This window comes from Isoptericola sp. NPDC056605, assembly GCF_042792795.1.
In the GTDB taxonomy this organism is placed as follows: Bacteria; Actinomycetota; Actinomycetes; order Actinomycetales; family Cellulomonadaceae; genus Isoptericola.
The window spans coordinates 317711-371443 of the sequence record NZ_JBHTVT010000001.1 but is presented as its reverse complement, the minus strand read 5'-3'; the positions used below and the strand labels follow the sequence as shown (position 1 = coordinate 371443).

Annotated in this window: 55 protein-coding genes (2 of these 55 only partly in view); 28 read left to right on the top strand and 27 right to left on the bottom strand. The window is 74.8% G+C overall.

Annotated features, from left to right (window positions below):
* The 5 genes in view from ACFQ8Y_RS01650 to ACFQ8Y_RS01630 are tightly spaced (at most 43 nt apart) and all read right to left on the bottom strand, a layout consistent with a single transcriptional unit that may run on beyond the window.
* Nucleotides 1-427, bottom strand: the 5' end (the start) of a protein-coding gene (locus tag ACFQ8Y_RS01650; protein ID WP_430584396.1) for a metalloregulator ArsR/SmtB family transcription factor. 647 nt of this gene lie to the left of the window's left edge; the window shows 427 of its 1074 coding nt (coding positions 1-427); it begins with the start codon at nucleotides 425-427; its stop codon lies off the left edge, out of view.
* Nucleotides 424-1527, bottom strand: coding sequence for an ACR3 family arsenite efflux transporter (gene arsB, locus ACFQ8Y_RS01645; protein ID WP_430584395.1), 1104 nt, complete (start codon nucleotides 1525-1527; stop codon nucleotides 424-426). Before arsB ends, ACFQ8Y_RS01650 begins: the two co-directional genes overlap by 4 nt.
* Nucleotides 1528-1570: 43 nt before the next feature.
* The gene (locus ACFQ8Y_RS01640; protein ID WP_430584394.1) at nucleotides 1571-2398 is read right to left on the bottom strand and encodes a hypothetical protein; all 828 of its coding nucleotides are present in this window, start codon (nucleotides 2396-2398) and stop codon (nucleotides 1571-1573) included.
* A 19-nt stretch (nucleotides 2399-2417) separates the two neighbouring features.
* Nucleotides 2418-2936 (bottom strand): nucleoside deaminase, encoded by a 519-nt coding sequence (locus ACFQ8Y_RS01635; RefSeq protein ID WP_430584393.1) that lies wholly within the window; start codon nucleotides 2934-2936, stop codon nucleotides 2418-2420.
* 8 nt (nucleotides 2937-2944) lie between these two features.
* Nucleotides 2945-3553, bottom strand: coding sequence for a TetR/AcrR family transcriptional regulator (locus ACFQ8Y_RS01630; protein ID WP_430584392.1), 609 nt, complete (start codon nucleotides 3551-3553; stop codon nucleotides 2945-2947).
* A gap of 80 nt (nucleotides 3554-3633) precedes the next feature.
* Here ACFQ8Y_RS01630 and ACFQ8Y_RS01625 point away from each other — a divergent pair, with 80 nt between their 5' ends.
* Nucleotides 3634-4143 carry a GNAT family N-acetyltransferase gene (locus ACFQ8Y_RS01625; RefSeq protein WP_430584391.1) on the top strand — a complete coding sequence of 170 codons (510 nt, stop codon included), beginning with the start codon at nucleotides 3634-3636 and terminating at the stop codon, nucleotides 4141-4143.
* A 6-nt stretch (nucleotides 4144-4149) separates the two neighbouring features.
* Here ACFQ8Y_RS01625 and nhaA read toward each other — a convergent pair whose 3' ends face one another.
* The gene (gene nhaA, locus ACFQ8Y_RS01620) at nucleotides 4150-5973 is read right to left on the bottom strand and encodes a Na+/H+ antiporter NhaA (RefSeq protein WP_430584390.1); all 1824 of its coding nucleotides are present in this window, start codon (nucleotides 5971-5973) and stop codon (nucleotides 4150-4152) included.
* A gap of 108 nt (nucleotides 5974-6081) precedes the next feature.
* A complete protein-coding gene (locus ACFQ8Y_RS01615; RefSeq protein WP_430584389.1) occupies nucleotides 6082-7224 on the bottom strand; it encodes a GTP-binding protein in 1143 nt (380 codons plus the stop codon).
* Between the two features lie 100 nt (nucleotides 7225-7324).
* Between ACFQ8Y_RS01615 and rpmB the strand changes: the two genes are divergently transcribed.
* Genes rpmB through ACFQ8Y_RS01575 form a run of 8 tightly spaced genes read left to right on the top strand, consistent with a single transcriptional unit; the run spans nucleotide 7325 to nucleotide 10292 of the window.
* The gene (gene rpmB / locus ACFQ8Y_RS01610) at nucleotides 7325-7561 is read left to right on the top strand and encodes a 50S ribosomal protein L28 (RefSeq protein ID WP_429730821.1); all 237 of its coding nucleotides are present in this window, start codon (nucleotides 7325-7327) and stop codon (nucleotides 7559-7561) included.
* The gene (rpmG, locus tag ACFQ8Y_RS01605; RefSeq protein WP_430549294.1) at nucleotides 7561-7728 is read left to right on the top strand and encodes a 50S ribosomal protein L33; all 168 of its coding nucleotides are present in this window, start codon (nucleotides 7561-7563) and stop codon (nucleotides 7726-7728) included. The genes rpmB and rpmG overlap by 1 nt, the downstream gene beginning before the upstream one ends.
* Nucleotides 7728-8033, top strand: coding sequence for a 30S ribosomal protein S14 (gene rpsN, locus ACFQ8Y_RS01600; protein WP_430584388.1), 306 nt, complete (start codon nucleotides 7728-7730; stop codon nucleotides 8031-8033). Before rpmG ends, rpsN begins: the two co-directional genes overlap by 1 nt.
* Before the next feature lie 13 nt (nucleotides 8034-8046).
* The gene (locus ACFQ8Y_RS01595) at nucleotides 8047-8325 is read left to right on the top strand and encodes a type B 50S ribosomal protein L31 (protein ID WP_429730811.1); all 279 of its coding nucleotides are present in this window, start codon (nucleotides 8047-8049) and stop codon (nucleotides 8323-8325) included.
* Nucleotides 8322-8444 (top strand): type B 50S ribosomal protein L36, encoded by a 123-nt coding sequence (gene ykgO, locus ACFQ8Y_RS01590; RefSeq protein WP_079573901.1) that lies wholly within the window; start codon nucleotides 8322-8324, stop codon nucleotides 8442-8444. Before ACFQ8Y_RS01595 ends, ykgO begins: the two co-directional genes overlap by 4 nt.
* A gap of 47 nt (nucleotides 8445-8491) precedes the next feature.
* Nucleotides 8492-8656, top strand: coding sequence for a 50S ribosomal protein L32 (gene rpmF / locus ACFQ8Y_RS01585; RefSeq protein ID WP_430584387.1), 165 nt, complete (start codon nucleotides 8492-8494; stop codon nucleotides 8654-8656).
* Nucleotides 8657-8694: 38 nt separating this feature from the next.
* The gene (locus ACFQ8Y_RS01580; protein ID WP_430549291.1) at nucleotides 8695-9006 is read left to right on the top strand and encodes a DUF1330 domain-containing protein; all 312 of its coding nucleotides are present in this window, start codon (nucleotides 8695-8697) and stop codon (nucleotides 9004-9006) included.
* On the top strand, nucleotides 9003-10292 hold the full coding sequence (locus tag ACFQ8Y_RS01575; RefSeq protein ID WP_430584386.1) for an alpha-hydroxy-acid oxidizing protein: 1290 nt from the start codon (nucleotides 9003-9005) through the stop codon (nucleotides 10290-10292). The genes ACFQ8Y_RS01580 and ACFQ8Y_RS01575 overlap by 4 nt, the downstream gene beginning before the upstream one ends.
* A 1-nt stretch (nucleotide 10293) precedes the next feature.
* On the opposite strand, the gene ACFQ8Y_RS01570 is transcribed toward ACFQ8Y_RS01575, so the two are convergent.
* From ACFQ8Y_RS01570 to ACFQ8Y_RS01535, 8 genes are all read right to left on the bottom strand, one after another.
* Complete coding sequence (locus ACFQ8Y_RS01570; protein WP_430549289.1) at nucleotides 10294-11250, bottom strand: zinc-binding dehydrogenase; 957 nt, start codon at nucleotides 11248-11250, stop codon at nucleotides 10294-10296.
* 39 nt (nucleotides 11251-11289) lie between these two features.
* Nucleotides 11290-11988, bottom strand: a complete 699-nt coding sequence (locus ACFQ8Y_RS01565) for an aspartate/glutamate racemase family protein (protein ID WP_430562178.1) — start codon at nucleotides 11986-11988, stop codon at nucleotides 11290-11292.
* A complete protein-coding gene (locus ACFQ8Y_RS01560) occupies nucleotides 11954-13393 on the bottom strand; it encodes an MFS transporter (protein WP_430584385.1) in 1440 nt (479 codons plus the stop codon). Before ACFQ8Y_RS01560 ends, ACFQ8Y_RS01565 begins: the two co-directional genes overlap by 35 nt.
* 137 nt (nucleotides 13394-13530) lie before the next feature.
* Nucleotides 13531-14700, bottom strand: a complete 1170-nt coding sequence (locus ACFQ8Y_RS01555; RefSeq protein WP_430584384.1) for an alpha/beta hydrolase-fold protein — start codon at nucleotides 14698-14700, stop codon at nucleotides 13531-13533.
* Nucleotides 14697-15488 carry a heme ABC transporter ATP-binding protein gene (locus ACFQ8Y_RS01550; protein WP_430584383.1) on the bottom strand — a complete coding sequence of 264 codons (792 nt, stop codon included), beginning with the start codon at nucleotides 15486-15488 and terminating at the stop codon, nucleotides 14697-14699. The genes ACFQ8Y_RS01555 and ACFQ8Y_RS01550 overlap by 4 nt, the downstream gene beginning before the upstream one ends.
* On the bottom strand, nucleotides 15485-16534 hold the full coding sequence (locus tag ACFQ8Y_RS01545; protein WP_430584382.1) for a FecCD family ABC transporter permease: 1050 nt from the start codon (nucleotides 16532-16534) through the stop codon (nucleotides 15485-15487). Before ACFQ8Y_RS01545 ends, ACFQ8Y_RS01550 begins: the two co-directional genes overlap by 4 nt.
* A complete protein-coding gene (locus tag ACFQ8Y_RS01540) occupies nucleotides 16531-17580 on the bottom strand; it encodes an ABC transporter substrate-binding protein (RefSeq protein WP_430584381.1) in 1050 nt (349 codons plus the stop codon). The genes ACFQ8Y_RS01545 and ACFQ8Y_RS01540 overlap by 4 nt, the downstream gene beginning before the upstream one ends.
* A 138-nt stretch (nucleotides 17581-17718) precedes the next feature.
* The gene (locus tag ACFQ8Y_RS01535) at nucleotides 17719-18006 is read right to left on the bottom strand and encodes a UBP-type zinc finger domain-containing protein (RefSeq protein WP_430549282.1); all 288 of its coding nucleotides are present in this window, start codon (nucleotides 18004-18006) and stop codon (nucleotides 17719-17721) included.
* 125 nt (nucleotides 18007-18131) lie between these two features.
* Here ACFQ8Y_RS01535 and ACFQ8Y_RS01530 point away from each other — a divergent pair, with 125 nt between their 5' ends.
* A complete protein-coding gene (locus ACFQ8Y_RS01530) occupies nucleotides 18132-18926 on the top strand; it encodes a response regulator (RefSeq protein ID WP_430549281.1) in 795 nt (264 codons plus the stop codon).
* Here ACFQ8Y_RS01530 and ACFQ8Y_RS01525 read toward each other — a convergent pair.
* The 4 genes from ACFQ8Y_RS01525 to ACFQ8Y_RS01510 all read right to left on the bottom strand — a co-directional run bounded on the left by ACFQ8Y_RS01525 (nucleotide 18902) and on the right by ACFQ8Y_RS01510 (nucleotide 23651).
* Entirely contained in the window at nucleotides 18902-19297 is a 396-nt protein-coding gene (locus tag ACFQ8Y_RS01525; RefSeq protein WP_430584380.1) for a hypothetical protein, read from the bottom strand. The two genes, ACFQ8Y_RS01530 and ACFQ8Y_RS01525, sit on opposite strands and share 25 nt — an antisense overlap.
* On the bottom strand, nucleotides 19294-20754 hold the full coding sequence (locus ACFQ8Y_RS01520) for a glycosyltransferase family 2 protein (protein WP_430584379.1): 1461 nt from the start codon (nucleotides 20752-20754) through the stop codon (nucleotides 19294-19296). Before ACFQ8Y_RS01520 ends, ACFQ8Y_RS01525 begins: the two co-directional genes overlap by 4 nt.
* A 114-nt stretch (nucleotides 20755-20868) precedes the next feature.
* The gene (locus tag ACFQ8Y_RS01515; RefSeq protein ID WP_430584378.1) at nucleotides 20869-21984 is read right to left on the bottom strand and encodes a hypothetical protein; all 1116 of its coding nucleotides are present in this window, start codon (nucleotides 21982-21984) and stop codon (nucleotides 20869-20871) included.
* On the bottom strand, nucleotides 21981-23651 hold the full coding sequence (locus tag ACFQ8Y_RS01510) for a sensor histidine kinase (protein ID WP_430584377.1): 1671 nt from the start codon (nucleotides 23649-23651) through the stop codon (nucleotides 21981-21983). Before ACFQ8Y_RS01510 ends, ACFQ8Y_RS01515 begins: the two co-directional genes overlap by 4 nt.
* Nucleotides 23652-23715: 64 nt before the next feature.
* Between ACFQ8Y_RS01510 and ACFQ8Y_RS01505 the strand changes: the two genes are divergently transcribed.
* Genes ACFQ8Y_RS01505 through ACFQ8Y_RS01495 form a run of 3 tightly spaced genes read left to right on the top strand, consistent with a single transcriptional unit; the run spans nucleotide 23716 to nucleotide 28700 of the window.
* Entirely contained in the window at nucleotides 23716-25428 is a 1713-nt protein-coding gene (locus ACFQ8Y_RS01505; protein WP_430584376.1) for an FAD-dependent oxidoreductase, read from the top strand.
* Nucleotides 25425-25901 carry a nitroreductase family deazaflavin-dependent oxidoreductase gene (locus ACFQ8Y_RS01500; RefSeq protein ID WP_430584375.1) on the top strand — a complete coding sequence of 159 codons (477 nt, stop codon included), beginning with the start codon at nucleotides 25425-25427 and terminating at the stop codon, nucleotides 25899-25901. Before ACFQ8Y_RS01505 ends, ACFQ8Y_RS01500 begins: the two co-directional genes overlap by 4 nt.
* Nucleotides 25902-25943: 42 nt before the next feature.
* Nucleotides 25944-28700, top strand: coding sequence for a cation-translocating P-type ATPase (locus ACFQ8Y_RS01495; protein WP_430584374.1), 2757 nt, complete (start codon nucleotides 25944-25946; stop codon nucleotides 28698-28700).
* Here the strand turns inward: ACFQ8Y_RS01495 and ACFQ8Y_RS01490 are convergent, their stop codons facing one another.
* Nucleotides 28701-31337 (bottom strand): glycoside hydrolase family 78 protein, encoded by a 2637-nt coding sequence (locus tag ACFQ8Y_RS01490; protein WP_430584373.1) that lies wholly within the window; start codon nucleotides 31335-31337, stop codon nucleotides 28701-28703.
* Nucleotides 31334-32635 (bottom strand): MFS transporter, encoded by a 1302-nt coding sequence (locus ACFQ8Y_RS01485; RefSeq protein WP_430584372.1) that lies wholly within the window; start codon nucleotides 32633-32635, stop codon nucleotides 31334-31336. Before ACFQ8Y_RS01485 ends, ACFQ8Y_RS01490 begins: the two co-directional genes overlap by 4 nt.
* 106 nt (nucleotides 32636-32741) lie before the next feature.
* Between ACFQ8Y_RS01485 and ACFQ8Y_RS01480 the strand changes: the two genes are divergently transcribed.
* The 6 genes from ACFQ8Y_RS01480 (at nucleotide 32742) to ACFQ8Y_RS01455 (ending at nucleotide 39094) form a co-directional block, all read left to right on the top strand.
* Complete coding sequence (locus ACFQ8Y_RS01480) at nucleotides 32742-33281, top strand: hypothetical protein (protein ID WP_430549271.1); 540 nt, start codon at nucleotides 32742-32744, stop codon at nucleotides 33279-33281.
* Between the two features lie 70 nt (nucleotides 33282-33351).
* Nucleotides 33352-34191, top strand: coding sequence for an SDR family oxidoreductase (locus ACFQ8Y_RS01475; RefSeq protein WP_430584371.1), 840 nt, complete (start codon nucleotides 33352-33354; stop codon nucleotides 34189-34191).
* A 13-nt stretch (nucleotides 34192-34204) separates the two neighbouring features.
* Nucleotides 34205-35779, top strand: coding sequence for a proton-conducting transporter membrane subunit (locus ACFQ8Y_RS01470; protein WP_430584370.1), 1575 nt, complete (start codon nucleotides 34205-34207; stop codon nucleotides 35777-35779).
* 25 nt (nucleotides 35780-35804) lie between these two features.
* On the top strand, nucleotides 35805-37253 hold the full coding sequence (locus ACFQ8Y_RS01465; RefSeq protein ID WP_430549268.1) for a basic amino acid/polyamine antiporter: 1449 nt from the start codon (nucleotides 35805-35807) through the stop codon (nucleotides 37251-37253).
* Nucleotides 37254-37302: 49 nt separating this feature from the next.
* Nucleotides 37303-38571: an arginine deiminase gene (locus tag ACFQ8Y_RS01460; RefSeq protein ID WP_430549267.1), complete on the top strand. Its 1269-nt coding sequence runs from the start codon at nucleotides 37303-37305 to the stop codon at nucleotides 38569-38571.
* A gap of 55 nt (nucleotides 38572-38626) precedes the next feature.
* Nucleotides 38627-39094 (top strand): DUF2255 family protein, encoded by a 468-nt coding sequence (locus ACFQ8Y_RS01455; protein WP_430584369.1) that lies wholly within the window; start codon nucleotides 38627-38629, stop codon nucleotides 39092-39094.
* Here the strand turns inward: ACFQ8Y_RS01455 and ACFQ8Y_RS01450 are convergent.
* Both ACFQ8Y_RS01450 and ACFQ8Y_RS01445 read right to left on the bottom strand, forming a co-directional pair.
* Complete coding sequence (locus ACFQ8Y_RS01450; protein ID WP_430584368.1) at nucleotides 39091-39783, bottom strand: ABC transporter ATP-binding protein; 693 nt, start codon at nucleotides 39781-39783, stop codon at nucleotides 39091-39093. The two genes, ACFQ8Y_RS01455 and ACFQ8Y_RS01450, sit on opposite strands and share 4 nt — an antisense overlap.
* 32 nt (nucleotides 39784-39815) lie before the next feature.
* Nucleotides 39816-40910 carry an ABC transporter permease gene (locus ACFQ8Y_RS01445; RefSeq protein WP_430562198.1) on the bottom strand — a complete coding sequence of 365 codons (1095 nt, stop codon included), beginning with the start codon at nucleotides 40908-40910 and terminating at the stop codon, nucleotides 39816-39818.
* A gap of 164 nt (nucleotides 40911-41074) precedes the next feature.
* Between ACFQ8Y_RS01445 and ACFQ8Y_RS01440 the strand changes: the two genes are divergently transcribed.
* From ACFQ8Y_RS01440 to ACFQ8Y_RS01430, 3 genes are read left to right on the top strand one after another with little or no spacing between them, the layout of a single operon-like run.
* Nucleotides 41075-42283 (top strand): sensor histidine kinase, encoded by a 1209-nt coding sequence (locus tag ACFQ8Y_RS01440; RefSeq protein ID WP_430584367.1) that lies wholly within the window; start codon nucleotides 41075-41077, stop codon nucleotides 42281-42283.
* Nucleotides 42280-42915, top strand: coding sequence for a LuxR C-terminal-related transcriptional regulator (locus ACFQ8Y_RS01435; protein WP_430584366.1), 636 nt, complete (start codon nucleotides 42280-42282; stop codon nucleotides 42913-42915). Before ACFQ8Y_RS01440 ends, ACFQ8Y_RS01435 begins: the two co-directional genes overlap by 4 nt.
* A gap of 27 nt (nucleotides 42916-42942) precedes the next feature.
* Nucleotides 42943-43278: a MazG nucleotide pyrophosphohydrolase domain-containing protein gene (locus ACFQ8Y_RS01430; RefSeq protein ID WP_430584365.1), complete on the top strand. Its 336-nt coding sequence runs from the start codon at nucleotides 42943-42945 to the stop codon at nucleotides 43276-43278.
* Nucleotides 43279-43328: 50 nt separating this feature from the next.
* Here ACFQ8Y_RS01430 and ACFQ8Y_RS01425 read toward each other — a convergent pair whose 3' ends face one another.
* Nucleotides 43329-44810: a DUF222 domain-containing protein gene (locus tag ACFQ8Y_RS01425; RefSeq protein ID WP_430584364.1), complete on the bottom strand. Its 1482-nt coding sequence runs from the start codon at nucleotides 44808-44810 to the stop codon at nucleotides 43329-43331.
* Between the two features lie 183 nt (nucleotides 44811-44993).
* Between ACFQ8Y_RS01425 and ACFQ8Y_RS01420 the strand changes: the two genes are divergently transcribed.
* Nucleotides 44994-46034, top strand: coding sequence for a S66 peptidase family protein (locus ACFQ8Y_RS01420; protein ID WP_430584363.1), 1041 nt, complete (start codon nucleotides 44994-44996; stop codon nucleotides 46032-46034).
* Between the two features lie 45 nt (nucleotides 46035-46079).
* On the opposite strand, the gene ACFQ8Y_RS01415 is transcribed toward ACFQ8Y_RS01420, so the two are convergent.
* Complete coding sequence (locus tag ACFQ8Y_RS01415; RefSeq protein ID WP_430562203.1) at nucleotides 46080-46865, bottom strand: isocitrate lyase/phosphoenolpyruvate mutase family protein; 786 nt, start codon at nucleotides 46863-46865, stop codon at nucleotides 46080-46082.
* Between the two features lie 156 nt (nucleotides 46866-47021).
* Here ACFQ8Y_RS01415 and ACFQ8Y_RS01410 point away from each other — a divergent pair, with 156 nt between their 5' ends.
* From ACFQ8Y_RS01410 to ACFQ8Y_RS01390, 5 genes are all read left to right on the top strand, one after another.
* On the top strand, nucleotides 47022-47849 hold the full coding sequence (locus ACFQ8Y_RS01410; protein ID WP_430584362.1) for a hypothetical protein: 828 nt from the start codon (nucleotides 47022-47024) through the stop codon (nucleotides 47847-47849).
* Entirely contained in the window at nucleotides 47846-48772 is a 927-nt protein-coding gene (locus ACFQ8Y_RS01405; RefSeq protein WP_430584361.1) for a hypothetical protein, read from the top strand. Before ACFQ8Y_RS01410 ends, ACFQ8Y_RS01405 begins: the two co-directional genes overlap by 4 nt.
* A gap of 65 nt (nucleotides 48773-48837) precedes the next feature.
* Nucleotides 48838-49200, top strand: a complete 363-nt coding sequence (locus ACFQ8Y_RS01400) for a YidH family protein (RefSeq protein ID WP_429730731.1) — start codon at nucleotides 48838-48840, stop codon at nucleotides 49198-49200.
* 13 nt (nucleotides 49201-49213) lie between these two features.
* Complete coding sequence (locus ACFQ8Y_RS01395; protein WP_430562206.1) at nucleotides 49214-49564, top strand: hypothetical protein; 351 nt, start codon at nucleotides 49214-49216, stop codon at nucleotides 49562-49564.
* A 53-nt stretch (nucleotides 49565-49617) separates the two neighbouring features.
* Complete coding sequence (locus tag ACFQ8Y_RS01390) at nucleotides 49618-50241, top strand: Pr6Pr family membrane protein (protein WP_430584360.1); 624 nt, start codon at nucleotides 49618-49620, stop codon at nucleotides 50239-50241.
* Here ACFQ8Y_RS01390 and ACFQ8Y_RS01385 read toward each other — a convergent pair.
* Together ACFQ8Y_RS01385 and ACFQ8Y_RS01380 are read right to left on the bottom strand one after the other, a co-directional pair.
* Nucleotides 50231-52123: an alkyl/aryl-sulfatase gene (locus ACFQ8Y_RS01385; protein WP_430584359.1), complete on the bottom strand. Its 1893-nt coding sequence runs from the start codon at nucleotides 52121-52123 to the stop codon at nucleotides 50231-50233. The genes ACFQ8Y_RS01390 and ACFQ8Y_RS01385 overlap by 11 nt on opposite strands.
* Before the next feature lie 44 nt (nucleotides 52124-52167).
* Nucleotides 52168-53733, bottom strand: the 3' portion of a protein-coding gene (locus ACFQ8Y_RS01380) for a SulP family inorganic anion transporter (RefSeq protein ID WP_430584358.1). The gene runs 99 nt beyond the window's last position; the window shows 1566 of its 1665 coding nt (coding positions 100-1665); the start codon falls outside the window, past its right edge; the stop codon is at nucleotides 52168-52170.

The following is a 53733-nucleotide window of genomic DNA, read 5'->3' as shown; positions in this document are numbered from 1 at the left end:
CGAGCCCGGTCAGGTGCGGGTGCGGGCCGAGGGCGTCCAGGGCGGCCGGGGCGAAGGACTCCAGCAGGGTGCTGATCGCGGACTTGTAGCCGGGCGTGATGCGGTACCAGACCCAGGTGCCGCGGCGCTCGGAGGTGAGCACCCCGACGTCGCGCAGCACCTTGAGGTGGTGCGACACGGTCGGCTGGGACACGTCGGTCAGCTCGGCCAGGTCGCACACGCACGCCTCGCCCCCGGGGGCGGTGGCGAGGAACGACAGCATGCGCAGCCGCAGCGGTTCGGCCAGCGCCTTGAGCGTGGTAGCGACGACGCCGGCGGCCTCGGTGCCGATCGCGTGGGCCTCGATGCCGGGCCCGCAGTCGGGGTCGCGCACGGTCAGCGGCAGGTTCGCCCGCTTCGACCCGCTCGCGGTGTCGGTGGTGGTCATGACCTCACCTCGTCCAGCCGATGGGGAACGTCGACGGTGTCGGCGACGTCAGGGTCGACGCCGAACCAGCGGCGCGCGACCCAGAGGGACACGTAGACCAGGCCCACCAGGACGGGGACCTCGATGAGCGGCCCGACGACGCCGGCCAGAGCCTGCCCGGAGGCGGCGCCGAACGTGCCGATGGCCACCGCGATCGCAAGCTCGAAGTTGTTGCCCGCCGCGGTGAACGCCAGCGTGGCCGAGCGCGCGTAGCCGAGATTCAGCAGCTTGCCGAGGATCATGCCCACCGCCCACATGACGGCGAAGTAGACCAGCAGCGGCAGCGCGATCCGCACCACGTCCAGCGGGTTCGACGTCACGGCGTCGCCCTGCAGCGCGAAGAGCAGCACGATCGTGAAGAGCAGCCCGTAGAGGGCCCACGGGCCGATGCGGGGGAGGAACGTCTCCTCGTACCAGTCGCGGCCCTTGGCGCGTTCGCCGATCCGGCGGGAGGCGAAGCCGGCCACGAGCGGGATGCCGAGGAAGACCAGCACGTTGAGCGCGATCTGCCCGATCGAGATGTCGAGGCCCTGGGTGTCCAGGCCGAGCCAGCCGGGCAGCACGGTCAGGTAGAAGTACCCGAGCAGGGAGAACGCGACGACCTGGAACACCGAGTTGATCGCGACCAGCACGGCCGCGGTCTCCCGGTCCCCGCACGCGAGGTCGTTCCAGATGACGACCATGGCGATGCAGCGGGCGAGGCCGACGATGATCAGGCCGGTGCGGTACTCGGGCAGGTCGGGCAGGAACGTCCAGGCCAGGGCGAACATCAGCGCCGGGCCCACGATCCAGTTCAGGAGAAGCGAGCTCGCGAGCAGCTTCCTGTCTCCGGTGACGGCGGTGACCTTGTCGTAGCGAACCTTGGCCAGCACCGGGTACATCATCACCAGCAGGCCCAGTGCGATCGGCACCGAGATCCCGCCGACCTCCATCGAGGCCAGCAGGTCCGACAGCGTCGGCACGAATCGGCCCAGCAGCAGGCCTGCGACCATCGCCAGCCCGATCCACCACGGCAGCCAGCGGTCCAGGGACGACAGCCGGGCGGGGCGTTGCATAGACATGCGTCTATATTGACGGATCTCCATCCAGGGGCGCAAGACGGGCTCAGGACTGCGGCTCGACCGGCCCGTCCTCGCCCACGGCGAGCTCGCCGCAGCTCGTCTCCTGCGCCGTGACGACCACGGGGTCGTCGGCACCGGCGCCCTCCGCGACCGTCGACGCCTCGCCGTTGGACGCCGCCAGCGCACCGTCGTCCAGGTCCACGAACGTGCGCTCGACGGTGAAGGAGCCGCCGTCGGCGGACGTCGCGTTCAGGCCGGCGAGGTGCAGCGCCCCGTCGACCTCGGTGCAGCCGACCCCCGTGCCCTGGCCCGTGAAGCCCTTGTCGAAGGTGTAGGGCGCACCCGCGAGGTTCTGCGTCGCGGCGAGGTCGCAGTCGGCGGCGGAGAACAGCAGCACCTCGCGGCCCGTGTCGACGAGCGCGATCGGCGCGGTGTCGTCGCCCGCCGCCACGACGTTCACGACGGCGGACGCGCGCTGCGGGCTCGCGGAGTCGACCGCGACCGAGAAGGTGGCGCCGGACGCCGTCGTGATCCCGAACCGGCGGTCGGCGCCCCCGGTGAGCCATGCGGTGTCGGCCTCGCCGTCGCCGTCCACGTCGACCGTCTCGTGCGTGTCGGCGCCCTCCGGCGTGCCCTCGTCGGTCTCGGCGCAGCCCGCGGCGCCGGTGGTCGTGGGCGAGGCGGAGGGGTCGGGGGAGGCGTCCTGGGTCGCGGTCGCGGTGGGGGGCGGCGACGCGGCCGTCGCGCCGTCGCCGCCGTCGTCCCGCACGACCAACCAGACGACGACGGCGACCACCACGACCGCGGCGAGCACGATCACCCGCCAGGTCCAGGGGTTGCGGGCGGGGGCGGGGTCGGGAGAGTCGCTCATGTTCCCCAGGCAAACACCGTCAGGCGGGGTCGTGCACCTCGTGAGCCCCGTGCAGGCGGGCGTGCAGGTCGCGCACCTCGTCGGCGAGCTCGGGCGCGGGCCCGCGCGTGGGGATCCCGGGCGCGACGTCGCCCACGGGCAGCGGGGTCACCGGCCCGGGTGCCACGCCCCACTCCTGGAGCCACGCGGTGAGCTGGGCCGTGCTGGTGGCGTACACGATGGGGCCGAGACCGACCCAGGCGTGCGCCGCGCTGCACATCGCGCAGTGCTCGCCCGACGTGTACGCGGTGGCGCCCGCCCGCTCCTCGGGCGTGAGGTGCGCGGCGGCCCAGCGGGCGATCTCGAACTCGGGATGGCGGGTCTGGTCGCCGCCCTGCACGCGGTTGCGGTCCTCGAACACGACGGCGCCGTTCGCGTCGACGAGCAGCGAGCCGAACGGCTCGTCGCCGTCGTCCAGCGCCTCGCGCGCGAGCTCCACGCAGCGGCGGAGGAACGGCAGGTCGGCGTCGGTCGTCGCGGACGGCTTCTGGTATCCCATGCGGCCCATCATGCCTCGCCGCGGGCGTCGCCGGCGGGCGGTGCGGGAGCGTCGTCGAACAGCGCCAGCTGGGCCCGGACGGCGGCGCCGACACGCGCGACGTCGTCGGTGGCGAGCAGGTCGAGCAGGGCGCCGCGCAGCAGGGCGAGGATCGCCGTGCGGCGGCGGGCGCCGGCCTCCGACTCCCGCTCGCCGGCGGGCTGGTGGGCCGCGAGCAGGGCGAGCCAGTCGTCCACAGTGCCGCGGGCGAAGCCGTGCCACGGCCCGTCGGCCGCGCCGAGCGACCGGGTGTAGGACTCGGCCCACAGCCGCAGGAGGGGCCGGTGCTCCGGGTCCGCCAGCCACTCCCACACGTGCCGGCCCGCGTCGGCGAGTCCCCGCCCGTCGCCCCGGCGGTCGAGGAGGGCGGTCTCGTCCTCGCGGGCCCGGGCGAGCACGGCCCGGAGCAGGCCCTCCTTGCTGCCGAACAGCAGGATCAGCACCCGCGGGCTCGACCCGACCGCCGCCGCGAGGGGGCGCAGCGAGAGGTCCGTCAGCCCGTGCTCCAGCGCGTACCGGTACGCGGCCTCGAGCAGCTCGGTGCGGCGAGGGGAGGGGGGTGGTGCCTGCAGCGTCATGGGGCTACCCTAGCGGACGAGTGAAACAGTCGTTTCAGTCCGGTGGCCGAGGGGTCGCCGACCCGATGTGAGGAGGGGCCATGACCGGGACGGTCGTCCGGCATGCCGTCGTCGTCCGGCCCGCGGACCGGCCGGGGGACCTCGGGTGGATCGTGCAGACCCACGGCGAGGTGTACCACCGCCAGTTCGGCTGGGACGCGGACTTCGAGGTGCTCGTGGCCCGGATCGTGGCCGACTACGCGAGCGCCCACGACCCCGCGCGCGAGGCCGCGTGGATCGCTGAGGTGGACGACCGGCGCGCGGGCTGCATCCTCCTGGCGGCCGACGAGGAGGACGGCGTGGCGCGGCTGCGCATCCTGCTCGTCGTGCCGGAGGCGCGCGGCCACGGAGTCGGCGGCCGCCTCGTCCAGGAGTGCCTGCGATTCGCCCGGGAGGCCGGCTACCGGCGCGTCGTGCTGTGGACCAACGACGTGCTCGCGTCCGCCCGGCACCTCTACCAGGCGGCCGGGTTCGCGCTGGTCGACGAGCAGCCGCACCACAGCTTCGGGCACGACCTCGTCGGCCAGACCTGGGCGCTCGACCTCACCTGACCCGCCTCACGACCGCCGGCGCAGGGCGGGGTCGTCCTCGTTCGCCTCGAGCGCGGCGATGAGCGTGCGCGCGTCGTGCGGTCCGCGGTGCCGGTCGCCGTCGAGGAAGAACGTCGGCGTGCCGCGCGCACCGCTGGCGGCCGCGCTCGCCGCGTCGTCGCGGACGCGCGCGTGCAGGGCCTCGTCGTTCATGTCGTCGTCGAAGCGCCCGAGGTCGAGGCCGATCTCGGCGGCGTGCTCGCGCAGGTCGTCGGGCTCCAGGCGGGACTGGTGCGTGAACAGCCGGTCGTGCATCTCCCAGAACTTCCCCTGCCGGTGCGCGGCCTCGGCCGCGACGGCGGCCAGGTAGGCGTGCGGGTGCACGTCCTCCAGCGGCAGGTGCCGCACGACGTACCGCACGCGGTCGCCGAAGTGCTCGCGCAGCTCGGCCCCCATCCCGGTCGCGCGGGCGCAGAACGGGCACTCGAAGTCGAGGTACTCGACGACGGTGTGCGCGGCGTCGGGGTCGCCCTTCGCGTGGTCGCGCTCGGGGTCGACGGCGGGGGTGAGGGTGACGGGCAGGTCCGCGCTCGCCTCGCCGTACCGCACGCGGGCGACGGTGAAGATCGCCCACCCCAGCAGGGTGGACAGCACCATCGCGATGAGGATGCCGACCGTCGCGGCCTGCCCGGCGGGCGTGCCGTCGAACGCCAGGTCCACGACCAGCAGCGACACGGTGAACCCGATGCCGGACAGGGCCGCACCGCCGAGCACGCTGCCCGGGCCCACGCCGTCGGGCAGCCGGCCGAGACCCGCGCGGACGGCGCCCCAGGTGCCGAGCCCGATGCCCACGAGCTTGCCCACGACCAGCCCCGCCACGACGCCCCAGGTGATCACCGACCCGAGCGCCGCGCCGAGCGCGCCGCCCCGCAGGTCGATCCCCGCGTTGGCCAGCGCGAACAGCGGCACGACGACGAGGGACACGGGCCCGCGCAGCACGTCGTGCAGGCGGTGGTTGACCGAGATGGACCGGGCCAGGCCGACGCGGGCGTTGCGCGCCACGCTGGCGCTGGGCGACTGCCAGTAGTCGCGGAACAGGCTCTTGGCCTGGAGCACGTCGTCGCGGCGCGTCGCGACCGCCGGCACCAGCAGCCCGGCGAGCATCCCCGCGATCGACGGGTGGATGCCCGCCTGCACGGTCGCGCCCCACAGCACCACGACGACGAGGACGTACGGCGAGCTGCGCCACTCCCGCATGCGGCCCAGCAGCCACAGGACGCCGAGCGCGGCGAGGGCCACGAGGAGCGGGGCGAGCCGCACGTCCTCGGAGTAGACGACGCCGATGATGCCGACGGCGAGGAAGTCGTCCACCACGGACAGCGTGAGCAGGAAGACGCGCAGCTGGCTCGACATCGCCGGCCCGACCAGGGCGAGCACGCCCAGCAGGAACGCCGTGTCCGTGCCGACGACGACGCCCCAGCCGTGGGGGTCGGCGTGCCCGGCGACGGCGAGGAAGACCAGGGCGGGGACGATGACGCCGAGCGTGCCCGCCACGAGGGGCACCAGGCGCTGGCTGCGCTGCCGCAGCGACCCGATCGCGAGCTCCTGGCGGACCTCGAGGCCGACGACGAAGAAGAACAGCACCATGAGGCCGTCGTTGACCCAGTGGTGCAGGTCCATGTCGAAGCGCAGGTCGCCGACGTCGACGTGGATCGGCAGCTCCCACAGGTGCTCGTACCAGCCCGACAGGGGCGAGTTCGCCCACACCAGGGCCAGCAGCGTCACGCCCACGAGCAGCAGCGCCGCACCGGACTCGGTGCGCAGCCGTTCGGCGAGCGCGCGTGCGGCCATGCGTGTGTCTCCCGTCCGTCGTGGATGCGGGTCCGCGAGGAGCCTATGACGCTCGCGGCCGTCGGTCGCGTGGACCGGCGCCGTGGCCCGCGCGGGGAGGAACAGCGCTCAGCCGGTCCGTGTTCCCAGCCACGGCGCCAGGACGTCCTCGCGCCCCAGCCAGCGCAGCCCGCCGTCCGCCACCTCGTCGCCGGTGGCCAGGGCCTCGCCGAAGGCGTCGAGGATGCGGTCGTGCACCCCGCGCGCGTCGCGCGGCTCGCCCGCCCCCACCACGAGGATGCGGGTGACGGGCGGGTGCCCGGCCGCGACCTCGTCCCACGTGCCGAGGTCCGCGACGCACAGGGCGCCGCCCGCGCCGTCCCACAGGCACGCGGAGTCGGGCCGGTTCGGCACGTGGAAGACGCCGCGGCTGCGGACCGGCCCGGTGCCGAGGTCCTCGACGTGGGCCAGCAGCCGCTCCGGGTGGAACGGCCGGTCGCTGCGCAGGAGGAGGCTCCAGCTCCGGTCGCGGGGGTCCTTGGCGCGCCGGCGGGCTCCGCGCGCACCGAGGGGGTGGGCGCGGCGCTCGGCCGCGGCGGGCGCGTGCGAGCGGGCGGCGAGCGCGACCGGGTCGAGGTCGTGCAGGCCGTCGACGCGGTGGCTGTCGACCGCGCGCAGCCGGTCGACGAGGCCGCCGCCCGTGGCCGAGCCGCCGGTCGTGACGACCACGTCCACCTGTTCGAGCTGGGCCGCGAGGGCCTCGCCGACGGGCCGCTGGTCGTCGTCGGTGAGCGCGAGCCCGCGCTCGTCGACCAGGTCGTCGCCGAGGAGGTCGGCCTCCAGGTCGTCGAGGTCGACGACGCCGACCGTCGCGGCGAGCCGCAGGTCCTCGAGCGCGCCTCCCGGCTCGGCCTGGGCGGCCAGGGCCCGGGCGACAGGGAGCGGCTCGGCGGTGACGGGCAGGGCGAGCACGAGGTGGGCCCAGCGGCCGTCGTCGGCGAGGCGGGCGAGCGCCGGCACGGCGTCCTCGCGCACGCTGCACGAGACGCACGCGTGCTCCAGCGCCACGGTCTCGTCCTCCAGGACGCCGGTCGCGTCGACGACGACGCGGCGCAGCGCCCCGTCGTCCGGGAGCAGGTCGTGCCGCACGACGACGACGTCGGGGGCGCCGAGCGTGAGGCTCGCGGCGGCGGCGTCACGCAGCACGGGGTCGACGGCGACGAGCACGCTCAGCGCGGGTGGGACGGGGGCGTGCGGGCGGTCGGGAATCACGGGCACCTCCGGCGGGTTGGGGATGACGGTACTTGAGAACAGTTCTCAAGTCTGTCACTCTAGCGCCCTGATGAGAACCGTTCTCATGAAGGAGGCATCGATGTCCGCCCGCTGCCAGGTGCTCGGCACCGTGCCGGGGTTCGGCCACGCGATCTCGCACTCGCACGTGCGGACCAAGCGCCGGTGGGACCCCAACGTCCAGAAGAAGCGCTACTGGGTGCCCTCGCTCGGCCGCACCGTCACGCTGCGGGTGAGCGCCCGGGGCATCAAGACCATCGACCGCGACGGCATCGACGTCGTGGTCGCCAGGATCCAGGCACGAGGAGAGAAGGTCTGATGGCAACCCGCACCGACCTGCGCCCGGTCGTCAAGCTCCGCTCGACGGCGGGCACGGGCTTCACGTACGTCACCCGCAAGAACCGTCGCAACGACCCCGACCGTGTCGTGCTGCGCAAGTACGACCCGGTCGTGCGCCGGCACGTCGACTTCCGCGAGGAGCGCTGATGGCCAAGACGTCGAAGATCGCCGCCGACGCGCGGCGCCGCGACGTCGTCGAGCGGTACGCCGCCCGGCGGGCCGACCTGAAGCGCGTCGTCGCGTCGCCGTCGTCCACGGCGGAGGAGCGGGCCACGGCCGTCATGGAGCTGCAGCGTCAGCCCCGCGACGCGAGCCGCACCCGCCTGCGCCACCGCGACGTCGTCGACGGCCGCCCCCGCGGCTACCTGCGCCGCTTCGGCCTGTCCCGCATCCGCCTGCGCGAGCTGGCGCTGCGGGGCGAGCTGCCCGGCGTCACCAAGTCCAACTGGTAGAGGAGACACCACCATGAAGCAGAGCATCCACCCCACCTACGGCCCCGTCGTCTTCCGCGACACCAGCGCGGGCACCGCGTTCCTCACGCGCTCCACGCTGGCGGGGGACGCCGCCTCCGGGCCCGGCCGCCCCACCCGCACGATCGAGTGGGAGGACGGGAACACCTACCCGGTGGTCGACGTCGAGATCTCGAGCGCCAGCCACCCGTTCTGGACGGGGGCCGCGCGCGTCGTCGACACCGCGGGCCGCGTCGAGAAGTTCCGCCGCCGCTACGGGCAGGGCGCCCGATGAAGGTCCGCGCCTCGCTGCGGTCGCTGAAGCGGCTGCCGGGCGCCAAGGTCGTCCGCCGCCGCGGCAGGACGTTCGTCATCAACAAGCAGAACCCCCGGTTCAAGGCCCGCCAGGGCTGAACCGGGGGTTCCCCCCGAGACCACCGAGACCGACGAGAGGAGCGGCCGTGGCCGTCCCCAAGCGCAAGACCTCCCGCTCGCGCACCCGCAGCAGGCGGGCCCACTGGAAGGCCGCACCGACGGCCCTCGTGCCCGTCACCACGTCCGACGGCGTGGTGCAGGTCCCGCCGCGGCTCGCGCGCGCCGTGCGCCGGGGAGTGCCGCTGGCCTGACAGGATCGTCCGGACGACCGCGAGAGAGAAGGTGGACGATGGCGATCACCCTGTGCGTGCTGCTGTGGGCAGCCGACGGCGAGGCCCAGGCGCTGGCGGACTACGAGACCCAGGTGCTGGCGCTCGTGCCGCGGCACGGTGGGCGGGTGCTGCACCGCGTGACCAACGTGGCGCACACGGACGACGCCGCGCACGGCGCCGTCCAGCCGACCGAGGTGCAGCTCATCGAGATGCCCGACGAGGAGGCGCTCGCGGACTTCATGGCGGACCCCGACCGCGAGGCGCGGCTCGACGTGCGCGACCGCGCGATCGCGCGGACCGAGATCCTGCGCGTGCGTCCGGTGGGATGAGCGCACCCGGGGCGGGGCTGGCCCGGCAGTCCGCGATCTACCGTGCGGGGGTGCTGGGCCGGCGCCCCTGCGTCCCGACGAGCTCCGCGGCCCTGGAGCGGGCCGCCCGCCGGGCCTCCGGCGCGCGGGCCTGGGCGTACGTGGCGGGCGGCGCGGGCGAGGGACGCGCGATGCGGCGCAACCGGGAGGCGTTCGACCGGTGGGCGATCGTGCCGCGCATGGCCGCCGGGGCCGTGGAGCGGGACGCGTCGGTCGAGCTGTTCGGCACCCGGCACGCGAGCCCCCTGCTGCTCGCTCCGGTGGGGGCGGCGGCGCTGCTGGGCGCCGACGCCGACCTCGCCGTCGCGCGCGCGGCCGCCGCGACCGGCGTCCCGTACGTGCTGTCCAACCAGGCCTGCCACCCCATGGAGGCGTGCGCGGCAGAGATGGGCGACGCGGCGCGCTGGTTCCAGCTCTACTGGAGCACCGACGAGGACCTCGTCGACTCGTTGATCGCGCGGGCCGAGGCGGCGGGCGCCGGCGCGCTCGTCGTCACGCTCGACACGACCGTGCTCGGCTGGCGCCCCCAGGACCTCGACCTCGGCTCGCTGCCGTTCGCGCGCGGCCTCGGCATCGCCCAGTACACGAGCGACCCGCGCTTCACCGAGCTGGTGCGCGAGCGCGTCGCCCGGGCGGCGGCGTCCGGGACGCGCGAGGCGGTGCAGGTCACCGCCGGCGCGGTGCGCTCGCTGCTCGCCATGACGCGCGCCTACCCCGGGCGGTTCCGCGACAACCTGCGCTCGCCCGAGCCGCGCGCCGCCGTCGAGACGTTCCTCGACGTGTACTCCAACCCCGGCCTGTCGTGGGAGCACCTGGCCACGCTGCGCGACCGCACCCGGCTGCCGGTCGTGCTCAAGGGGATCCTGCACCCGGACGACGCGCGCCGGGCGTTCGACCTCGGCGTCGACGGGATCGTCGTGTCCAACCACGGCGGCCGCCAGGTGGACAACGCCGTCGCGTCGCTCGACGCGCTCGTCGCCGTGCGCGACGCCGTCGGGCCCGGCCCCACCGTGCTGCTCGACAGCGGGGTGCGGACCGGGGCGGACGTGCTGGTCGCCCTCGCCCTGGGGGCCGACGCCGTCCTGCTCGGGCGGCCGTACCTCTACGGGTACGCGGTGGCCGGGCAGGCCGGGGTCGAGGAGGTGATCCGCAACGTGCTCGCCGAGCTGGACCTCACGATGGCGCTCACCGGCGCGCGCGACGTCGCGGCCCTCACGCGGGACCTCGTGGTCCCGGCGAGCCCATGAGTCAGTCGGTCGTCACCTCGGCGACGACGCGCCCGGTGACCTCGTGGGCTCGGAGCTTGTCGAGGTACGCGGGGATCTCCTCGAAGGCGATCGTCGTGACCTGGGGCACGACGGCTCCCGACGCGAGCAGCTCGTAGACCTCGGCGACGTCGGCCTTGGTGCCGCCGTTCGAGCCGAGCACCCGCGCCTGCTTGAGGATGACGTCCATGGTGTCGAGCGTGAACTGGAGCCGGGCCATGCCGACCAGGACCACGGTGCCGTCCCGGCGGATCGCCTTGACCGCGTTCGTCGTCGTGGTGCCGAAGCCCGCGTAGTCGACGACGAGGTCGAAGTCCTGGCCCGCCCACTCGGCGGCGTCCTTGACGACGCCCTCCGCGCCGATCGCCCGGGCCTGCTCCCACAGGGCCTCGTTGGGCTCCGCGACGTGCAGCTCCGCGCCGCGGACGACGGCCACCTGGGCGCCGATCTGGCCGAGCCCGCCCAGCCCGATCACGCCGACCTTCTGGCCGGCCTCCAGGGCGCCGATCGTCGTGATCGCGTGGTAGGCGGTCATGCCGGCGTCGGTGCCGAGGGCGGCGAGCCCGAAGGATAGGTCGTCGGGCATGCGGACCAGGTCGCCCGCGGCGACGCGGTGCTTCGGGGCGAAGCCGCCGTCGCGGCCGTAGCCGGGGGAGACGCCCGAGTCGCCGGTCGGGCAGACGCCGACACGGTCCCCGACGGCCCAGTCCGTGACGCCCTCGCCGACCGCGGACACGACGCCCGCGATCTCGTGGCCCATCGTGATCGGGCGGTTCGGGATGATCGCGAGCCAGGTCTCGTCGTCGAGCACGCCGACGTCGGAGTGGCACAGCCCGGCGACGCGGACGTCGAGGACCACCTCACCGGGACCGGGGGTGGGCTCGGCGATCTCCCGCAGCTCGAGCGGCTCGTGCGTGGTGGTGAACTGCCAGGCCTTCATGGTCTCCCTCGCCCCCGGTACGGATGCTTGTGAATGTCTTCACAATACCGCATCCAGGCCCCGGAGGAGGCCGCACGCGGCGGGGACGGGCTCGACGATCGTGACGGCGACGGTCTCGCGCAGGCGTCGCGCGGTCTCGCTGAGCGGCCCGCCGGCCACGATCACCGCCTCCGCCCCGCGACGCTCGGCCGCCCGGACCGCGTCGAGGAGCTGGCGGTACTGCTCCTCGGGGTCGGCGGCGAGCTCGAGCGGACCGTCGCGGGTGAGCTCCACGCCGGTGAACCCTGCGGAGCAGCCGTGCGCGGCGACGAGGTCGCCGAGCGCGCCGGCCAGCCGGTCCGTCGTCGTCACCATGCCGAAGCGGCGCCCGCCCGCCGCGGCGGCGAGCACCGACGCCTGCCCGATGCCCACCACGGGGACGTCGAGCTCGGCCGCGAGCGCGGCGCGACCCGGGTCTCCGATCGCGGCGACGACGACGGCGTCGGGCCGGTCGCGCGCGACCACCTCGCGTACCGCGTCGAGCACGGCGGCCTCGGCCGCGACGAGCGCGTCGGGCTCGACGATCATGGCGGGGCCGTGCGCCGCCGTGACCTCGACGACGTCGGCCCCGACCGCCGCGAGCTCCGCCCGGGCGAGGTCGGCCATCATCGTCGTGGTGCGCCGGTTGGTGTTCGGGTTGACGAGCGCCACGAGCGGGCGGCGGTCACGGGGTCTTGTGGTCGACGTCGACGTCGGCATCGGCGGTCTCCTCCTCTTCCATGGGCTTGCCGAAGGTCTCCGGCGGGAACTGGACCACGACGGCGAGCACCACGAACAGCGCGGCGAGCACGCCGAACATCCCGACGATGCCGTACCGGTCGAAGACGGCGCCGCTGACCAGCGGGAACAGCCCGCCCGACAGCGAGCCGGCCGCGAGGATGATCGACGTGCCGAAACCGCGCACGCGCGTCGGGTAGAGCTCGGGGGCGAACAGCCAGATCGTCGTGTTGAGCACGATGATCGCGAAGTTGAACGCGACGCCGAACAGCAGCACGAAGACGATGTCCTCCCCGAGCAGCGCGATGGCGAGCCCGGAGCCGCAGCCGATGACGGCGGCCGCCGTGAGCACCTTCTTGCGCGCGAGGCGCCTGGCGAGGAACGCCGCGGTGGCGGCGCCGAGCAGCGACCCGCTCTGCATGAGGAGCGTGAACCACAGGCTCTGGTTGAGCGCGTAGCCGGTGGCGACCAGGACGGTCGGCATGAGGGTGAGCATCGAGATCTGCGCCGCGTACGACATGGCGACGGCGACGACCAGCAGCACCGTGCGCCGGCGGTACGGGGCACGGAACACCAGCCGCCAGGCGCCGCGCGACGTCGGGGCGAGGGCGGCGGCCTGCACGGCGGGCTCGACGAGGAACTCCTCGGTCTCGACGCGCCCCGCGAGCCGGCCGCGGGCCATGCGGGTGAGCACCTCGTTGGCCTCCCGCAGCCGACCGGTGGCGGCGAGGTAGCGGGGCGTCTCGGGCACGTAGCGGCGGAACCACAGCACCAGCAGGGCCGGCAGGAAGAGCAGGCCGAACACCCAGCGCCACTTGTCGGGGCCGTCGAAGACGGTGAAGACGAGCACGCCGAACGCGGGGGCGAGCATGTTGCCGAGGCCGCCGGCGGTGACGTTGATGAGCCCGACGGCGGTGCCGCGGTGCCGGGCGGAGAAGAACTCGGCCATCATGATGACGGCCACGGCGATCTCGCCGCCGAGCCCGAAGCCGACGATGAACCGGCCGATCGCGAGCACGGCGTAGCTCGGCGCCAGCGCGCAGAGCAGCGAGCCGAGCGCGAAGACGATCAGGTTGATCGTCAGCATGTTGCGGCGGCCGAACCGGTCGACGATGAGGCCGGTCGCGATGCGTCCCAGCGCCGTCGCCGTGAACGTCATCGTGTTGAGGAAGCCGATCTCGGCGCCGCCGAGCCCCCAGCTCTCCTGCAGCACGGGGCCGGTGATGCCCACCGCGTTCTGCTCGAGCGCGTCGAAGAAGACGCCGAGCAGGATCATCACCACGATCTGCCGGTGCGCGGCGGTCACGCCGATCCGCTGGTAGGTGTTCTCGATCTGGTCCGGGATCGAGGCGGTCGGGGCCTCGCCCCGGGGTGCTGTCGTCGCCATGGTGCGTGTTCTCCTCGTCGAGAAACGTGGGCCGAGCGGTGACTTTCATGAAATGGAAGACTTCTTCCGCTGAACGCGGTATACCAAAGTTAGAGAGGTTGTCAGCGGGTGTCAACGGCGCCGCCGGGCCGGGGGTTTCAGGCCAGCAGGTCGGCCACGGCCTCCACGGTGCGCGGCACCCACCACGCCCAGTCGTGGCCGCCGGTCACGACCTGGGACGACACGTCCGCCCCGCGCAGCACCAGCGCGCGGGCCAGCTCCTCGGACGCGGCGGGCCCCTCGTACCGGCCCGCCTGCAGGCGCAGTCGCACCCGCGGCGCGACGCGCGCCAGGGGCTCCACGAGCGCCCCGGCCGGGTAGCGCCACAGCGACGGCGACTGCGCGACGGCGGCCCCGAGGGCCTCGGGGAAGCGGGCCACGGCGAACAGCGCGGACAGCCCGCCGAAGCTGGAGCCGGCGACGACGGTCCGGCGCGGGTCGGCGTCCACCCGGCGCCCGCCCAGGCGCTCGCGCCGCACCCGCGGCACCAGCACCTCGCCCACCCAGCGGGCGACGCCGCCGGGCACGCCCAGCACCCCCGCCCGGTCGGGGCCGGACGCGACCAGGACGACGGCGACGGGCGGCAGCACCCCGGAGGCGACGGCGTCCGCGAGCACGCGCGCGGTGCCGAGCCGCTCCGCGTGCGCCTCGCCGTCGAGCAGCACGAGCAGCGGCAGCGGGTCGCCGACGGGCCGCTCGGGCGCCCACCACCAGGCGCGCGGCTCGTCGTCGCTGGTGGGCAGTCGCCGCGGGACGGCGGAGGTGTCGCCGAACCCGGCCAGCCAGGGCCGCTCGCCCGTGCCCGGCAGCCACAGGGCCGAGCTCGCCAGGCCGCGGCCCGCGCCGTGACCGTGCGGGTTCAGCGGGTCGGCGCGGCCCGGGGCGCCCGGGTCGCGCAGGCCGTGGGTCCACCAGCCGGGCTCCTGGCGTCCGTCGTGGCCGCCGTCGTGCACCAGGAAGCGGTAGCTCGCCTCCCAGTCGTCCGGGACGTCGAACGTGCCCTGCCACCAGCCGTCCGGCCGCGGCGAGAGGTCGCAGGCCTCGGGGCGCTGCGGCTGCCACCAGCCGCTCGCGGCCAGCGCCACGGCCTGCGCCCCGGGGGCGTGCAGCCGGAACGTCACGTGCGCGCGCCCGCCCGGGCGCAGCACGACGTCCGGGCTGCGGCGGTCCGGCGGGGCGGGCAGCGGCGGCTCCGGCGCGCGGAGCACCTCGACCGTCGTCCGCGCGCCGGGCCGGGGGAGCGGCGTCCAGCCGTCCCAGCCCGTCACACCGGCACCACCAGCGGCAGCCCGGACACCGGGTGGTCGAGCACGCACACCTTCTGCCCGTACACCTCGGCGACGCGCTCCTCGGTGATCACGGCGCGCGGGTCGCCGTCCGCTACCAGGCGGCCGCCGTGGAACACGGCGACGCGGTCGGCGTACCGGGCGGCGAGGGTGAGGTCGTGCAGGACGACGACGACGCACGCGCCTGCGTCGGCGAGCCGACGCGACGTGCGCATCACCGCCTCCTGGTGGCGCAGGTCGAGGGCCGCGGTCGGCTCGTCGAGCAGCACCAGCGGCGTCTCCTGCGCCAGCACGCGCGCGAAGACGGTGCGCGCCAGCTCGCCGCCCGACAGCGTCGTGGCGTCGCGGCCGGCCAGCGGCTCCAGGTCGGCATCGGCCAGGGCGGCGTCGACCACGGGCTCGTCACGGTCGGACGCGCGGTGCGGGATGCGGCCCATCGCGACGATCTCGCGGACGCTGAACGAGAACCGCACGTCGTGCTGCTGCACCATGACCGACCGCTCCCGGGCGAGGTCCGCGGCCCGCCAGTCCTGCGGCGCGCGGCCCGCGACGAGCAGCCGGCCCGACGTCGGCGCCCGGTCGCCGGACACGAGGCCGAGCATCGTGGACTTGCCCGCACCGTTGGGCCCGACGAGCGCCACGACGCTGCCGCCGTGCAGCTCCAGGGACACGTCGTCGAGCAGGGTGTGCTCCCCGACGCGGAACCCCACGCCCTGTGCCTGGACGACGGGCGCCTGGACGACGGGCGCCTGGACGACCGGTGCGCTCATGCCCCGGCCCCCGGCCGCTCGCGCAGCACGAGCCACAGGAAGAACGGCGCGCCGAGGGCGGACGTGAACAGCCCGATCGGCACCTCCGACGGCGGCGCGACGGTCCGCGCGGCGGTGTCGGCGAGCACGATGAGCAGGCCGCCCACCAGCGCGGACATCGGGATCAGCGCGCGGTGCGCGGGCCCGAACGCCATCCGCACGATGTGCGGCACGACCAGCCCGACGAACCCGATGATCCCCGCGAACGCCACGGTGACGGCGGTGAGCAGCGCGGTCACGACGACCAGCACCGCCCGCGCCCGCGTCACGTCGAGCCCCAGGTGCCGGGCCTGCCGCTCGCCGAGGGTCAGCATGTCGAGGCGGCGGTGCATGGCGACCAGCACCGCGACGCCGGCGGCCACCACCACGGCCCCGATCGCGAGCTCCGTCCAGTCCACGGAGGCGAGCGAGCCCATCTGCCAGAAGACGATGTCGCGGAGCTGGTCGTCGTCGGCCATGAAGGTGCAGAAGCCGGTGATCGACGCGCACGCGGCGCCGACCGCGATGCCCACCAGCAGCAGCCGGGACGTGCCGGTGCCGCGGCCGGGCCGGGCGAGCGCATAGATGAGGCCGGTGGCGAGCAGGCCGCCGGCGAACGCCGCCGCGGGCACCGCCCACGCGGAGCCGCCCGCCGCGGGCAGCGCGACGATCGCGAGCACCGCCCCGGCGGACGCGCCGCCGCTCACGCCGATGACGCCCGGGTCGGCGAGCGGGTTGTTGAACAGGCTCTGCAGCGCCGCGCCCGACGCCGCCAGCGCCGCACCGGCCAGCGCGCCGAAGAGCACGCGCGGCATGCGCAGGTCCATGACGACGGTCGTGGCGAGGCGCTCGCCGCCGTCGCCCGCGCCGAACAGCTCGTGGGCGACGACGGCGACCACGTCGCGGGGCGCGAGCCCGATCGGGCCGATGCCGATCGACAGCACGACGGCGGCGAGCAGCAGCACGCCTCCGACCGCCACGCCGGCGGCGAGCGGTGCGCGGCGGACGGACCCGGTGCGGAGGCTCACTCCGCCGTCTCGGCGAGCGCCTGCGCGAGGGCGAGGGCGCCGGCGCCGGAGGCGGGGCCGCTCACCTTGATCTGGTCGTCCGGCATGACGATCACGCGGTTCGCCTGGCCGGCGGGGGTGTCGAGCAGGGTCGGGAAGGCGGCGGCGAAGCCCTCGAGCCCGCCCCACTCCTCGAGGTCGGCGGTGCCCAGCAGGATGACGTCGGGGTCGGTGCCCAGCAGGCCCTCGTCGCTGTAGTCGCGCGAGAAGCCGCGCAGCTTCGCCTCGACGCCCACGCTGGTCACGCCGAGCGCCTCGGCGACGTCGGCCCCGGCGGTGCCCGTGCCGACGACGGCGTTCGCGCCGCCCGCGCCGGACGACGTCACCTGGAGCACGCGCAGGTCGCCGAGCCCGGACGCGGTCTCGGACGCCTCGGAGAGCTGCGCGTCGACGTCCGCGGCGAGCTCCTCGCCCGCCTCGTCGACGCCGAGGTAGGACGCGACGGCGCGGATCTTGTCGCCGGTGCTCTGCTGGTCGTCGACGACGACGGCGTCGACCCCGGCCTTGCGGAACTGGGCCGCGACGTCGCCGTGGCGGGCGGTGTTGTTGCCGATGAACAGCGTGCCGCCCACCGAGAGCAGGCCCTCCGTGCCGGTCTCCTGGCTGAACTCGTACTGCTCGGGCGCGTCGAGGGAGATCTCGGACGCGCTGTTGGTCGGGGCCGCGTACACGAGGTCGGCGAGGCCCAGGCCGCCCAGGATCTCCGCGACGTCGTCGCCGCCCACGATGATCCTGCTCGCGTCGGTCACGGTGACCTCCGTGCCGGTGCCGTCGACCACGTCGACGGGCAGCGCGGGCTCGGCCTCGACCGACGGCACGTCCGACCCGGCGGCGAAGGTCCAGCCGTCGGGCAGGTTCTCCGGTGCCGCGACGTCGGTGGCGGCACCGGAGGCGGAGGCGTCGGGCGCGTTCCCGGGGGTGTCGGCGTCGGCGGGCGAGCAGGCGGCGAGACCGAGAGCCAGCGCGGCGACGGCGAGGGAGGGAGCGAGACGGGACCGGGTGCGCACGGGGGCTCCTGGTGGACGGGCCGGGCGAGAACCCGGCAGCGACTAAGGCAAGGCAACCCTAAACAGTTGCCCGATGGTCGCGTAAGCCTCCGGCGAGTGGGGTCGTTCACACCCCGGTGTCAGATCGGCGGAACCGGGTCACGCCGTCGCGGGCATGTCCCGCCCCGAGATGAGGAGCTCCTCCGGGAAGCAGTAGCCCCAGTACTCTCCGGGCTCGAGGGACCGCATCACGGGGTGCGCGCTGGCGTGGAAGTGCGCCGTCGCGTGCTTCGACGGCGACGAGTCGCAGCAGCCCACGTGCCCGCACTCCAGGCAGGCCCGCAGGTGCACCCACGTGCCGCCGGCGGCCACGCACTCGGGGCACTCGCCGGTGGTCTCGGGCGGGACGGGGGCGATCTGGTCGAGGTGCTCGCACGTGGTCGTCATGTCGCGTCCCTCTCGTCGGGTGTCGCCGTGGGGCGGCGTACGCCGCGACTGCGAGTCTAGGGAGACCTCCGGACGACGGTGACGTCCGGCGCGCTGCGCTCCGGGCAACCGGCTAGCGTGTCGACATGCCCGCAGGCACTCCGCTCCCGAGCGGTTCCGACGACGCCCGCGAACGCACGGCCGTCATCGTGGAGGACGATCCGGACATCCGCGAGCTGCTCGACGCGGTGCTCACCCAGGCCGGGTTCGCCACGTACACGGCCGCCGCCGGCCGTCCGGGCGTGGAGCTGGTCCACCAGGTCGACCCGCTGGTCACGACGCTCGACGTGAGCCTGCCCGACATCGACGGCTTCGAGGTCTGCCGGCGCATCCGGGCCGTCTCGGACACCTACGTGGTCATGCTGACGGCGCGCACCGACGAGATCGACGCCCTCATGGGCCTGGACGCCGGCGCCGACGACTATCAGACCAAGCCGTTCCGCCCGCGCGAGCTGCGGGCGCGGATCGAGGCGATGCTCCGCCGCCCTCGTCGTGCCGAGCCTCCGGCCGCGACGCCGCCGGTGGTGCCGGGACCCGACCTCGGGCACGACGCCGCGACGGTCGTCGCGGGCGGCCTCGTCGTCGACGTCCCGGGGCGCGTCGTCGACGTCGACGGTGCGGAGGTCCCCCTCACGCGCAGCGAGTTCGACCTCCTGGCCGCGCTCGCCGGCGCCCCGGGCCGGGTGCTCGCCAAGGACGCGCTCGTGCGTGTCCTGTGGGGCGACGCGTACGACGTCGGGACCCCGGTGACGGACGCCGACCGGCGCAGCGTCGAGGTCCACCTCGCCAACCTGCGCCGCAAGCTCGGCGACGACCCGGCCGCACCACGGTGGATCCGCACCGTGCGTGGCGTCGGCTACCGGTTCGACCACCGTCCCTGAGCGAGGGTCGACACGACGAGCAGCGTCGCGGACCGCGACTGTGCGGACACGTCGTCCAGGTGGCGACGCGCGCCCGGCACACCGTCGTGTGCCAGCGCCTCCAGGGCTCGGTCGGCCGCGCCCGCGAGGCCCTCGACGCCCAGCATGGTCGAGGTGCAGCCGAAGGAGAGCAGGGCGTCCCGGACCGCCTCGTGGTCGCCGCGGCGCAGGGCCCGGTCCAGCGCGCCGACCCGCCCCGCCAGGAGCCCGACCCACGACGCCGCGAACCGGGCCACGGCGGCACGGTCGCCGTCCAGCTCGTCGGCGAGGGAGGACCAGGCGGCGTCGAGGGCGGCGGCCTCCGAGGGGTCGGGGGGTACGGGCGCGCTCACGCCCGCAGCCCGTGGTGGCGGCGCAGCAGCCGGCGCACCATGACCACCGTCTGCAGCACGGTGATCACGCCGAGGACCGGCCAGCCGACCGCGAGCGCGGCGGACTGCGCCGCCGTCGGGAGGAGCGTCCACGCCCACACGACACCGGCGAGCGCGACGGCCGCGACGACGAGCGGGGTGAGGTACGCCCAGCCGGCGCCGCGCTCGGCCTTGGCCTGCGCCGCCCAGTTGTCCGTGCGGGACCTCGACAGGAACTTCGACCAGGCGCGGACGAAGTGCCCGATGCGGATCCACATGTACAGCTCGGCGGGCACGAGCGTGGCGGCGAACAGGACGTCGCGCCACGTGCGGTCGCGCATGGTCAGCGCGATGCGCACGTTGAGCGCGACGGCGACGACCGGCGGCACCAGCCAGACGGGGGAGAACTCGAAGGCGCCGATGCTCAGCGCGCCGGCGAGGAGCAGGCCGAACAGCAGGCGCGTGGCGGCGTTGACGACCATGCCGATGTTCTCCGTCCAGCGCAGCCGCAGGTTCGGGTGGAACGGCTGGCCGCGCGTGTCGCCGCGCTGTCCGGGCCACATGAGGTCGATCGCGCCGTAGTTCCACTTGACCTGCTGGCCGTCGAGCGCCCGCAGGGTGGTCATGCCACCCACCACGGCACGGGCCGTGGCGCTGATCTTCGTGGAGTACCCGAGCGACTTGATCTGCAGGCTCAGCAGCGAGTCCTCGACCTCCGAGTCGCTCACCCAGGGCGCGCGCTGGTGGTGGGCCAGCATGACGTCCTCGAGCGCCGACATGCGGAACAGCGAGGCCTGCCCGCCGAGGACGGCCATGTTCCGGCCGCGCAGCAGGTTCTGCATGGTGAAGGCCGCGAACTGCGCGCGCTGACCGGTGAGCAGGAAGCGGGCGAAGGGGCCCCGGGGGGTGGTGTCGACCGTGTAGATCGCGGAGATGCCGCCGATGCGCGGGTCCGCCTCCATCTCGGCCTCGAGCTGCTCGAGGGCGGTCTTCGCCAGGATGGTGTCGCCGTCCACGCCGAGCAGGTAGTCGGCGCCGCGCACGAGTCGGTAGCCGTAGTTGAGGGCGCCGACCTTCTTGTCGGGCACCTGCCCCATGTCGTGCACGTAGACGCGGGTCGTCTGCTCGCGGCCCCGCCGCACGACCGTGTGCTCGCCGGCCAGCCGGGACGCCTTCCGGAACGTCTTGTCCGTCGTGTTGTTCACGACGACGTGGATCACGTCGGGCAGGCGCGTCTGGCGGAGCAGCCCCTTGAGGACGGCCTTGATCGTGGCCCCCTCGTTGTACGCGGGGACGACCGCGCCGATGGTGGCCCGCCGCGGGGCCTCGGCGACGACGAGCTCGGACGGCGTGAACTCGTACCGGTCGAGCTCGGTGCCGAGCGCGAGGGGCAGATCGAGCACGGGCGACGTGCCGGGCTCGGTGAGGGTGGCGGTCATGGCGGGCTCCGTCGTGTTCCGGGATCGAGGTCGTTCGAGATTCAACGACCGCCATCCTCCGGACCGAACCCGCGTGGACCGTCGGGGTCGCCGCAAGGAATCCTCAGGATCGGCTCAGGATCGCGCGACGAGGTCCGCGCGGGCCGTGCGCACCAGCTCCGCGAGCGCGTCCGCGCCGCCCGCCGCCCGGCCCTCGGCGACCTCCAGGACGATCGTGTCGCCGTCGAGCTCGACCGGGCGGTCGAGCAGCTCGCGACGGACGTCCGACACCCAGCCGGCGTCGTCGACGCCGTCGGGGAGCACCACCAGCACCTCGTCACGCGCGGCCCGGTCCGACCCGGCCGCGCCCCCGGCGGGGAGCAGCCTCAGCACGACGTCCGCCAGGTGCGCCCACGCCTGCTCACGCCCCTCGGGGCCGAACGCGTCCCGGACGGCGGCGCCGTCCCGGCAGCGCAGGACCACCACGCGCACCGGTGTGACCGCCGGCCTGCCCCCCGGGTCGGTGACGGTCCGGCCGAGGTGCGCCAGCGTCCGCGTGCCGAGCACCGGGTCGAAGCGGACGGCCGCCGCCACGGTGGTCTCGCGGGTGCGGAGCGCCATCATCGCGAACGCGCCCACGAGGACGAGGACGAGGTTGACGAGCGTGGTGGTCGTGGTCGGGAACCAGCGCTCGAAGGTGGGGGACGTGGGGCTCCCCGCCGCGAACACCACCGCCCGGGCCGCGTAGAACGCGCTCGCGACGGCGCAGGTGAACCCCAGCGCCGCGGCCTCCGGCGCCCGGCGTGCCGCGGGACCGGCACGGCCGAGGAGCTCGACCGCGGCGAGCATCGACCACGCCGCCACCCCGAGCAGGTAGGCGATGCCGCCCGCCCACGCGCCCCCGTCCGGCCCGTCGACGAGGGCGGCGAGCGCGACGACGACGGCCGACGTCGCGACGACCCAGAGCAGCGAGCGGCGGCCCGCCCGGGCACGCGCCCCCGCCCAGATCGCGCCGAGGGACAGGACGAAGGCGCCGTTGCCGAGGCCGGTGGCCCACCAGGTGGCGGAGGACGCACCGCCCGCCAGGTAGGCGAAGGTCGTGACGATCGCGGCGAGGAAGGTGAGGGTCCAGCACCGGTCGACGACGTCGGTGCGCGTCCGCCGGACCACGCCCACGACGTAGAGCGTGGACACCACCAGCAGGACCACCGGCGTGACCACCAGCAGGGTCGTCTCGTCCAGCCCGCTCATCCCGCGCCTCCCGCCGTGCCGGTCGGGCGGCCCGTGGCGGCCGGGAGCCGGACCGCGACCGTCGTGCCGACCCCGGGCTCGCTCGTCAGGCCGATCGTCCCGCCGTGCGCCTCGACCACCTGACGGCAGATGTGCAGGCCGAGGCCGGTGCCGTGTCGGGTGCCCTGCCGCACGGCGGGCGCGCGGTAGAAGCGGGCGAAGACGCGTTCGACGTCGTCGGGTGCGATGCCGACGCCCTCGTCCCGGACCTCGAGGACGACGGTCGCCCCGTCGTCGTCGACCGCGGCCGACACGGCGCCGCCCGCGTCGGAGTACTTCACGGCGTTCGACAGCACGTTGTCCACCACCTGGCGCAGCATCGCCGCGTCGCCCCGCACGCGCGCGCCGCCCGCAGGGCCGCGGTGCACCACCACCCGCAGGCCGGCGCTCGCGGCGAGGGGACCGATGGTGGTGACGGCCTCGTCGACCACGGCGGCGAGGTCCACCTCCTCGCGTGCTGGGTCCAGCTCACCGCCGCGCGTCGCGGCGGCCGTCAGCAGACCGTTCACGAGAGCGAGGAGCCGGTCGGCGTTGCGTGCCGCCACGTCGACGTGGCGCACGACCTCCGGGAGCGCCCCCGGGACGTCCGCGGCGAGCTCGAGATGGCCGACGATCGAGGTCAGCGGCGTCCGCAGCTCGTGCGACGCGGCGGCGACGAAGTCCTCCTTGAGCTCGAGCGCGCTGACCTGCTCGGTGAGGTCCTCGAACGTGACGACGGCGAGCCGTCCGCCGGTGCCCGGGTCGGCCCGTGCCAGCTGCACGACGGACGTGCGCAGCGCTCGGCGTCCGGTGGGCAGCGGCCACCAGGCCACGTCGCCGGTCAGCGAGTCGCCGGACACGGCGCGCTCGACCGGCCCGGCCGCGGACCAGGTGCCGTCCAGCGCGGTGGGCCGCAGGTCGGGCAGGTCCTGGACGTGGAGGCCGGGACGGAGCATGCCGTCCGTGGCGTCGACGGCCAGGCGGTTCACGAGCACGATGCGGCCGTCGGCGTCGAGCAGGAGGATGCCCACCCCCGCGGTGCCCACCACGGCCTCCAGCAGGCGCCGCTCGGCGCCGAGCTCCGCGGCGGCCCGACGCAGCTGCGCGCCCTGGCGTCGCAGCAGGAGGTTGCGGGCGTCGGACCGGCGCTGGATGGCGCCCACGGACAGGGCGACGGCGGAGAGGACCACGGGCACGAGCGCGACCCTGGCGAGCTGGCTCGACGTCGTGACCGTGCCCGTCGCGACGGTGGGCAACCAGGTGACGGCGAACGCCCCCGCGACGGCGAGCCCGACGCCGACCCGGCCCTGCCGCTGGGCGAGCCACAGCACGGGGAAGACGGCCAGGAGGGACACGGGCGCGTCGGCGGAGACGAGCAGGGCGGTGGCCGTCAGGTCCAGCAGCGGCACCGCGATCTCGGCCCGACGGCCGAGTCGGTGCCACGGGACGAGGAGCGTCGCCGCCAGCGCCACGACCAGGACCACCACGCCGGCGACGTACCAGCCCTCGGTCACGGTGGAGCGGTCGTAGACGGTGAGCCCGACCGTCGCGAGGGCGGCCGTCGCCAGGAACGGGAGGTGGACGACGAGCACACCGGACCGCCGGACGGGCAGCGGCTCCGCGCGACGTGCCTCGGCGTCAGCTCGCATCCGTCGACAGTAGCGACGGCGCCTGCGTGCCGCGCGACGCGGCGCACGGCCCTACGCTGACCGCATGTCCGAACCTGCCGTCGGCAGCCCCGTGATCCTGCTCGTCGCCGACGCCCACGCGCCGCAGGTGGAGGAGGAGTTCCGGGCCCGCTACGACCGCGACTACCGCGTCGAGCTCGTGCGCACCGCCGACGCCGCCATGGACCGGCTGCGCGACCTCGTGTCCGCGCGGGAACCGGTCGCGATGATCGCGGCGGAGCGTCGGCTCCCCGACGCCGCCGGCATCGAGCTGCTGCACCAGGTGCCGGCCGTCGTGTCCACGGCGCGGCGGGTGGCGCTGATCCCGGGCGACGAGTTCTCCGGCGCGCTCGACGAGATGCGGGCCGCGCTGCTGCGCCGCGACATGGACACGTTCGTCGGCATCCCGCGCGGCGCGCGCGACGAGGAGTTCCACACGGCGCTGGTGGAGCTGCTGTCGGAGTGGGGATGGTCGGTGGACCGGCCCACCGTGACGTCCACCGAGATCGTCGCGGCCCCCGGCGATCGCGACGCGGCCGCCGTCCGCGACCTGCTCGAGCGGCTCGGCGTCCCGAACCGTGTGCTCGGGCCGGACGACGCCGCGGCGCGCGAGATCCTCGCGGAGGCCGGTCCGGGCGCCGTCCTGCCCGTGGTCCGCACGTTCGCCGGCCGGGTGCTGTCGGGGGCGACGGCGTCCGCCGTCGCGGAGGCGATGTACGGCGGCTACGACTCCATCCCGCCGGGCGAGATCGCGGACGTGGCCGTGGTCGGCGCGGGGCCCGCGGGGCTGGCGGCCGCGGTGTACGCGGCGTCCGAGGGCCTGTCGACCGTGGTGCTGGAGCGCGACGCGATCGGCGGGCAGGCCGGGTCGAGCTCGATGATCCGCAACTACCTCGGCTTCCCGCGCGGCATCTCCGGGATGCGCCTGGCGTTGCGCTCGCGCATCCAGGCGGGGCGGTTCGGCGCCCGTTTCTACACGGGCCGCGCCGTGGCGCGGATCGAGCCCGGCCCCGCGGACGAGCCGGAGCACCACCACGTGCACGTGGACGGCGCGCAGCTGTGCGCCCGCACGGTCGTCATCGCCACCGGCGTCTCCTACCGCCGCCTCGGCGTGCCCGGGGTCGACGACCTCGTCGGTGCGGGCGTGCACTACGGCGCCGCGAGCTCGATGGCGCGCGAGATGACGGACCGGGACGTCGTCGTGGTGGGCGGCGGCAACTCCGCGGGCCAGGCCGCCGTGCACCTGGCGAAGTTCGCCGGGTCGGTGACGGTCCTGGTGCGGCGCGGAAGCATCGCCGAGACGATGTCGGACTACCTGGTCCGCGAGATCGCCGTGACGCCGAACGTCGCCGTGCTGCCGCGCACGGCGGTGGTCGACGGCGGCGGGGACGGCCGCCTGCAGTGGCTGTTCACCCAGGACCTGGACACGGGCGAGCGCTCCAAGACGCACGCCGACGGCCTGTTCTGCCTGCTCGGGGCCGAGCCCGACTGCTCGTGGCTGCCGGGTGGCGTCGCGCTCGACGACCACGGCTTCGTCCTCACCGGCCGCGACGTGCCGCAGGAGCGCTGGGTGGACGGCCGACCGCCCGCGAGCCTGGAGACGACGCTGCGCGGCGTGTTCGCCGTGGGCGACGTGCGGGCCGGCTCGATGAAGCGCGTCGCCTCGGCCAGCGGCGAGGGGGCGTCCGTGCTGCCGCTGGTGCACTCGCACCTCGCCTGGTTGCGGGCGCAGGAGTTCGGGGGAGGGAGCCCGGCGTGACCGACGGTCCTCACGAGGGCGGCCCGCAGGAGCCGCGCACGTTCCGGCGCAGTCGCGCCCGCGACGTCGGCGACGCGGTGATCAGCGTGTTCGTCCGGCTCGGGGTGGTGCCGGACACGTCCCTGCTGACCACCCGGGGCCGGCGTTCCGGGCTGCCCCGCACCAACCCCGCGACCCTCGTCACGCTCGACGGGCGACGCTGGCTGGTGGCCCCGTACGGCGTCGTGTCGTGGGTGCACAACGTCCGCGCCGACCCGCGGGTGCTGGTGCGGCGCGGCCTCTCCCGGCACGTGTTCGTGGTCCGGGCGGCGTCGGCCCAGGAGGCCGGCCCGGTGCTGCGGCAGTATCTGCGCCGGTCCCGGCCCACGCGGCCGTACTTCACGGCGACCGTCGACTCCGCGGTGGAGGAGCTCGTCGCCGAGGCGGGCCGGCACCCGGTGTTCGAGCTGGTGCCGTACGACACAGGTCGCTGACCCGCCGCGCGGCACGGGACGAACCGCGGTCGAATGGGCGGCATGGGATCTGCGCAGGACGTCGCCACGGAAGCGACCCCCTGGTCACGACCGCCCGCCGAGGTGCTCTCCGCGCTGCGCACGGACGACGGCGGGCTGAGCGCCGCCGACGCGAGGGAACGGCTCGCGGAGGTCGGCCCCAACCGGCTGCCGCCGCCGGAGAAGGACCCGCTGTGGAAGCGGATCCTGGTGCACTTCGACGACGTGCTCATCTACATCCTGCTGGTCTCCGCCGTGCTCAAGGCGATCCTCGGCGACTGGGTCGACTTCACCGTGATCCTGCTGGTCGCGGTGGTGAACGCGGCGATCGGCTTCATCCAGGAGGGGCGGGCCGAGAGCGCGCTGAACGGCATCCGCCAGATGCTCTCCGTGCACGCCGAAGCCCGCCGCGACGGCGCCTGGGCGAAGATCGACGCCGACGACGTCGTGCCGGGCGACGTCGTGCGCGTGCGCTCGGGCGACCGGGTGCCCGCCGACGTGCGCCTGCTGCAGGCGACCAACCTGCGCGTCGAGGAGTCGGCGCTCACGGGGGAGTCGGTCGCGGCGAGCAAGCGCGTCGACGCCGTGGACGCCGACGCCGGGGTGGGCGACCGCACCAGCATGCTGTTCTCCGGCACGCTCGTGGCCGCGGGCCAGGGCGTCGGCGTGGTCACGGCCACCGGCGAGCGCACCGAGATCGGCCGCATCCAGACGATGATCTCCGAGGTCACCAGCCTGGAGACCCCGCTGACCAAGCAGCTCGACCGGTTCGGCAAGCTGCTCGCGGTGCTCATCCTCGGCATGGCCGTCGTGATGGTCGTCATCGGGCGCGTGGTGCACGACTTCTCGGTGCCGGAGCTGGTGTCCGCGTCCATCGGGTTCGCCGTCGCCGCCGTCCCGGAGGGCCTGCCCGCCCTGGTGACGATCACCCTGGCGCTCGGCGTGCAGCAGATGGCCCGCCGCCGCGCCATCACGCGCAAGCTGCCCGCCGTCGAGACCCTCGGCTCCGTCACGACGATCTGCTCCGACAAGACCGGCACGCTTACCAAGAACGAGATGACCGCGCGGCTGGTGCGCACCGCGGGCCGGTCGTTCGACGTCGCGGGGGCCGGGTACGCGCCCGTCGGCGAGCTCACGCTCGTGGGCGAGGGGTCGCGGCACGCCGACCTCGCCGACGACCGCGACCTCACCGCCGTCGTCGCCGCGATGATGCTCTGCAACGACGCCCGCGTGGTGCCGGGGGAGCCCGGCGAGCAGGGCGAGGACTGGCGGCTGGTGGGCGAGCCGACGGAGGGCGCGCTGCGCAGCCTCGGCATGAAGGCCGGCTTCGACACCGCGGGCTGGTCGCGGCAGGACCTGGTGCCGTTCGAGTCGGAGAACAAGTACATGGCCACCCTCGACCGGGACGCGGACGGCGGGCAGGTCGTGCACCTCAAGGGCGCGCCCGACCGGGTGCTGGACCGCTGCAGCACGCAGACCGCGCCCGACGGCACGGCGCAGCCGGTCGACCGCGCGTTCTGGGAGGCGCAGATCGACGAGATCGGAGGCCGGGGCCTGCGGGTGCTGGCCGCGGCCCGCCGCCGCGTCGACCCGTCCGCCGAGCCGTCCACCCCGCTCGCCGACACCCTCGTCGACCTGGAGCTGTGCGGCCTGGTCGGCATCGTCGACCCGCCGCGCCCGGAGGCGATCGACGCCATCGCGCAGTGCCGCGACGCGGGCATCGCCGTCACGATGATCACGGGCGACCACGCGGGGACCGCGGTGGCGATCGGCCGTGAGATGGGCATCGTGCACGACGAGGTCGGCCCCGACGGCGCGGGACCCGCCGTCCTCACGGGTGCCGAGCTGGAGGCGATGAGCACCGCGCAGCTGCGCGCCGTCGTCCAGGACGTGCACGTGTACGCCCGCACCAGCCCGGAGCACAAGATCCGCATCGTGTCGGCGCTGCAGGCGCACGGCGAGGTGGTCGCGATGACGGGCGACGGCGTCAACGACGCCCCCGCGCTCACGCAGGCGGACGTCGGCGTCGCGATGGGCATCAAGGGCACGGAGGCCACGAAGGACGCGGCGGAGGTGGTGCTCGCCGACGACAACTTCGCGACCATCGAGCGGGCCGTGGAGGAGGGGCGGCGGATCTACGACAACATCCGCAAGTCGGTGCTCTTCCTGCTGCCCACCAACGGCGCGCAGTCGCTGGTCATCCTCGTGGCCGTGCTGTTCGGCCTGGTGCTGCCGCTCGCGCCCGTGCAGGTGCTGTGGATCAACATGATCACCGCGGTCACGCTGTCCCTCGGCCTCGCGTACGAGAAGGCGGAGCCCGACGTGATGTCGCGGCCCCCGCGCGACCCGAAGGCGTCGATCCTCGACGCCGTGTTCGTGCGCCGCATCCTCATCGTGTCCCTGCTCATCGGCGGCGCCACGCTGTTCGTCTTCTACGCCGAGCGGGCGCAGGGCGCTCCGCTCGCCGAGGCGCAGACCACGGCCGTGACCATGCTCGCGCTGGGCCAGCTGGCGTACCTGTTCAACTGCCGGTTCCTGGACCGGTCGAGCCTCACGGTCGACGTGCTGCGGGGCAACCGCGTCATCTGGATCTCCGCGGTCGCGCTGATCGGCCTGCAGTGCGTGTTCGTGTACACGCCGTTCATGCACGACTGGTTCGACGCCGCCCCCATCGGCCTCGAGGAGTGGGGCAAGACCCTCGGCCTGGCCGTCGTCGTCTTCCTGCTCGTCGAGGTGGTCAAGGCGGTGGGCCGGGCGCGCGAGCGGCGGGCCCGCGCCTGATCAGCCGCGGCGCACGCGCACCTCGTGCTCCCCGTGCCCGACGACGGCGGGCGGGGCGCCCGGGACGTCCAGCTCGGCGGTGGTGCCGACGGGCACCACGCAGCGCACCACGAGCTCCTCACCGTCGGCGCCGTCCTCGATCCGCCACGCGACCTCGGCGGCGCCGTACGGCGTGACGTGCCGGGCCGAGGCGTGGGTCAGCCCGCCGCCGGGCCGCGGGGCCACCCGGAAGGTGCGGTAACCCGGCTCGAGCGGGGCGAGGCCGGCGACCACGCGGTGCAGCCAGTCGGCCACGGACCCGAGGGCGTAGTGGTTGAACGACGTCATCTCGCCCGGGTTCACCGTGCCGTCCGTGAGCATGCTGTCCCAGCGCTCCCAGATGGTCGTGGCGCCGAGGTCCACCATGGCGAGCCACGACGGCGACGCGTGGCTGAGCAGCAGCGCGTACGCGGCGTCGAGCTGCCCGGTGCCGCTCAAGGCGTCGGCGACCAGCGGCGTGCCGGCGAACCCGGTGCCGACGGTGTTCCCGCCGTCGCGCACCAGGGCCGCGAGCCGCTCGCCCGCGCGGCGGCGGGCGTCGTCGCCGTCCAGCAGGTCGAAGACGATCGACAGCGCGTGCGCGGTCTGGGTGTCGTGCATCGCGTCGCCGCTGTCGACGTAGCGCTTGCGGTACGCGGCGGCGACCTCCTCGGCGAGCGCCTCGTAGCGGGCGGCGTCGGCGTCGCGCCCGAGCGCGCGGGCCGTGTCCGCGACGGCCCGCGCCGAGCGGGCGAGGTAGGCCGTGGCCACGAGGTACGGGTCGGTCTGCGCGCGCAGCGGGTCCTCGGGCGGGGCGGTCGGGTCGAGCCAGTCGCCGAGCTGCATCCCGGTGTCCCACAGCCGGTCGGGCCCGGCGAGGCCGGCCACCTTGTCCACCCAGGCGACGGCGCTCGCGTACTGCCGCGCGAGCAGGTCGCGGTCGGCGGAGTCGCGGTGCAGCGCCTCGGGCACGAGGGTGGCGGCGTCGCCCCACCCGGCGATGTCCTGCGACGGCTGCCAGTACGTGCCGCCGGGGATCCACGGCACGTACACGGGCACGGTGCCGTCGAACCGGCGCTGCTCGGCCGACAGCGACCGCAGCCAGTCGGCGAGCATCCCGTGCGCGTCGTAGAGGAACGCGGCGGTGGGTGCGAACGCCTGGATGTCGCCGGTCCAGCCGAGGCGCTCGTCGCGCTGCGGGCAGTCGGTGGGGATGTCGACGAAGTTGGAGCGCAGGCTCCAGACGACGTTCTCGTGCAGGCGGTCGAGCGCCGGGTCGCTGCTGGCGAACCAGCCCGTGCGGGCCATGTCGCTGTGCAGCACGCGGGAGACGATCGCCGGGGCGCCCTCGCCGGGCCAGCCCGTGACGTGCGCGTACCGGTAGCCGTGCACGGTGAACCGCGGCTCCCAGGTGAGGGCCTCCCCGTCGAGCACGACCTCGTCGGTGGCGGCGGCCTCCCGCAGCGTGCGCGTGTAGAGGGTGCCGTCCTGCAGCACCTCGGCGTGCCGCACGCGCACCACGGTCCCGGCGGGGGCGGCCGGCACGACGAGGCGGGGACGGCCGGAGTGGTTCTGCCCGTAGTCGACGAGCCAGCCGTCCTCACCGTCCGGCCCGGGCGCGCGGGTCACGCTCACGGGCGCGAGCTCGCCCGTGCAGCGCACCGGCGGGCCGTCGGGGGCCGCGAGCACGGCGCGGTCCAGGGGGTGCACGACGACGGGCGACCAGGCGGCGTCGTCGAAGCCGGGCTCCGACCAGCCCGCGGGCAGCAGGCGCGCGTCGAAGGTCTCGCCGTCGTACAGGGAGGCGCGGGTGAGCGGGCCGGGGGCGCTGCGCCACGACGCGTCGCTGCCCACCACGACCGTGCCCGTGTCGGTGACCACCTCGAGCTGGGCGAGCACGCCCACGTGGTCGCCGTACAGGTCGCGGTGGCCGCCCTCGAAGCCGTACCGGCCGCGGAACCAGCCGTCGGCCAGCCACGCGCCGAGGGCGTTCTCGCCCGGGCGCACGAGGTCGGTGACGTCGTAGACGGACACGCGCAGGCGGTCGTCGTAGGGGGTCCAGCCGGGCACCAGCTCGTCGGCGCCCACGCGCCGCCCGTTGAGCTCCGCCTCGACCAGGCCGTGCGCGGTGAGGTGCAGGCGCGCGGACCGCACGGCGTCACCGGGGACGTCGAACCCGCGGCGCAGCAGCGGGGCGCGCCGGCTCTCGACCGGGCCCTCGTCGTACCCGGGCCCGACGAGCTCGGCGGTCCAGCCGGCCGCCGTCAGCCCGCGCTCCACGACGACAGGCTCGCTCCACGGTCCCCAGCCCGCGTCGCCCGCTTCCTCGTCGGCGCCGCCGTCCCGGGTCCGCACGCGCACCTCGGCGCGGGCACGGCGGGCGAGCGGCGCGCCCGGCCAGGGCACGAGGACCTGCGTGGCGCCGTCGACGACGGCGGTCGCCTCGTCGAGGACCGTGCCGTCCGGCGCCGTCGTGCGCCACGCGACCTCGTACGCGCCCTGCCGGTAGGCCGCGTGCGCGGCGTCGAGGTGCCAGGACAGGCGGGGCCGGTCCTCGCCGACGCCGAGGGCGGGCTGCGGGTGGTGCTCGACGCGCAGGACGGGCGCGGGGACGGTCATCGGGCTCCCTCGATCGGGGTGGGGGTGGTGGTCGCCGGGGCGGCGGGCTCGTCGTCGGCGACGCGCGGGTACCGGGTGATCCAGAAGTACCCGATCACGCCGCCCACGGCGATGCACGCCGCCACGAACACGAACAGCACGTTCGGGCTGGCCGCGAGCAGGGTGGGTGTCCACAGCGCGACGACGGCGGCGACCACGCGGGTGAACGCGATCATCACGCCCTGCGCGGTGCTGCGGTAGGTGGTGGGGATGAGCTCCTGCGCCCACACCTTGAACATCGGCTCGCCCGCGACGGCGCCCGCGATGGAGCCGACCACGCCCATGGTCACGAGCGTCCAGACCTCGACGCCGAAGACCACGGGGACCAGGTAGCCGAGGGTGTAGAACACGGCCATCACGGCGAACCAGCGCATGCGGTGCGCGCCGTCGACGATCCGCATCAGCCCGTAGGTGGCCGCGAACGCGATGGCGAAGGTGACGAACCCGACCGTGGACGCGAACCGCACCGTGGAGCCCGCCATCTCCGTGTACATGAGGGTGGAGAACTGGCCGCCGGTGTTCGCGCCGACGTTGACCAGGGCGTAGAAGAGCGCGACGGCGACCATCGGCATGAGGTACGGGCCGTGCAGCAGCCGCTTGAGGGTGCCGAGGTCGACGGCGTCGGCGCCCGGGTCGCTGGCCGCGGCGCCCGCGTGCGCGGCCTGCCAGCGCGACGACTCCGGCATCCCGGCCCGCAGCACCAGCACGACGAGGGCCAGCACCAGGAGCTGCCCGTACATGATCCGGCCGCCCGTCATGCCCATGCCGCCGACGACGATGCCGAACAGCTGCGCGGCGATGATGCCGACGAGCCACAGGATGTGGGAGAACGAGATCAGCTTGCCGCGGTGCTCGGGCGGCGCCTCCTCGGCGATCATCGCGAGCGACGCGGGCAGGTCCGCGCCGACCGCGAGGCCGAGCAGCACGACGCCGGCGTACAGCGCCCCGGTGCCCGGCGCGGCCACGAGGACCGCCGCGCCGGCGACGTACACCGCCATCGTGGCGAGGAAGACGCGCTTGCGGCCGAACAGGTCGGCCAGGCGGCCGCCGACCAGGGCGCCGGCCGCGATCATGAACGTCAGCAGGGCCGAGTACTGGCCGAACTGCGCGTCGCTGATGCCCAGCGGCTCCTTGTACAGCACCAGCGCCGTGCCGGTGGTGATGATCGCGCCGGCGTCGAGGTACGACGCCATGCCCGCCACCGTGGTGCGGTACCAGGTCCTGCCCGGGATCTTTCCCGGTGCCGTCGAGGTCGTCATCGTTCTCCCACTTCTACTTTGAAGCGCTTCAAATTGAGTCGTTTCACGAGGATGCCCGGACCGCGCCCGCGTGTCAACATCCGACCACGGGGCCTACCGTGCACGCATGAGCCGAGCGACCGACCGTCGCGAGCGCCGCAGGCGCCGTCGCGACCAGCTCACGCCGGACCAGCGGGCCGACCGCCTCAAGGAACGCGTGTACGTCACCTTCGCGGCGCTGGCGGTGGTGCTGGCGCTCCGGGGGCACGTCGAGGGCCTCACGCCAGGCCGGGCGGCGACCACCCTGGTCATCACCGTCGGCGGCACGCTCCTCGCCGTCTTCCTCGCCGACCTCGTGTCGCACGTCGTGGTGCACAACCACCTCCCGACGCGCGCCGAGAGCCGCCACATGGTGGGCGTGGTCTCCAGCGCCGGCGGCGTCGTCGTGCTGCCGCTCGTGTTCCTGTGGCTGGCCGGGCGCGGGACGTGGACGACGGCGGGCGCGCTCACCGCCTCGACCGTCGCGCTGGTCGCGAGCCTCGGCCTCGTCGGGTACGTGGCCGTGCGGCGCGCGGCGATCCCCACCTGGCAGAAGTGGCTCCTCCTGCTGGCCGAGGTGGTGCTCGGGGTGGCGGTCGTGGCCCTCGAGGTGCTCGCGCACGGCTGACCCCACCGGGGGAGGATGGCGGACGACGGCATGGGGACCGTGCCGACGAGGGCGAGCGAGGGAGCGGCGCATGGCGAGCAGCGAGGTGACGGTCGTCGTCGGGGTCGGCGGGATGGGAGAGGAGATCGCGCGCCGCACGCCGCCGGGCCGGACGCTGCTGCTCGCCGACTTCTCCGACGAGGCGGTGACCCGGGTGGCCGACGCGCTCGGCGACACCCACGACGTGCGGGCGCGCGTCGTCGACGTGTCCGAGCGCGAGTCGGTGGCGGAGCTCGCCGCGGAGGCCGCGTCGCTCGGGCCCGTGACGTCCGTCGTGCACACCGCGGGGCTCTCGCCGACGCAGGCGGCGGTGGGCCCGATCCTGGCCGTCGACCTGCTGGGCGTCGCGCACAGCCTCGACGAGTTCGGCGCCGTGGTCGCGCACGGCGGCGCGGGCGTGGTCATCGCGTCCATGGCGGGGTCGATGGCGGTCGGCCGCCTCCCCGCCGAGCTGGAGGCGGCGCTCGCGAGCACCCCCACCGACGCGCTGCTCGACCTCCCGTTCCTCCGCGGGGACGCGGTCGCCGACCCGGGCGCGGCCTACGGCATCGCGAAGCGCGCCAACCAGCTGCGCGTGCAGACGGCCAGCCTCGCCTGGGGGCGGCGCGGCGCCCGCGTGAACTCCGTGAGCCCCGGCGTGATCGTCACCCCGATGGGGGAGCAGGAGCTCCAGGGCGAGTCCGGGGCGGGGATGCGCGCGATGGTCGAGGCCTCCGGCACCGGCCGCCTCGGGCGCCCCGACGACATCGCCGCGGCCGTCGCCTTCCTGCTCGGGCCCGACTCGTCCTTCGTCACCGGCACGGACCTCCTCGTCGACGGCGGCGTCGTCGCGGCCGTCCGCTCGGGGGCGCTCACGCTGCCGGGCGCCTGACCACCCTGGCGCCATGACCTGGCTGCTGCTCGTCGCGCTCGCGGTGCCGGCGGTGACGGCCGTCGTGCTCCTCGTGCGGTCGTCGCACGGACCCGACCTCGGGCCGGACCGCCTGGTTCGGGCGGCGCCGCTCGCCCTCGTCCCGGTCGTGGTGGTGGACCTGCTCGGCCCCGTCCGCGGCGCGGCCCTCCAGCTGGACGTCGTGGGGAGGCCGCTGCTCCTGTTCGTCGGCGTGCTGTACGCCGCGGCGCTCGCCCTCACGGAGCGGTCCGCGGACGCGCGGACGGCGTCGCGCAGCGGGCTGCTGCTCGTCGCGTTCGTCGGCACCGCGACGGTGCTCGTCGCCGCCGACGCGGTGACGTTCCTCGCCGGGTGCGTGGTGACGACGGTCGCCGCGCACCGGCTGATCCTGCACCCCCGCACGGCGACGGCGCGGCGCGCGGGCCGGCTCTACCTCGTCCTGGCGGTGGCCAGCGACGTCGTCCTCGCGGCCGCCGTCGTGCTCGTGGTCGCGGCCGGCGGGCTGCACCTGGCCGACGCCCCTGCGGCCGTCGCCGCCGCCCCCACGGGCGGGGTGGTCGTGGGTCTCCTCCTGCTCGGGTTCGGCATCAAGGCCGCCACCTTCCCGCTGCACGGGTGGCTGCCGATCGACGAGGCGGCCGCGTCCGTGCCGGTCGGGGCCGTGCTGAGCGGCACCGTGGTGAAGGTCGGCCTGGTGGGCTGGCTCCGCTTCCTCCCGCTGGGGCACGAGGCGATGCCTGGCTGGGGCACCCTGCTGGTGGTCGCGGCGCTCGTCGGAGCGTTCGGCGTGCTCGTGCCGGGCGTCCTCACTGACGACCCCGAGGTCTCCCTCGCCTACAGCACCGTGGGCCAGATGGGGTTCCTCGCCATGGTCGTCGGGGTGGCCCTCGGGGCCCCCGACCTGGCCGAGGCGTGCGTGCTCACCGCCGTCGTCTACGCGGTGCACCACGGCATGGCGAAGGGCGGGCTGATCATGGCGGTGGAGGTCTGGGAACGCTACGGCGCCGGCCGCGCCCGAGCCGTGGTGCTGGGCGGCGCGTTCGTGCTCGCCCTGGCGATCACCGGCGCGCCCCTGGGCAGCGGCGCCGTGGCCAAGTACGCCGCCAAGCGGGCCGTGGGGGAGGCGCCGTTCCTCGTCGACGTCACCGCGGTGCTCCCGTTCGTCGCGACCGTGTCGACGCTGCTGCTCCTTCGCGCCCTCGTGCTGCTGCGGGCGTCGGGCCACCCCGGCCCGGCCGCGCCCGACGGCGGGCTGTGGTCGTGGGTCGTGCTCGCCGTCGGCGGCACGCTCGGCACCTGGGTGCTGGCGTGGCTCTGGCTGCCGCCGGAGAAGGTGCCCGGGCTCGACGCCGTGACGGCCTGGGGCGCGGTCTGGCCGGTCCTGCTCGGGCTGGCCGTCGCGGGGCTCGTCCTCGGCGCGGCCAGGGCCGGCGTCCTGCCCTCCTGGACCGGCACCCTGCGCATCCCCGCGGGCGACCTCCTGGACGCCGTCGCACGCAAGGTGGATCGCACGGCCGACGCGCGGACCAGGCGCGACGGTGGAACGATCGGCCGCAGCACCCGGTAGGTCCGACCTCAGGAGGACACGACAGATGGCGCACCAGGAGACGACGTCGGGGACCGGCACGACGGCGAAGGTGTCGCTGCTGACCCTCACCGCGATGGTCGTCGGGTCCATGGTCGGCGCCGGGGTGTTCTCGCTGCCGCGCCGGTTCGCCCAGGAGACGGGCGTCATGGGCGCCCTCATCGCGTGGGTCGTCGCGGGCGCGGGCATGCTGATGCTCGCGTTCGTGTTCCAGCGGCTCGCGATGCGCAAGCCCGACCTCGACGCCGGCGTCTACGCGTACGCGAAGGCGGGCTTCGGCGAGTACACGGGCTTCTTCGCGGCCGCCGGCTACTGGGCCAGCGCGTGCGTCGGGAACGTCACCTACTGGGTGCTCATCATGTCGACGCTGGGGCAGTGGATCCCCGCCCTCGGCGCCGGCGACACGGTGCTCGCGCTCGCGCTGTCCACCGTCGGCCTGTGGCTGTTCTTCCTGCTGGTGCGGCGGGGGATCAAGGAGGCGACGGCGATCAACCGGATCGTCACCGTCGCCAAGATCATCCCCATCATCGTCTTCGTCCTGCTGGCGCTGTTCGTCTTCGACCCCAGCGCGTTCGCGGAGAACTGGGGCGGCGCCGACTACGCGGGCTCCCTGTTCGACCAGGTGCGCGGCACGATGCTGGTCACGGTCTTCGTGTTCCTCGGCGTCGAGGGCGCGAGCGTCTACTCCCGGCACGCGAAGCGCCGCGAGGACGTCGGCCGTGCCACCATCCTCGGCTTCGTCAGCGTGTTCGCCATCTTCGCGTCGGTGACGATCGTGTCCTACGGCATCATGCCGATGAGCGAGATCGCCGAGCTGCGACAGCCGTCGATGGCGGGGGTGCTCGAGGCGGCCGTCGGCGAGTGGGGCAGCGTCTTCGTCGGCGTCGGCCTCATCATCTCGGTGCTGGGGGCGTACCTGGCGTGGACGCTCATGGCGGCGGAAGTGCTGTTCGTCGCCGCCAAGGACCGCGACATGCCGCGCTTCCTCACCCGGTCGACCGACCGCGACGTGCCCGTCAACGCGCTGCTGCTGAGCACGTCCCTGTCGCAGGTCGTGCTGATCCTCACGTACTTCTCCGAGGACGCGTTCGACTTCGCGCTCGACATGACCGCCGTCATGACGCTCATCCCGTTCCTGCTCGCCGCGCTCTACGCGGTGAAGCTGCGCGCCACGCGCGAGACCTACGACGGCGCGCCGCCATCCACGCTGCGCGGGGACCTGGTCGTCACGGTCCTGGCGACGGTCTACACGGCCTTCCTCGTCTTCGCGGCCGGCCTGAGCCTCGTGCTGGTCTCGTTCCTCTTCTACGCGCCCGCGACCGTCCTGTTCGTCATGACGCGGCGCGAGCAGGGGCGCCGGGTCTTCAACCCCGCCGAGCTGGCGCTGTTCGTCGTCGTGGTCGCGATCGCCGTCCTCGCGGTGATCGGTCTCGCCGCCGGCTGGATCTCGATCTGACCGTCACCACCGACCGCACCGTCCGTCGTCCGACCGAAAGGTTCTCCCCATGACCACCGCACCGTCCGCGCAGCCCGCCGCCCCGGCCCACGGCGTCCATTCGGAGGTCGGCCGGCTGCGCAAGGTGCTGGTCTGCTCGCCCGGGCTCGCCCACGAGCGGCTCACCCCCACGAACTCCGACGACCTGCTGTTCGACGACGTCATGTGGGTGGAGTCCGCGCAGCGCGACCACCTGGACTTCGTCAACAAGCTCACCAACCGGGGCGTCGAGGTGGTCGAGCTGCACGACCTGCTGGCGCAGACGATGGCGATCCCGCAGGCGCGGTCCTGGCTGCTGGACCGCAAGGTGGTGCCGAACCAGGTGGGGCTCGGCCTGGTGGAGGGCACGCGGGGATACCTCGAGTCCCTGACCGACCGGGAGCTGTCGCGCTTCCTCATCGGCGGGCTCTCGACGCACGACCTGCCCGAGGACTTCCGCAGCGACTACGTGAACCTGGCCCGCGAGTCCACCGGCACCCCCGAGTACCTGCTGCCGCCGCTGCCCAACACCCTGTACACGCGCGACACGACCTGCTGGATCTACGGCGGCCTCACGCTCAACCCGCTGTACTGGCCGGCGCGCAAGGACGAGACGCTGCTGATGAAGGCGATCTACTCCTTCCACCCCGAGTACGTCGGCTCGCGGGTGTGGTGGGGCGACCCGGAGCAGGACTGGGCGCAGGCCACGATCGAGGGCGGCGACGTCATGCCCGTCGGGAACGGCACGGTGCTCGTGGGCATGAGCGAGCGGACGTCTCGCCAGGGCATCACCCAGTTCGCCAAGGCGCTGTTCGAGGGCGGCGACGTGGAGCAGGTCGTCGTCGCGGGGATGCCGCGGCTGCGCGCCGCGATGCACCTGGACACCGTGTTCACGTTCGCCGACCGCGACCTCGTCACCGTGCACCCCACGATCGTCGACGGCATCCACGCCTTCACGCTCCGGCCGTCGGACGCGTCGCCCGGCGTGGAGGTCACGGACGAGGGCGACACCCCGTTCGTCGACGTCGTCGCCCGGTCGCTCGGGCTGCCGAAGCTGCGCGTCGTGGAGACGGCGGGCGACGCGTACGCCTCCGAGCGCCAGCAGTGGGACTCCGGCAACAACGCCGTCGCCCTCGAGCCCGGCGTCGTCTTCACCTACGACCGCAACACGCTGACCAACGCGGCGCTGCGTCGCGCCGGCGTCGAGGTCATCACCATCGTCGGCGCGGAGCTCGGCCGCGGGCGCGGCGGCGGGCACTGCATGACCTGCCCGATCTCGCGGGACCCGCTGGACTGGTGACCTCCGGCGGGCGCCCGCCGGAATACCCGTGGCCCAGGTCACTGTTCGACCCGTCGTGACCCTCCTGACGCGCGCCGCCGCCTTCCTCCACGAGCTGGACGTCCTCGAGGCCCTCGAGGCCGCGACCGCCGTGCAGGTGGACGTCGCCCGCGAACCCGGCCGGCCCTGGCGCGGCTGGGTGGTGCAGCTGGGCCACGACCTGTACGTGCGCTCCGCGCCCGACGCCGCGCGGCGCGCCGGTGGCGGGCGGGCGCACCTCCAGGTCGACGGCACCCGCCAGCCGGTGGTGCTCGCCGAGGTGGCGCCCGAGCTGCACGCGCTGCTCGACGACGCGTACCTGGCGAAGTACGGCCGGTGCGCGCCGGAGAAGATCGGCGCGGTCACCTCCGACGCCGCCGCCGCGAGCACGTTCCGCGTGCGGCTCCGGCGGGCGACCTGGGGCGAGCGGTTCGCGGGGGCCGCGGCCGCCGCGCGCCTCGCCCTGCGCCCGCGGCGTGCGCAGGAGCCCTGCCCGAGCTGCTAGACGGCGCCGACCTCGGCCGGCTCGAGCCGCGCGTCGAGCATCCGGGCCGTGGCGTCGACGGAGGCCAGGGTGGACGCGTCGTGCGACACCAGCAGCGTGGCCGCGCCGGTCTCGCGGGCCAGGCTCGTGATCAGCTCGACCACGCGGGTGCCGCGCTCGTGGTCGAGGGCCGACGTCGGCTCGTCGACCAGCAGCACCTCGGGCCGCCCGACCAGGGCGCGCGCGATCGCGACGCGCTGCCGCTGCCCGCCCGACAGCTGCGCGGGCCGCCTGCCCGCGTGGTCGGCCACGCCGACGGCGTCGAGCAGCTCCAGGGCCCGCGCCCGCACGCTCGAGGGGCGGCGGCCCCGCAGGTGCGCGTGCAGCTCCACCTGCTCCAGCGCGGTGAGCGAGCCCAGCAGCTGCGGCGACTGGAACACCATGCCGATGCGGTCCAGGCGCGCGCGGGTCGCGTCGGCCACCGTCGTCGTGGGCGTGAACACGACGTCCTCGCCGAACCGGACCGTGCCGCGGGTCGGGTTGGTCAGCCCGGCGGCCACGGCCAGCAGGCTGGACTTGCCCGCCCCGGACGGGCCGAGCAGGGCCGTCGTCGTGCCGGACGGGACGGCGAGGTCGACGTCGTCCACGGCGGTGAGCGTGCCGTCGCCGTCGGGGTAGACGAGGGTGACGTGGTCGAGGTGCAGGTCCATGAGGTCCTCCGGGTCGTCGGGGTGTCAGCGGGTCAGCGCGCCGCGAGCGCGGCGTGCGGGTCGATGCGGGTGATGCGCGCGATCGAGACGGCGGCTCCCGCCAGGCCGAGCAGCACCAGGGCGGCGGCGGGCACGAGCGTGGTCCCGGCCGTCACGACCACCGGGACGACGTCGGGCAGCAACGAGGCGCCCGCGACCGTGAGCCCCGTGCCCACCGCCACGCCGCCGACCAGCAGCACGGCGGCCTGCCCGAGCGCGTCGCGCAGCAGGTAGCGGGTGGAGGCGCCGAGCGCCTTGAGCACCGCGACGTCCCCGGACCGGCCGATGGTCCACACGGTGAAGAACGCGCCCACCACCAGCGCGGAGATGGCCAGCAGGAACGCCTGCATCGTCGTGAGCGACGTGTTCTCCCCGGCGAACGACGCCACCGCCGAGCGCGCGTCCGACGTCGTGACCGTCGTCGTGCCGAGCGAGGCGTCCGCGTCGGCCAGGGCGGCGTCCGTCGGGCCGTCGTCGGAGGCGCTGAGCGCCACGACCGTCGCGACGTCGTCGCCGCCGGCCCCGCGTGCGCCGACCGCCTGCCAGTCGTCGAGCGTGGTCCACACGACCGGGGTGTGCGAGAAGGACTCGTCGGCGTCGACGGTCGTCGCGACCGTGAGGTCGGCGCCGCCCAGGGTGACCGTATCGCCGGTCCGCGCGCCCAGGGCGTCGGCCGCGCCCGGCGTGAGCACGACCGTGCCCGGCTCGACGTCGCCCGTGCCCGGCACCAGGTGGGAGCCGTCGGCCACGCCCAGCGCGGTGACCGACGCCGTCGTGCTGTCCGAGCCGGCGCGCGTCGTGGCCAGTCCCAGCGGCTCGGCGGACTCCACGCCCGGCACCTGCGCCCAGCCCTCCCACTGGTCGCTCGTCACGCGCGACGCCGTGAACTCGGGGGAGTCGCCGGCGGCGGGCATGGAGAACGCGAGGTGGTCGGCGGGCAGGTCGGTGACCGCCGACGTCGACTCGCGGGCCAGGCCCGCCGTCAGGGATGCGAGGAACGTGACGAGGAACGTGATCAGCACGATCACCACGGACATGAGGACGAAGCGGCCGCGGGCATGCTGGAGATCGCGCAGGGCGACGAACACGGGAAGACCTCCACGGGTCGACGGGGACGGGGATGCCTCCAGCCTCCGCGCCGGACGGCCCGCGATCATCGGGAGCCGGGGGGATCCTGCGGCGCCGAAGGGTGGCCGGGCCGTTCCACCTTTTGGACGATGCGCCGCGCCGCGGCGCGGCTACCGTGGACGGGGTGATCCACCGCCCCCAGCCGTCGGCGACGCGCGCCCTCATCCTGGGGCTCGACGTCCTGCTCGCGGCGCTCGCCGTGGTCGCCGTGCTGCAGGCCCCGCCGGGGCGGACGTGGGCGTCGGCCGCCGTCGCGGCCGTGCTCGTCGCCGTCTACGTCGCGGGGCGCCGGGCGGTGCGGGTGCACGACCGTTCCGTCGACACCCCGCGCGGCGCCTGGTGGCCCGACACCGCGTGGATCGCCGCCCTCGTGGTCCCGTGGGTGGTGCTGCTGTGGCTCTCGCCCGCGGCCCTCTGGCTCGCGTTCCCGCTGATGATCCTGGAGATGCACGTGCTCGGGCCGCACCGCGGCGTCGTCGCGGTGGCCGCCACGACGGTGCTCGCCGTCGCGGAGGGGCTGCTGGTGCAGGCCGACGCCGACGACCCGTGGACCGGGTTCGTGCTGGGCCCCGTGCTCGGTGCGGCGGTCGCCGTCGGGGTCGTGCTCGGGATCGAGGCGTTCGTCCGCGAGTCGCAGACGCGGCAGCGGACCGTCGACGAGCTGACCCAGGTGCGCCAGCACCTCGCGCAGGCCGAGCGGGAGCGGGCCGTCACGGACGAGCGGGCCCGCCTGGCGCGCGACATCCACGACACCCTGGCCCAGTCCCTGTCCGCCATCGAGCTGCTGCTGCGCGCCGCCGACGACGCGGTCGGCACCGACGACGACAGGGCCCGCGACCTCGTCGGCCAGGCACGCGGCGCCGCCCGCGACAGCCTCGCCGAGGCGCGCCGCGTCGTGCAGGACCTCACGCCGCGCGACCTGGACCGCACCACCCTCGTCGCCGCGCTGCGCGGCGTGGCGGCGCGGCAGCCCCTGGACGTCTCCGTGCACACCGCCGGCGACGTGCGGCCCCTGCCCGTGCCCGTCGAGACGGCGCTGCTGCGCATCGCGCAGTCCGCCCTCGCCAACGTGGTGCAGCACGCCGAGGCCGGCCGCGCCCGGCTCACGCTCACCTACGAGCGCGACACCGTCACCCTCGACGTCGTGGACGACGGGCGCGGGTTCGACCCGGAGGCCGTCGCGCGCGCCGCGGGGGCCACCGGTCGCGGCTTCGGGCTGCCGTCCGTCCGGTCGCGGGCCCAGGAGCTGGGTGGCAGCGTCGCGCTCGAGTCGTCGCCCGGCGCGGGCACCGCCCTGGCGGTCACGCTGCCCGTGGAGGTGGAGGAGCCATGATCGACGTCGTGCTCGCCGACGACCACCCCGTGGTGCGGGCCGGGCTGCGGGCCGTGGTCGACGGGCAGCCGGACATGCGCGTCGTGCACGAGACCGGCACCGCCGAGGACCTCCTCGCCTGGCTCGACGCCGGCGGCCGGGCCGACGTCGTCCTGCTCGACCTGCGGTTCGGCGACGCCGGCCCGGGGCGGTCGAGGCTCGGCGGTGCGGAGGCGACCGGCACCGTGGTGCACCGGCACGCGACGCCCGTGCTCGTCGTCACCACCTACGGCACCGACGCCGACATCCTCGCCGCCGTCGAGGCCGGGGCGACGGGCTACCTCCTCAAGGACGCGCCCACCGAGGAGCTGGCCCGCGCCATCCGCTCCGCCGCCGCCGGCGAGGTCACCCTCGGCGCCGACGTGCAGCGTCGGCTCCTCGGCCGCATGCGCTCGCCGGGAGCGACCCTCAGCGCCCGCGAGCTCGAGGTGCTGCGTCTCGTCGCCGCCGGCCGGTCGAACGACGCCATCGCGCGCGAGCTCTTCGTCTCCGTCGCCACCGTGAAGTCCCACCTGGCGCACATCAACACCAAGCTCGGCACCCAGTCGCGCACCGAGGCCGCCGCCGTCGCCCGCGAGCGCGGGATGCTCTGAGCGTGGCCGGGTCTAGCGTCCAGTGCCATGACGCTCGACGAGATCTGCGAGAACGCCCGGCAGCTCAGCACCACCCACGGCTGGGACCAGAGCGATCCGGCGGCCCGGATGCTGCACCTCGTGTCCGAGGTCGGGGAGGTCGCCGACGCCGTGCGCGCCCTGCAGGCCGCGGGGGCAGCCGAGGTCGAGGATGCGAAGGCTGCCCTCGGGCTGGAGATGTTCGACGTGATCTGGAACTTGTGCGCCCTCGCGAACACCACCGGCGTCGACCTGACGGTCGCCGCGGCCGCAAAGATGCGGCTGAACACCACACGATCCTGGCCGGGACACCGGAGCACGGACACGCTTCTCCCCGAGGGTTGAGGGTGCGCAGGGTTGATGGGGCGCGCGGTTGAGGGTGCGCGCCGAGCACGTCAGAACGGCGGGTCCGTCAGGTCCACGGGCTCCGGTGGGGTGAGCTCGCACCCGGTGAGATCGACAGGATCGGCGACCGGGTCGCGGGACATGCGTCCCGTCGGTGACGTCCAGACGAGCGTGCCGTCGGCCTCTTGCCGTGCCTGCCACTGCGTCTCGTGCTTGAGCACGTGGTGGCGCCGGCACAGGTGGGCGAGATTGTCGACCGTGGTGCGCCCGCCGTCGGCCCACGCGACCGTGTGGTCGACGTCGCAGCGGGCGGCCGGGCGGGTGCAGCCCGGGAAGCGGCAGGTGCCGTCGCGCGCCTCGAGGTAGGTGCGCAGTGCCGCAGGGACGGCGTACGTGCCGGGGTCGGCGGACCGCAGCGTGCCCGACACCGGGTCGACGAGCAGGCGGCGCAACGAGGGCGCCCGGGCTGTGAGGAACGCCGCGACCCCCGGGTCGATCGCGCCGTGACCCGTCAGCTCGGCCGGCTCGCCCGAGCGGCCGAGCAACGTCAGCACCGGCACAGTGACCCGTACCCGCGGCGTGATTCTGCGGGCATGGTCGGCAAGGTCCGGTACGAGACCTGCGACCAGCTCTGCCGCCAGCCCTTCTCCGGGCCGCGCCGCACCGGTGCCGGACACCTGCGCACCGGAGCGCGTCACCGTGTCGGGGTGGGGACCGGGCGAGGCCTCGGTTCCGGCCAGCAGGAGAGCGGCATACGCGTCGGCGCGGAGCTGGCCCACGGTGCGATCGTCTCCGGCATCTCGGGCGGTGCGTGCTGCGGTGGTCAGGCGGTCGTGGGCCGCGTGGGCGGTCGTGGCGGGGAGGTAGGCGCTGAGCCAGGCCATGCCGTCGGCCGCGGGGTCGACGAACACGGCGCGCTTCGCGGACGCCCTCTGGTGCCGTCGCTCGAACGGCTCAGGGTGCGCACGGTCCCGGGCACGGCGCAGGAAGGCACGGAACTGGGCCGGCGTCGCCGTCGCCGCCCGCGGGAGCGCCTCGGCCTGGACGGCGGCTCGAGCCTGGGCGTCGGGGAGGTCGGCGAGGACGTCGGCCATCGCCGTCGCGTGGCGGGCGCCGATCCGGCCGCGGCACAGCTCGGCGAGCGTGGCGGAACCGGACGAGGTCAGGGTCCGTGCGGTCTCGACGAGGTGGTCCGCCTGCCGCTCGCCGACCCGCAGCGTGGTCGCGACGTCCGCCACGAACGCGCGGCGGGCCAGCTCGTGCTGACGCGCCGTACCCGCACGCAGCACCCGCAGCTGCTCGCCCGCCAGCAGGTCGGGCTCGCACCGCGCGGCGGCCCGGCGCGCTCGCTCGACGGCCAGGAGCTTCTCACCTTCCAGGGCGTCGAGTCGCGCCTGGATCCGCGCCAGGTCGTCCAGGGCGACCGAGACGTCGTGGACCGTCGTCGGGCCGACCGGGGAGAGCAGGTCGTCCCACGGCGTGGTGACGACCGGCAGGTCGTCGAGCGCTTGCTCGAGCACTGCGGCAGACATCCCCGCGTCACCTCCTCGACGTCGAGCGAGAGTCAGAGCCTGTGTTCGTGCCATGACTCGAACATGTGTTCGAGCCTAGCGAGGAACCCGACCCCGCACCAGGCCCGATACGCACCTGTGGAAAACCGTCGAGGCCCGCGAATCCCGTTGCCCCGGTGTCCGGCGCTCGGGCAGAGTCCGGCCATGACGATCCGCTACCCCCGCCCCCTGCGCCCCGGCGACACGATCGGCGTCACCGCGCCGTCGGCGGGTGTCGCGACCCCGCTCCACCGGCGACTGCTGCACGCCGCCGACGTCGTGCGCGCGAAGGGCTACGACGTCCGTCTCGGCCAGACGCCCACGGGCGAGGGGATCGTCAGCGCCCCGGCGGACGTGCGCGCGGCGGAACTCACGACGATGCTCACGGACCCGGCCGTGCGCGCCGTCGTGCCGCCGTGGGGCGGGGAGCTGGCGACGGACCTGCTGGGACGACTCGACTGGGACGCGCTCGCCGCGGACCCGACGTGGCTGGTGGGGTACTCCGACATCTCGACGGTCCAGCTGCCCCTCACGCTGCGCACCGGCGTCGCCACGCTGCACGGCCAGAACCTCATGGACACGCCGTACGACGTGCCCGCCGGCCTGCTCGGCTGGTGGGAGGTCGCCTCGGCGGCGCAGGAGGGCGAGGAGCTGGTGCAGCGCTCGCCGCGGCGGTACCGCTCGTCCGGCTGGGACGACTACGAGAACGAGCCCGAGGTGTCGACGTGGACGCTCGACGCCGCCGGCTCCTGGCTGCGGCTCGACGGCGAGGACCCGGCCGCGCCGGTCGATGTCCAGGGGCGGGTGATCGGCGGCTGCCTGGAGACGGTCTCGCTCCTCGCGGGCACGCCGTACGGCGACGTGGCCCGGTTCGCCGCGGAGCACGCGCCGGAGGGCCTGGTCGTCTACCTCGACATCCTGGAGTGGGACGCGTTCGCGGTCGGCCGGGCCCTGTGGGCGATGCGCCACGCGGGCTGGTTCGACGCGGCGAACGCGGTGCTGGTGAGCCGCACGCACGCGCCCGACGGGGACGGCTTCACCCAGCACGACGCGGTCCGGGACGCGCTGGGGGACCTGGGGATCCCGCTCCTCGCGGACGTCGAGTGCGGGCACGTGCCGCCGTACCTCGCGCTGGTGAACGGGGCGCTCGCCCGCGTCCAGCACGGGCCCGAGGAGTCGGCGATCACCCAGCGCCTCGTGCCCTGACCGCTCGCCGCCTCCTGGCGGTCGCGGCCTGGAGGCCGCGGGCGGTCAGCCCCGGAACGCCTGCGGCATCACGTCGCGCGCCGGGCCGGTGCGGTCGAGGAACCCGACCCCGCCGGCCTGGAGCTCGCGGGCGGCGTCGACCAGCGCGGACAGGGCGTTCCAGGCGAACGTGCCGCCGACGGAGATCCGCGCGACCCCGGCGTCGGCCAGCTCCTGGGGCGTGGGCCCGCCCGCGACGAGCAGGGCGTTGACGGGCCGGTCGACCTCGCGGCAGACGGTCGCGATCGCTGCGGCGTCGCGCAGCCCGGGGGCGTACAGCACGTGGGCGCCGGCCTCCTGGTAGGCCTGCAGCCGCGCGATCGTGTCGGCGAGGTCGTCCCGGCCGTACAGGTGGTTCTCGCAGCGGGCCGTGAGCACCAGGTCGCCGGCCGCCTCGGCCGCGGCGGCCACGCGCTCGACGGCGAGGGCGCGGTCGTAGAGGGGCTCGTCGTCGCGCCCGGTCGCGTCCTCGACGGAGCCCCCGGCAAGGCCGGCGTCACGGGCCTCCGCGACCGTGCGGGCGACGTCGGCGGGGGAGTCGGCGAACCCGTTCTCCAGGTCCGCGCTCACGGGGACGTCGACGGCGGCCGCGAGCGCGGCGGCGTGCGCGAGGGCCTCGTCCCGGGTGACGGCGCCGTCGGGCCGGCCGAGCGTCGCGGCGAACCCGCTGCTCGTCGTCGCGACGGCGGCGAAGCCGAGGGCGGCGAGGACCCGTGCCGACCCGGCGTCCCACGCGTTCGGCAGCAGCAGCGGGTCGCCGGGGCGGTGCAGGGCGAGGAAGTCGGCGCGCATGCCGGGCACGCTACCGACGGGCGCCGACACGGGGTGCGGTCGAGGGGCGGGTATCAGTGCGGGATCGCGCGCGCTCTCCACGGGTAGGACGACGCGCGGCACCGCGCGGAGCCCTCTGACCGCGACGACGCGGCCCGGTGCTCCCGGGAGGGCGAGATGAGACGAGGACTGGGTGCGCTGACGGTCCTGCTGGTCCTGGTGACGGCAGCCTGCGGGGACGGCGGGGAGCCGTCGGTCGACGACGCGCGCGGCACGGCGACGGGCGGGACGACGTCCGAGGCGACGGTGCCCGGCGACGAGGGCGACAGCGGCGGCGACGAGGGCGACGACGACACCGTCGGCGCCGACGCGGGGGAGGACCTCGAGGAACCGCTGCCGCAGGCGGGCGGCAAGGCCCAGGCCGACCTCCCCGGTCTCCTCATGGGTGGCCAGGACTTCGTGCTCGTCGGCGACGCGTGGTGCGGGCTCGCCTCGATCCAGACGGACGGGTTGCCCGCCGGTGTGACCGTGGAGATCGTGCAGGTGACGGTGCGGACCGCGGGCGCCGCGCTGGCCGGCGCGGAGTGCGGGGAGCCGTGCGCCGGCGTGACGCTCGAGCCGGGCAACCTCTCGTGCGGGGTCGCCGTGCTGCCGCCCGATCCGGGGACCGAGCTGGTCGACGTCTCGTTCGACGCGACCGCTACCTGCAGCACCCAGGAAGAGTGCGACCAGCTCCGACAGGACCTCGAGGTCGGGAGCGTCTGGTCGATGTGCCATCCGCCCGGTGACGTCGGGTACGACTGCGACCCGGCGACCGTCGAGTCCTCCGGAGCGGCGACGGACGAACCGGGCGGGACGGAGACCGGGGAGTCGAGCGAGGCGCCGGAGAACGAGGTGACCGAGACGCCGGAGGACGAGGTCACGCCGGGACCAGCCGACGAGCCCAACGACGAGCCCACAGGCCAGCCCACCGACGAGCCCACCGAGGAACAGGGGCTGCCGTGACCCAGCAGCCGTCATCGGCCGCGCACGAGCCGAGCGTCCTGACGCGCGTCTGGTCGGTGCTGGGCACGGTGGTCGCCCCGGCGACGTTCGTCACGGCGATCCTGTTCTACTTCGGCTACGTCACGACGCGCGCGCAGTACCTGTACTTCGGCGTGGACGTCGACCTGCTCGGCTACAGCACGCAGGAGTTCGTCATGCGCAGCCCGCAGCCGCTCCTCGTGCCGATGCTCGCGGTGCTGCTCGTGGGGGCGGCGCTGGTGCTCGCGGACGCGGCGCTGCGGCGGCGGCTCGCGGGGGCACCGGAGCCGGTGGTGCACCGGTGGACGCTCGCGTCGACGGTCGGCGGCGCCGTCGTGCTGGCGGTCGGCGTGGCGCTGATCGTGGCCTACCCGGCGCTCGCGGCCTGGGCCCCGTACCCGTTGGTGACCCCGCTGGTGATCGGCGTCGGGTCGGCGGGCCTCGCGTACGGCCTCACCTGGTCCCACCGGCGGCGGGCCACGGCAGCGCACGCCGCCGGCGCCGACGGGACGCAGGGGCCGACGCCGGGCACCGACCCCGCGCGCACCGCCGTCCTGCTGCTGGTGCTCACGGTGGTCGCCTCGCTCTTCTGGGCCACCGGCACGGTGGCGGAGTGGACGGGACGGGGCCAGGCCAAGGCGCTCGCCCGCGACCTGGGCGGCCTGCCCGCCGTCGTCGTCGACACCCCGCAGCAGCTGGAGGTGGGCGACCCGGCCGTGGTGGAGGAGGACCTCGCGGCCGGGGACGGCGCGTACCGGTACCGCTACCGCGGCCTGCGGCTGCTGGTCGAGGGCGGGGGCTCCCTCTTCCTCATCCCGGAGAGGTGGTCGCCGCACGGGTCGACGCTGGTCGTGCCGCTCGACGACGTCCGCGTGAAGCTCCGGTTCGTCAACGACCCGCCCTGAGCGCTCCCGCGCCTGCTGCGGGAGGATGTCGGCAGCACCCGCAGAGACGAAGGAGGCACGTCGACGTGAGCCGCGAGCGTTTCCCGCGCTGGGTCTACGAGAGGGGCACGGAGCCCGACCCGCGGTTCTCGCTGGCCAACGAGCGCACCATCCTCGCGTGGCTCCGCACGGCCCTGGGGCTCATCGCGGGCGGCACGGCGCTCGAGGCGCTGGACCTGCCCATGGAGCCGCACCTGCGCCTCACGTCCGCGATCGTGCTCCTGGTGGCGGGTGCCGTCGTCCCGGTCGCGGCAGCGGTCGAGTGGGCCCGCTCGGAGCGCGCCATGCGCGAGCACGGGCCGCTGCCGGGGGCGATCACGGGGTTCGTGCTGGTCGTGACCATCACCGTCGTGGGCATCCTCGTGCTGCTCGCCCTGCTGCTGCACTGAGGGCCACGCCGACATGACGGACCGTCCCCCGCCCCTCGTCGGGCCCGAGCGCGACCGCGGCCTCCAGGCCGAGCGCACCGCGCTGGCCTGGCGCCGCACGCTGCTGTCGTTCACGGCGGCGTGCGCGGTGGCGTGGCAGACGCTGCCCGGGGTGGACGGCGCGACGTCGTTCCTCCTCACCGCGGCGGTCGCGCTGGTGCTCACCCCTCCGCTGTGGTGGTTCGCCAAGCGGCACGCCGGGCACACGCACCGGCACCTCGACACCGCGGAGCCGCGCCTCCGGCACGGCCGGCGGATCGTGCTGATGTGCGCGGGCACGGCGCTGCTCGGGCTGGCCGGGCTGGTGGCCGTCGTCTTGTTCTGACGGCGCCGACGGGAGTGACGGCCGCATGCCGACGGATGCGGTTCACTGTGCCCATGTTCGTGCTCGTGGGCCTGTTCCGGCTCCTCGTCGTCGCGCTCGGTCTCGTCGGCACGCGCGCCATCTGGCGCGACGGCGACGTCGAGGGCTTCGTCTACTTCACCAACCTCACCAGCTTCCTGACGGTGGCGGTGTTCGGCTGGGCGGCGGTCACGACGCTGCGGCGCCGGGAGCCGCCGCCCGTCTGGGCGAAGGGGCTGGTGACCCTCGCCGCCGCCATCACCGGGCTGGTCGCGTGGCTGGTCCTCGAGCCGGAGGCCCCGGACGCCCCCGCCGTGTTCCTGGGGCTCACGGACGGGCAGGTCGAGCACCGGGCGCTGCCGCTCGCCGTCGTGCTCGACTTCCTGCTGCTCGACCCGCACCGCCGCGCCCGCCTGCGCGACGCGGGCCTGTGGATGCTCTTCCCGGTGCTCTACTTCGGCGCGATCCTGCTGCGGGGACAGCTCAGCCCGGGCAGCGAGTATCCGTACGGGTTCATCGACCTGGACGCCCTCGGGTGGGGCGGGCTGGGGCTCAACCTGGTGCTCTACGGCGGCGCGTTCTACCTGCTGGGGCTGCTCATCGTCGCCGTCGACCGGGTGCTCCCGGCCCGCCCCCTCCTCGGCGGCGTCAGGGCGTGACGATGGCGAAGTCCGGGTCGCCGGGGTCGAGGACGGCGGTGAGCCGGCCCAGGACGGCCGCGTCGCCGTCGACCTGGATGCCGGCGTCCGCGAGCCCGTCGGGCGTCACGCCGCCGAGGGCGAGCGCGGGCAGCGCGCGCGTCGTCGTGGTGAGCGTCAGGTCGGCGTCACCGGCCTGCGTCGCGGCGCTGTACGTGAGCACGCCGTTGCGGAGCCACAGCCGGTAGCGCTCGCCGGAGTCGGTGAGCACGACGTCGATGGTGAGCCGCTCGTCCCAGGCGCGCGGCCCGTCCACCTGGATGGCGATGGCGTCGAACAGCATGGCGGGCGTCAGCGCGGCGATGATGTCGTTCGCCGCGGTCTGCGTCGGGGTACCGAAGCTGCCGTCGCGCAGCTCGGTCGCGCCCGACAGGTAGACCGAGCGCCAGGTCCCGTTCTCGGCGCCGTAGCCGAGCTGCTCGAACGCGTCGGCGAGGAGCTCCTTCGCCCCGGCGTGGTCGGGCTGGGCGAACACGACGTGGGTCAGCACCTCGGCGACCCAGCGGAAGTCCCCGGCGTCGAACGACGGGCGAGCCTTCTCCACGACGGCGTCCGCGCCGCCCATGAACTCCACGTACCGCTTGCCCTGCTCCACCGGCGGGTGCTGCCACAGGTGGGCGGGGTTGCCGTCGTACCAGCCCATGTAGCGCTGGTAGATCGCCTTGACGTTGTGGCTCACGGACCCGTAGTACCCCCGGGCGTGCCAGGCGTTCTCCAGCACCGGCGGCAGCTCCAGCTGCTCCGCGATCTCCGCGCCCGTGAACCCCTGGTTGAGCAGGCGCAGCGTCTGGTCGTGCAGGTAGGCGTACAGGTCGCGCTGGAGCGCCAGGTACTCGACGGCGCGGTCCCGCCCCCAGGTGGGCCAGTGGTGCGAGGCGAACACGACGTCGAGGTCCGCACCGAACAGGTCGATCGTCTCGGTGAGGTAGTTGGCCCAGGCGTGCGGGTCGCGGACGACGGCTCCCCGCAGGGTCAGCAGGTTGTGCAGCGTGTGGGTGGCGTCCTCGGCCGCGCACAGGGCGCGGTGGTCCGGGAAGTACACGAGGAACTCGGCCGGTGCCTCGGTGCCGGGTGCCATCTGGAACACCATGCGCACGCCGTCGACCGTCTCCTCCTGACCGGTGTGCGTGATGTCGAGGGTCGGGGTGATGAGCGAGACCGAGCCGGTCGACGTCGTCTGCCCGAGCCCTGCCCCCACCTGACCCTGCGGCCCGCGGGCGAGCGCCGCCCCGTACATGTAGCCGGCACGCCTGGCCATCGCCGTGCCGGCGTAGACGTTCTCGGCCACCGCGTGCTCCGTGAACTCCGCGGGCGCGATGACGGGCACGCGCCCCGCGTCGACGTCCTCCTGCGTGGTGACGCCCTTGACGCCGCCGAAGTGGTCCACGTGGCAGTGCGTGTAGATGACGCCGGTGACGGGGCGGTCGCCCCGGTGCTCGCGGTACAGGGCGAGCGCGGCGGCGGCGGTCTCGGTGGCGATGAGCGGGTCGAGCACGATGACGCCCGTCTCGCCCTCGATGAACGTGACGTTGGAGAGGTCGAAGCCGCGCACCTGGTAGATGCCCTCGGCCACCTCGAAGAGCCCCTGCTCCGCCACGAGCTGCGACTGCCGCCACAGGCTCGGGTTCACGGTGTCCGGCGCGTCGCCGGTGAGGAAGGAGTAGGTGTCGTTGTCCCACACCACGCGACCGTCCGCGGCGGTGATCGCGTTGGGCGTCCGCCGGGCGACCAGGCCGCGCGTCGCGTCCTCGAAGTCCTGCCGGTCGGAGAACGGAAGACTGTCCAGCAGGGCACGCTGCTGTGCGGCGATCGTGGGCGTGGCCGGCTTCGGTGCGGTAGGCATGGCGCCACGATGGCACCGCACCCGCGGCGGCGCGCGGCGAGGGATCAGCCGCCGGCGGACGCCGCCCGGCGGGTGCGTCGGCGCTCCGCCAGGTCGTACGCCTCGCGCACGGAGCCGAGCAGCGTGTCGCTGCTGGGGACGACGGAGTCGCGCAGGCGCTCGCTCACGCCGCCCGTCTCGAAACGCCGCCGCAGGTCCTCGGGCACGCCGCAGACGACCACCTCGACGCCGTGCTCGTGCCAGCGGTCCAGCAGCCGGTCGAGGGACTTGAGGAACGTGGTGGACGGGATGCCCGCCGACCCGCGCAGCGAGATCACCAGGGCGGCGTCGTGCGTGCCGGCGGTGTGCGGCCACTCCTCCTCGAGCCGGTTCACCTCGGCGAAGAACCCGGTGCCCACGTAGTGCAGCACGGTGGTGCGGCCGCTGGGCAGGACGGCGGGGGCGTCCTCGACGCGGAAGTCGCCGTCGTCGGTCGGCACGAGGCGCACCAGGCGCCCGCGCTTGGCCGCCTGCACCGCGAACAGCACGATCGACAGGCCGGCGCCGAGGAAGATGGCCTGCTGCAGCGGCAGCTGCGTGGTGGCCGCGAACGTCACGACCAGCGCCGCGGCGGACAGCCACGACGTGCGGAAGACCAGCACGATGTCGGCCCACCGGCCCACGACCAGCTCGCCGCCGATGACGAGCAGCAGGCCGCCGATGACGGCCATCGGGATCGTCCCGGCCAGCGGCCCCACGGCCAGCACGATGACGATCAGCCAGACGCCGGAGAAGATGCCCGCCCAGCGGGTCTGCCCGCCGCCGCTGGTCGCGACGCCCGTGCGGGACAGCGACCCGCCGGTCGGCAGCGCGCCGAAGAAGCCGCCCGCCACGTTCGCGAGGCCCTGTGCCGTGAAGTCCTTCGAGACGTCGGTACGTGACCCGTCCGGGTTCGGCACGGCCGCGCCGATGCCCGCCGCCTGCGCGAGTGCGACGAGCGCGATGGCGAGGCCGCCGGACACGAGGTCCGGCAGCGCGCCGACGTCGGGCAGCGTGAGCGGCGGCAGGGACCGGGGGATGGCGGCGATGTCGGAGACCAGCTCGACGTCGGTGCCCAGCAGCGCGACGACGACGGTGACGACGACGAGCGCCAGCAGGGTCGCCGTCTTGCGCAACCGCGGCACCAGGCTCAGCGCCGCCCATGCGGCGACGGTCGCGACGGCCACGGCGACCGTCGGGCCGTCCCAGTCGCCGACGTGCGCGACGGCCTCGACGAGCTTGCCCACCGTGTTGTGCGACTGCGGCTCGTACCCGGTCGCGTCCTTCACCACGCCGGCCACGATCTGCACCGCGATGCCGGCGGTGAAGCCCGTCATGACCGCCGTCGAGACGAACGACATCACCGAGCCGAGCTTCAGCACGCCCAGCAGCGCCATCCACAGGCCGACCACCAGCGTGAGCGCGGCGACCGAGCCCAGGTCCGACGGGTCCAGCCCGGCGTCCGTGAGCACGCTCTTCGCCGACAGGGCGATGGCGCTGGTGAGCGTCGTGACCATGAGCACCGTGCGGGAGAAGAACGAGCCGACGATCGTCGGCACGGCGCCCGACCAGAGGCCCATCGGCGCGGAGAA

What these genes read in the sequence shown, in the direction of transcription:
- ACFQ8Y_RS01495 (WP_430584374.1), top strand. Translation starts at nt 25,944, where the DNA reads ATGGGATCTGCGCAGGACGTCGCCACGGAAGCGACCCCCTGGTCACGA.
- ACFQ8Y_RS01530 (WP_430549281.1), top strand. Translation starts at nt 18,132, where the DNA reads ATGCCCGCAGGCACTCCGCTCCCGAGCGGTTCCGACGACGCCCGCGAA.
- ACFQ8Y_RS01570 (WP_430549289.1), bottom strand. Translation starts at nt 11,250, where the DNA reads ATGAAGGCCTGGCAGTTCACCACCACGCACGAGCCGCTCGAGCTGCGG.
- ACFQ8Y_RS01425 (WP_430584364.1), bottom strand. Translation starts at nt 44,810, where the DNA reads ATGTCTGCCGCAGTGCTCGAGCAAGCGCTCGACGACCTGCCGGTCGTC.
- ACFQ8Y_RS01625 (WP_430584391.1), top strand. Translation starts at nt 3,634, where the DNA reads ATGACCGGGACGGTCGTCCGGCATGCCGTCGTCGTCCGGCCCGCGGAC.
- ACFQ8Y_RS01475 (WP_430584371.1), top strand. Translation starts at nt 33,352, where the DNA reads ATGGCGAGCAGCGAGGTGACGGTCGTCGTCGGGGTCGGCGGGATGGGA.
- ACFQ8Y_RS01505 (WP_430584376.1), top strand. Translation starts at nt 23,716, where the DNA reads ATGTCCGAACCTGCCGTCGGCAGCCCCGTGATCCTGCTCGTCGCCGAC.
- ACFQ8Y_RS01535 (WP_430549282.1), bottom strand. Translation starts at nt 18,006, where the DNA reads ATGACGACCACGTGCGAGCACCTCGACCAGATCGCCCCCGTCCCGCCC.
- ACFQ8Y_RS01460 (WP_430549267.1), top strand. Translation starts at nt 37,303, where the DNA reads ATGACCACCGCACCGTCCGCGCAGCCCGCCGCCCCGGCCCACGGCGTC.
- ACFQ8Y_RS01470 (WP_430584370.1), top strand. Translation starts at nt 34,205, where the DNA reads ATGACCTGGCTGCTGCTCGTCGCGCTCGCGGTGCCGGCGGTGACGGCC.
- ACFQ8Y_RS01595 (WP_429730811.1), top strand. Translation starts at nt 8,047, where the DNA reads ATGAAGCAGAGCATCCACCCCACCTACGGCCCCGTCGTCTTCCGCGAC.
- ACFQ8Y_RS01550 (WP_430584383.1), bottom strand. Translation starts at nt 15,488, where the DNA reads ATGAGCGCACCGGTCGTCCAGGCGCCCGTCGTCCAGGCGCCCGTCGTC.
- ACFQ8Y_RS01465 (WP_430549268.1), top strand. Translation starts at nt 35,805, where the DNA reads ATGGCGCACCAGGAGACGACGTCGGGGACCGGCACGACGGCGAAGGTG.
- ACFQ8Y_RS01515 (WP_430584378.1), bottom strand. Translation starts at nt 21,984, where the DNA reads ATGAGCGGGCTGGACGAGACGACCCTGCTGGTGGTCACGCCGGTGGTC.
- ykgO (WP_079573901.1), top strand. Translation starts at nt 8,322, where the DNA reads ATGAAGGTCCGCGCCTCGCTGCGGTCGCTGAAGCGGCTGCCGGGCGCC.
- ACFQ8Y_RS01395 (WP_430562206.1), top strand. Translation starts at nt 49,214, where the DNA reads ATGACGGACCGTCCCCCGCCCCTCGTCGGGCCCGAGCGCGACCGCGGC.
- ACFQ8Y_RS01415 (WP_430562203.1), bottom strand. Translation starts at nt 46,865, where the DNA reads ATGCGCGCCGACTTCCTCGCCCTGCACCGCCCCGGCGACCCGCTGCTG.
- ACFQ8Y_RS01410 (WP_430584362.1), top strand. Translation starts at nt 47,022, where the DNA reads ATGAGACGAGGACTGGGTGCGCTGACGGTCCTGCTGGTCCTGGTGACG.
- ACFQ8Y_RS01510 (WP_430584377.1), bottom strand. Translation starts at nt 23,651, where the DNA reads ATGCGAGCTGACGCCGAGGCACGTCGCGCGGAGCCGCTGCCCGTCCGG.
- ACFQ8Y_RS01420 (WP_430584363.1), top strand. Translation starts at nt 44,994, where the DNA reads ATGACGATCCGCTACCCCCGCCCCCTGCGCCCCGGCGACACGATCGGC.
- ACFQ8Y_RS01385 (WP_430584359.1), bottom strand. Translation starts at nt 52,123, where the DNA reads ATGCCTACCGCACCGAAGCCGGCCACGCCCACGATCGCCGCACAGCAG.
- ACFQ8Y_RS01560 (WP_430584385.1), bottom strand. Translation starts at nt 13,393, where the DNA reads ATGGCGACGACAGCACCCCGGGGCGAGGCCCCGACCGCCTCGATCCCG.
- rpsN (WP_430584388.1), top strand. Translation starts at nt 7,728, where the DNA reads ATGGCCAAGACGTCGAAGATCGCCGCCGACGCGCGGCGCCGCGACGTC.
- ACFQ8Y_RS01450 (WP_430584368.1), bottom strand. Translation starts at nt 39,783, where the DNA reads ATGGACCTGCACCTCGACCACGTCACCCTCGTCTACCCCGACGGCGAC.
- rpmG (WP_430549294.1), top strand. Translation starts at nt 7,561, where the DNA reads ATGGCAACCCGCACCGACCTGCGCCCGGTCGTCAAGCTCCGCTCGACG.
- ACFQ8Y_RS01630 (WP_430584392.1), bottom strand. Translation starts at nt 3,553, where the DNA reads ATGACGCTGCAGGCACCACCCCCCTCCCCTCGCCGCACCGAGCTGCTC.
- rpmB (WP_429730821.1), top strand. Translation starts at nt 7,325, where the DNA reads ATGTCCGCCCGCTGCCAGGTGCTCGGCACCGTGCCGGGGTTCGGCCAC.
- ACFQ8Y_RS01565 (WP_430562178.1), bottom strand. Translation starts at nt 11,988, where the DNA reads ATGCCGACGTCGACGTCGACCACAAGACCCCGTGACCGCCGCCCGCTC.
- ACFQ8Y_RS01640 (WP_430584394.1), bottom strand. Translation starts at nt 2,398, where the DNA reads ATGAGCGACTCTCCCGACCCCGCCCCCGCCCGCAACCCCTGGACCTGG.
- ACFQ8Y_RS01435 (WP_430584366.1), top strand. Translation starts at nt 42,280, where the DNA reads ATGATCGACGTCGTGCTCGCCGACGACCACCCCGTGGTGCGGGCCGGG.
- ACFQ8Y_RS01575 (WP_430584386.1), top strand. Translation starts at nt 9,003, where the DNA reads ATGAGCGCACCCGGGGCGGGGCTGGCCCGGCAGTCCGCGATCTACCGT.
- nhaA (WP_430584390.1), bottom strand. Translation starts at nt 5,973, where the DNA reads ATGGCCGCACGCGCGCTCGCCGAACGGCTGCGCACCGAGTCCGGTGCG.
- ACFQ8Y_RS01580 (WP_430549291.1), top strand. Translation starts at nt 8,695, where the DNA reads ATGGCGATCACCCTGTGCGTGCTGCTGTGGGCAGCCGACGGCGAGGCC.
- ACFQ8Y_RS01490 (WP_430584373.1), bottom strand. Translation starts at nt 31,337, where the DNA reads ATGACCGTCCCCGCGCCCGTCCTGCGCGTCGAGCACCACCCGCAGCCC.
- ACFQ8Y_RS01485 (WP_430584372.1), bottom strand. Translation starts at nt 32,635, where the DNA reads ATGACGACCTCGACGGCACCGGGAAAGATCCCGGGCAGGACCTGGTAC.
- ACFQ8Y_RS01480 (WP_430549271.1), top strand. Translation starts at nt 32,742, where the DNA reads ATGAGCCGAGCGACCGACCGTCGCGAGCGCCGCAGGCGCCGTCGCGAC.
- ACFQ8Y_RS01635 (WP_430584393.1), bottom strand. Translation starts at nt 2,936, where the DNA reads ATGGGATACCAGAAGCCGTCCGCGACGACCGACGCCGACCTGCCGTTC.
- arsB (WP_430584395.1), bottom strand. Translation starts at nt 1,527, where the DNA reads ATGTCTATGCAACGCCCCGCCCGGCTGTCGTCCCTGGACCGCTGGCTG.
- ACFQ8Y_RS01390 (WP_430584360.1), top strand. Translation starts at nt 49,618, where the DNA reads ATGTTCGTGCTCGTGGGCCTGTTCCGGCTCCTCGTCGTCGCGCTCGGT.
- ACFQ8Y_RS01430 (WP_430584365.1), top strand. Translation starts at nt 42,943, where the DNA reads ATGACGCTCGACGAGATCTGCGAGAACGCCCGGCAGCTCAGCACCACC.
- ACFQ8Y_RS01520 (WP_430584379.1), bottom strand. Translation starts at nt 20,754, where the DNA reads ATGACCGCCACCCTCACCGAGCCCGGCACGTCGCCCGTGCTCGATCTG.